This is a genomic window from Streptomyces globisporus (assembly GCF_003501885.1).
GTDB lineage: Bacteria > Actinomycetota > Actinomycetes > Streptomycetales > Streptomycetaceae > Streptomyces > Streptomyces globisporus_D.
Genome location: NZ_QWFA01000029.1, coordinates 1 through 42,031, shown reverse-complemented (window position 1 = coordinate 42,031; position 42,031 = coordinate 1). Strand labels below are relative to the sequence as shown.

Here is a 42,031-nt window from a genome sequence, read left to right as displayed (position 1 = left end):
ACCCCTCCCGCACCCCCGAGGGCCGCACCCCCGACGGCACCCTCCTCGTCGCCGATTTCGGCAGCGACACCGTGACCTTCGTCGACCCCGGCCGCGACGGTTCCGGGGAGGGCGGGGCGCCCATCGCCTCCGTGAAGGTCGGCACCGCCCCCTACGGACTCGTCGTCGGCGAGGACGGGCGGGCCTGGGTCGCCACCGCCGAGGGCGTCGCCGTCGTCGACACCGAGCAGCGGACCCGGATCGCGCTCGTCCCGTATGCGACGGAGTCCGGCCCCGTCACCACCGGCGAGTACCGGGGCGGCGGCATGGGCATCGCCCTGGCCGCGGACGGCAGCCGCGTCTACGTCGGGGTCAACGTGCCCGGCGAGGACGGCACGGTCGAGGTCATCGACACCGCGACCCGCGAGGTCATCGGCACCGCGCCGGTCGGCATGCGCCCCTTCGACGTGGACGTCTCGCCGGACGGCCGCGAGGTGTACGCCACCGATCACGACTCCTTCGACGTGACGGCGGTCGACGCGGACACGCTGAAGACCCGGCGTATGGAGGTCGCCCCGTACGGCACGGAGGGCGGGCTCGGCTCCTGGCTGAAGCCGCACTACGCCGTCGTGCGCCCCGCCGACGGCAAGCTGCTGCTGCCCTTCGAGGGGGAGCGGCTGGCCGTACTGGACCCGCGCACAGGGAAGGTGACGATCGAGCGGATGACCGCGAACACCCACCAGCACGGCGCGACCCTCGCCCCCGACGGCACCCTCCTCGTGGTCGGCACCGGCCCGATCGGCTCGGACGACGAGGACCCCTCGCTCACCGTCCGCGCCCCCGACGGCTCGGAGCGGGTCGTTCCGCTGGAGGGCCCGCACGAGGACGTGGCGGTGTCGGCGGACGGCGGCACGGCGTACGTCACCGGCGGTTTCACCCGCGACGGCCACTGGAACGGGATCACGGTCGTCGACCTGGACGACGAGGAGAGCGAGCCCGTCCGCCTGACGTCAGGCAACCGGCCCCTCGGTATCGCCGTCCTCTGAGCCAGGAGCCGCCCGCTCCTCCCCCGAGGCGGGCGGCTCCTTCCGGCGGAGGAAACCGCCTAAAATCGACCGGTGAACCACCGCACCCCGGCCTCCGCCCCCCTCCTGCTCGCCCTGGCCCTCGCCCTCCTGGGCTCGGGCTGCACCGGCGGTGTCGAGGGGACCCCGGGCGCGGTCGGCGTGCGCGACCCGTACTTCCCCGGGCTCGGCAACGGCGGCTACGACGTCACCCACTACGGCCTGAAGCTCGACGTCGACCCCGCCGCCGGCGATCTGCGCGGCACGGCCACCATCACCGCCCGCACCACCCAGCACCTGAGCGCCTTCCACCTCGACCTCGCCGGGCTCGACGTGGAGAGCGCCACCGTCGAGGGGGAGCCCGCCGCCGTGAACCGGGCGGGCAAGGAGCTGACGATCCGCCCCGACGCCTCGGTGGACGACCGGATGCGCAGGGGGCGCACGTTCACCACCGTCGTGCGCTACTCCGGCTCCCCGCAGGCCGTCACCGACGCCGACGGCGAGGAGGAGGGCTGGCTGCGGACGGCGGACGGCTCGGTCGCACTCGGCGAGCCGACCGGCTCCATGGCCTGGTTCCCCGGCAACCACCACCCGAGCGACAAGGCCGCGTACGACATCGAGGTCACCGTCCCCGATCCGCTGAAGGCGATCTCCAACGGGCAGCTGGTCGCCCGGCGGACGGAGGACGGCCGCACCGCCTACCACTGGCGGACCACCGAGCCGATGGCGAGCTATCTGGCGACCGTGGCCGTCGGCCGGTTCACCACCGAGCAGGCGCGCACCCCCGACGGCATCCGCCTGTTCACCGCCGTGGACCCGCAGTCGGCGGCGGCGAGCGAGGACGTGCTGGCACAGATCCCCGAGGTGCTGGCGTGGTCGCGGGCCAGGTTCGGGCCGTACCCCTTCATCTCCGCCGGGGCGATCGTGGAGCGCACGGGCGACTCGACGTACGCCCTGGAGACCCAGAACCGGCCCGTCTTCCCCGGTCCGCCCGACACGGGTCTCCTCGTCCACGAGCTGGCCCACCAGTGGTTCGGGAACTCCGTCACCCCGAAGACCTGGCGGGACATGTGGCTCAACGAGGGCTTCGCCACCTACGCGGAGTGGCTCTGGGCCGCCGACCACGACGGCGTGCCGGTCGGGGAGAGCTTCGACGAGGCGTACGACGACGATGCCAACTGGGCGTTCCCGCCCGCCGATCCGCCCGCCGCCCTCGACCTCTCCGACCCGCCGGTCTACGGGCGCGGGGCCATGGTCGTGCACCGGATCCGGCTCGCCATGGACGACGACAAGGCGTTCTTCGCGCTGCTGCGGGGCTGGACCGCGAAGTACCGGCACGCCAACGCCTCCACCGGCGACTTCACGGCGTACGTGGAGGAGGAGACCGGCCGGGACCTCACCGGGCTGTGGGACGCCTGGCTGTACGGCGGAAGCCGGCCCGCCCGGGAGGGCTGACCGGCTTCCGCGTGCCTGACGTGGAGGGTTACTTGACGTTGACCCCGGTCCAGGTGGCCGAGACCGCCTTCAGCTCTTCGCTGTCCGCCCCGAACAGGTCGGTCGCCGCCTTCTCGGTCGCGACGCGCGCGCCCGCGTAGTCGGTGGTGGAGGTCATGTAGACCGAGAGCGCCTTGTACCAGATCTGGTACGCCTTCTCCCGCCCGATGCCCGTCCAGGTCGAGGAGTGGTGGACGTCCAGGTCGCCGAGGTTCTCGTCCCAGAAGTCGGCGGAGTTGCCGTCCTTGGAGGGCTTGTCCATGTAGCGCAGCGGGGTGCCGTCGCCGTTGATGTCGATCTTCTCGCCGATGAGGTAGTCGCCCGCGTCCGAGGCGTTGTCGGCGAAGAACTCCACCGAGGCGCCGAGGATGTCGCTGGTCGCCTCGTTGAGGCCGCCGGACTCGCCCGCGTAGTCCAGGTTGGCGGTGGCGGAGGTGAGGCCGTGGGTCATCTCGTGGGCCGCGACGTCGATCGAGGTGAGGGGCGTCGACGGCGGCGGTCTGCCGGTCGCCGCCGGTGCCGTCGCCCCAGGTGTCGTCGTCGTCCGTGACGAGGTCGCCGGTGCCGGACGAGCCCTGGTTCAGGTCGTACGTCTTGTGGCCGCCGCGCTCGCCGTCGGTCAGCTCGAAGCCCGCGTCGGTCTTCGTCGTGGTGATCTCGACCTCGCCGCTGTACTGGCTGTTGCCGGTGCCGGTCTCGATCGCCTCGTAGCTGTGCAGCTTCTTGCCCGTGGTGGCATCGGTGATGGTGTGGACGCGGCTGGGCGTGCCGTCCTTCTGGACGCCCTTCTTGACGGTCTCCCAGGCGAGAACCGGGTTCTCGCCGCCCGCGTAGATCACCTTTCNCGCCGCGGTGGAGCGGGCGTCGTCGTCGGGTGTGGCGACGGCGGTTCCGGCCTGGACACCGGCGACGACCATCGCGGCCGTGGCCGCGAGTGCTGCGAGTCGCCGCGTGGTGCGCGGGGCGCGGGAGTTGTGGGGGGTGGTGTGGAGGTTCATGTGTGTTCTCCGTCGGTCGTCCTGTGGGGGGACTACGAGCGGAGAGCGTGCCACCGAATGAGCGAAATTGACGGTGTGCCGACAAATGCCTCACAAGTTTTTGACCAGTTCTTGTACGAATGGGGTGCCGTACTGTCCGGTATTCGGCGAAGTGGCGGGTTTCAGCGGTGCGAGGCGGGCGGCTTGACGGTGGCTCACCCACGCCGGAGCCCCCGGCCGCGATCGCGGCCGGGGGCTCCGGTCAAACTGTTGTGCGCTCGGGCGAGACGTCAGAGGTTGACGCCGAAGTCCTGGGCGATGCCGCGCAGGCCGGAGGCGTACCCCTGGCCGACCGCGCGGAACTTCCACTCGGCGCCGTTGCGGTAGAGCTCGCCGAAGACCATGGCGGTCTCGGTGGCGGCGTCCTCGCTCAGGTCGTAGCGGGCGATCTCGGCGCCGCCGGCCTGGTTGAGGATGCGGATGAACGCGTTGCGGACCTGGCCGAAGTTCTGGCTGCGGGTCTCGGCGTCGTAGATGGAGACCGGGAAGACGATCTTGTCCACGTCGGCCGGCAGGCCCGCCAGGTTGACGTTGATCTGCTCGTCGTCGCCCTCGCCCTCACCCGTGACGTTGTCACCGGTGTGCACGATGGTCTGGTCCGGCGTCGACTTGTTGTTGAAGAAGACGAAGTGGCCGTCCGAGACGACCTTCCCCGTCGGGTTGACCGCGATCGCCGAGGCGTCGAGGTCGAAGTCGGTGCCGGTGGTGGTACGGACGTCCCAGCCGAGGCCGACCGTGACGGCGGTAAGGCCCGGTGCCTCCTTGGTGAGCGAGACGTTGCCGCCCTTGGACAGGCTTACTGCCATGGGAAGTCCCTTTCCTCGTCGTGTGCGGGCTTCGTGCCATCACGAAAGCTACCGTCACCCGTCATAACGCAAGCAGGAGACCACGAGGTTCCTGCTCGCTTTACTTTCTTTACGAAGTTCCTCCGGACGCGGGGGCCCGGGGCAGGGCAAAAGAAGGTGACGGGCGGGGTGCGGGGGAGGGACCATGGGTGTCATGTCCGGGCCCTATGTCATCCGCGGCTCGGTCTCCCTCCCGGAGGCCGAGCTCATGTGGCGTTTCTCGCGGTCCTCAGGGCCCGGCGGTCAGCACGTCAACACCAGCGACTCCCAGGTGGAGCTGCGCTTCGACCTGGCCGCGACCGACGCGCTCCCCGAGGTGTGGAAGGCCCGGGCGCTGGAGCGGCTCGCGGGCCGGCTGGTGGGCGGGGTGGTCTCCGTACGGGCCTCCGAGCACCGCTCCCAGTGGCGCAACCGCGAGACGGCCGCCGTGCGGCTCGCCGCACTCCTCGCCGAGGCCACGGCGCCGCCGCCCAAGCCCCGGATCAAGCGGAAGATCCCGCGCGGGATCAACGAGCGCAGGCTGCGCGAGAAGAAGCAGCGCGGCGACACCAAGCGCGGGCGCTCCGGCCGCGACTGGTAGCCGGAGGCCACGGGTGCGCCTCCCGGGCGGGCGGGAGACGGGCCTCCCGGGAGGTGGCGGGCCGACCCGGAACGAGGCGTCAGCCCAGTTGGCGGTAGCGGCCCTTGAAGTACGTCAGCGGGTCGCCCTCCGGGCTCGGCAGCTCCGCCGTGAGCACCCTCCCGATCACCAGGGTGTGGTCCCCGGCCACCACGCGTTGCTCGGTCCGGCACTCCAGGGTCGCCAGCGCCCCGCCGATCAGCGGAGCCCGCGTCACCTCGCCCCGTACGTACGCGACGTCCTCGAACAGCAGCCGGTCGCTGATCCGGCCCTTCATGGCGAACCGGCCCGCGATGTGCCGCTGGCTCGCGGCCAGGACGGAGACCGCCCACAGCGGCTGCTCCTCCAGCAGATCGTCCATCCGGGAGCCGTTGCGCAGGCTCACCATCACCAGGGGCGGTTCCAGGGACACGGACATGAAGGCGGTCGCCGTCATGCCCACGTCCTCGCCCCGGCCGTCCTCGTCGAGGGGCGGCTCCTGGGCGGTGACCAGCACCACCCCGGCGGCCAGCCGCGCGAGGGCGGCACGGAACTCGTCGTTGCTCACTCCCTCAGCATGAGGGACGGTCTCGGGGCGCGGGGTGGGGGGCTTCGTCTGGAGCACACCCCGACGCTAACGGCGGGGCCCGGGCGGTCGCATCGGGCCAGGGGACCAGGCAGGTCCTAGGACCCCGGGAGGGGCAACAGGCGAATCGGAGGAAGAGGGGGCGTGCGCGGGCGCACACAACGGGAATCCGTCCCTCCCGGTGACCGCGGAACGATCGTCGTCGCCGTGAGTCACCGGCACCCCCCGGTCATCTGTTGTGACTTGAGTCACAGAGTCCATTTTCTGCTGACCCTGTGTACCGGGTGCACAGCTCACTGTGATTCAGTGGCCGTGACACTGCAACAAGTACGTCGATATGAAACCTGGAGTTGCTGTCGAGGTCCCGGGGGTGCGAGCGATGGAGGCCGAGTCGGAGCCGTACGTCCGCCTGGCGACCATGCGGCAGCTGCATCAGGCCGTCGCCGATCTCAACACGGCGCGGAGCCTCGCGGACACGCTCCAGAGCGTGGTCGACGGGATCGTCGAGGGCCTCGGCTACGAGCTGGCCTGCGTCAACCTGGTCCGGCCCGAGGGCGACCTCGTCATCGCCGCCTTCGCGGGCAACGCCGCAGCCGAGGCCCTGATCACCGGCCGCGTCGGCTCCCGCGACTCCTGGAACCGCCGGCTCTCCATGGGCGAGGCGTGGGGCAGCCTCCGCTTCATCCCGCACACCGAGGGCTGGGTCCTCCTCGACGACGACGTACCGCAGTGGCACACCGAGGGGCCCGAACCCCGGTTCGAGGACGAGTGGCACCCGCTCGACCGGCTCTACGCCCCGATGTACGCGTCGGCGGGCGGGGGTGACCTCCTCGGGGTCATCTCCGTCGACCGGCCGCGCAACGGACGCCGCCCCGGCGCATGGGGGCGCGAAGCGCTCCAGATGTACGCCTCCCAGGCCGCCATCGCCATCAGCAACGCCCGCCTGCGGTCCAACATGCAGCGCGCCCTCGTCCGTCTGGAGCGGGAGCAGCAGGCGCTGCGGGCCAGCGAGGAGTCCTTCCGTCAGGCCTTCGAGTACGCGCCCAGCGGCATGGCCATCGCCGAGATGGGCGGCGACCAGCAGGGCAGGCTGCTGCGGACCAACGACGCCCTGTGCCGACTGCTCGGCCGCCCGGCCTCCGTGATGCGCCGCTACTCCTTCGCCGACCTGGTCCACCCCGAGGACATCGGCACCCTTCTGCGCACCTCCGCCGAGGGCGGCCGGGCCGAGCTGCGCCTCAGCCGCCGGGACGGCACCTACCTCTGGGTCTCGCTGCGCAACTCCGTCGTCGCGGACACCGCCGACGGGCCGCGCTTCCTGCTCACCCATGTCGAGGACATAGAGGAGCGCAAGCGCCACGAGCTGAACCTCGCCCACCGCGCCTCGCACGACGCGCTGACCGGACTGCCCAACAGCGCCGAGCTGAAGTCGCGGCTCAGTGCCCGGATCTGCGAGCGGCCGCACTCCTCCCCGGCCACGACCGCGATCGAGGCGCTGGACGCGGCGTACGGGGACGTCGAGTCCTCCCTCACCCACGGTTACCAGGCCGACTGCTACGAGGGTGAGGTGATCCCCGGCGGCGGGCCCTTCGACCACCATGTGCACACGGTGGCCCCGGATCCCGAGCACGACGACGGGACGAAGGGGCTCGCGGTCCTCTTCTGCGACCTCGACGGTTTCAAGTCCATCAACGACCGCTTCGGACACCACACGGGCGACGCCGTGCTCATCGAGGTCGCCCGGCGGCTGAGCACCTGTGTGCGGGACGGCGACACCGTCGCCCGGCTCGGAGGTGACGAATTCGTCGTTCTCGCCGACGGTCTCGGGGCGGCGGACGCCGCTGACCTGGCCGTTCGCCTGAGAAATGCCATCATTCCGCCCATAAGGGTCGACGGCCGGGCGGTCCGGGTCGGGGCGAGTTTCGGCATCGGCTGGGCCGAGTGCGGCATGACCGTCGAAGAGGTCCTGCGCTCCGCCGACCAGCGGATGTACGTGGAGAAACGGTCCCGGGCGAAGGTTCACCGCAGGGCCGGATGACGTTCACGACGCGTTCCTCCCCCTACCCCGTACCCGTTCCCCCGGGGCCGTCCCGGTGGACGAGCGCAATTCGGGGGCTGCTCCGTTCGAGGTAGGCTCGGCCGGTCGGCGACGGCTGGCGAGATGGTGAGGAGTGACCCAGGGATGACGGCCGGAAACAGCGGCGCGAGCAAGCCCGAGGACGACGATCCGTTCGGCTACCTGTACGCGGACGGACAGGCGGCAGGCGCCCAGGCGCCCGGCCAGGGCGGTTACGGCTACCCGGGTCCGGCCGCGCAGCCGGGCGTGCCCAGAACGTCCTACAACCAGGTGCGTGCCGTCGGGGAGCGCCAGTACGGCCAGCAGCAGGTGCCGCAGCAGCAGGGCGGGTACGGCTACCCGCCCCAGCAGGCCTACGGCCAGCCCGCGCAGCAGTACAACCGGCCGAACCCGCAGTACGCGGCCCCCGAGACCTACCCCGGCGGCGCGTCCCACGGGCAGCCCCCGGCCCAGGGCGGCCACGGCGGCGGTACGGGCCGCGGCGGCCCGAACACGAAGGCGCTCCTGATCGCTGCGGTCGCCGTGGTCGCGGTCGTCCTCATCGGCATCGGCGCCGCCCTGCTCACGGGCGACGACGGCGACAAGGACGACAAGAAGAACGAGGCGTCGTCCTCGGAGGGCCCCGCCGGCGAGGTCGAGGAGTCGAAGAAGCCGGAGAAGAAGCCGAAGGAGACCCCGAAGCCGGTCGAGCTGCCGAAGCAGGACGCGGCGACGCTGACGCTGGGCGGGACGGCGGCCCTGGACTCCACGGTCAAGGGTGCCAAGGGCGCGAACGGCAACTACATCAACCTGAACGAGGTCGGCCGGTCGGCCACCTGGTCGGTGGAGGTGCCCGAGGCCGGCGCGTACACCCTGTACGTGACCTACGGCGTGCCCGGCAAGGACGCGAAGACGACCCTGACGGTCAACGACCAGGAGCCCCGCTCCATCAACATGAAGAACTTCGCGCGGGCTCCCGAGGGCGACCTGGAGAAGGGCTGGACCAACACGTTCGCGTACGTCCAGCTCGACAAGGGCGCCAACACCCTCAAGCTGTCCTGCGAGGAAGGCGACCAGTGCGACGCCAACCTCGACCAGCTGGAGCTGAAGGCGGGCCACATCCAGAAGAACGGCTGACGGCCGCTCCCTCCGCTCACGCCCTGATCACCGAACCGGTGGTCAGGGCGTCGGCGTGTGCGGCTCCACCGTGACGTGCGGCAGCAGCTCCGCGTAGGCCGTCGCGTCGAACTCGCCTGCCGTCGGGGCCAGCACCGTCGCCGTCGACAGGGCCACCGCCCGGGCGAGGCGCTCCGGCCAGTCGAGGCCCTCGGCCAGGGCGGACAGCAGCCCGGCGACCGCGGAGTCGCCCGCGCCGGTCGGGTTGCCGCGCACGGGTGCGGGCGGGGCCGCCCGCCAGACGCCGTCCGGGGTGAGCGCCAGCACCCCCTCCGGGCCGAGCGAGGCGATCACGGCGTGGGCCCCGCGGCGGCGGGCGTCCCCCGCGGCGCGCAGCGGGTCGCGGGAGCCGGTCAGCCGGGCCAGCTCCTCCGCGTTCGGCTTGACCAGGTCGGGGCGGGCGGCGATGCCCCGGCGCAGCGGTTCGCCGCTGGTGTCCAGCAGCACGGGTACGGCGGCGGCGCGGGCGATCCGGACCAGTTCGGCGTACGCCCCGACGTGGATGCCGGGCGGCAGGGAGCCGCAGAGCGCGACCGCGTCGGCCCCGGCGAGCAGCTCCTCGTACGTCCGAAGGAAGGCGGCCCATTCGGCGGGGCTCACCTGCGGTCCGGGTTCGTTGAGCTGGGTGGTGTCGCCGGTCGAGCGGTCGGTGATCGCGAGGGTGCGGCGGGTGTTCCCGGCGACCCGGACGAGGGCGTCGCACGGCGGGAGCGGGGCGAGGAGGCCGCGCAGGACGTCTCCGTTCGCACCGCCGACGAAGCCGGTGACCACGGCGTCGTGGCCGAGGGCGCCCAGCACCCGGGCGACGTTCAGGCCCTTGCCGCCGGGGCGCTCGGTGACCTCTCCGACCCGGTGGCTGCCGTGCGGGACGAGTGCGTCGACGGTGTACGTCACGTCGAGCGCGGTGTTCAGGGTGACGGTCAGGATCACCTGGTCCGGTCCCTCCCTCGGTCAGTGCTCCCGGCGGTTCGCGCCGGGTGACGGCACGCCATTTCCGATGATCATGTCAAAGGCGGGGCGGTCGGCCCAGACCCGAGGGCCGACCGCCATCGCTTCGTTACGCGCCCGGTCCGCTCGGTCGGCGGGTGGTGGAGCGGCTGGAGTCGCGAGCCCCGTAGAAGCCGGATCACCGTGACGACCGCACAGCAGCACGAGCCCTCCATCCGCCCGGCGACCCCGGAGGATCTCGGCGATCTCCAAGCTCTCGCGCGCCGCACGATCGACGCCTGCTACCGCGGGTTCCTCGGTGACGAGGCGGTGGACCGGTTCATCGGCAGCGGGGCTTCGGACGCGCATGTGGAGAGCCGCCTCGGACAGGGCGGTGTCTCCGCGGGCCTGCTGGAGGACGAGGGCCCGGCCAAGCTGGTGTACACCCGGAGCGCTGCGGCTCCGTCCTGACCCCGGGCCCCGCGCCCCGGTCCCTCGGACCGGGGACCGGGGACCGGGGAGGCGCCTCAGGCCGTCTTCGGCTCGATGATCCACTCGCCCCGGCGCATGACGCCCTTGAGGACGAATTCCTCGTCGAGGACCACGAGGTCGGCGTCCTTGCCCGCATCCAGCGAGCCGACCCGGTCGTAGACGCCGAGCAGCCGGGCCGGGTTGGCGGAGATGGACCGGACGACGTCATCGACGGGGATCTCGTCGAGGGTGACCGCCCGGCGGAACGCGGTGTCCAGGGTGAGCGTGGAGCCGGCGATCGAGCCGCCCTCCACCAGCCGGGCGACGCCGTCCTTGACCTCGACCGCGAGCGGCCCGAGGTCGTAGGAGCCGTCGCCGAAGCCGGCCGCGTCCATCGCGTCGGTGATCAGCGCGACCCGTCCCGCACCCTTGTGCCGGTAGGCCAGCTCCAGGACGGCCGGGTGCAGATGCGTGCCGTCGTTGATCAGCTCGACGGTGATCCGGTCGTCCTCCAGGAGGGCGGCGATCGGGCCGGGCTCGCGGTGGGCGAGCGGCGGCATCGCGTTGAACAGATGCGTGGCGACGGTCGCGCCCGCGTCGATGGCCTCGACCGTCTGCTCGTACGTCGCGTCCGTGTGGCCGATGGCGGCGATGACCCCGTGCTCGGCGAGCAGCCGTACGGAGTCGATGCCGCCGGGCAGTTCGGTGGCGAGGGTGAACATCCGGGCGGTGCCGCGCGCGGCGTCCAGCAGCTTGCGGACCTCGGCCGGGTCAGGGTCGCGCAGCAGCTCCTCGCTGTGGGCGCCCTTGCGGCACGGCGAGATGAAGGGGCCCTCGAAGTGGATCCCGGCCAGATCGCCCTGCTCGACCAGTTCGGACAGGACGCCCGCGCGCCGGGCGAGGAAGTCCATCTCGCCGGTGACGGTGGAGGCGACCATCGTGGTGGTGCCGTGCTCGCGGTGCGTACGGATGCCGGTGAGGACCTCGTCCACGGTGCCGGAGGTGAAGGAGGCCCCGCCGCCGCCGTGGTTGTGCATGTTCACGAAGCCGGGGACCACCCAGTGGCCGGAGAGGTCGACGGTCCGGGCGCCCTCCGGTGCGGAGGCGGCGATACGGGTGCCTTCGACGGTCACCCGGCCGTCCTCGACCGTGCCGGTGGGGAGCACCACCCGGGCGCCGGCGAGAACGGTGCTGTCTGCTGCGCGTGGGGCCATCAGGCGGAAACCTCCGTGGCGAGTAGATCCCAGGCGAGCAGCCCCGCGCCCAGGCATCCGGCGGTGTCCCCGAGGGCCGCCGGGACGATGTGGGGCAGCTTCTGGAACGTGATCCGTTCCTCGACGGCCGCACGCAGTGGTGTGAACAAGGTTTCCCCGGCTTCGGCGAGACCGCCACCGATGATGAGCGTGCCCGGGTCGAGCAGAGTGAGCGCGGTGACGAGGCCGGCGGCGAGCGCGTCGACCGCGTTCCGCCAGACCTCGATCGCCGCCGGGCCGCCCGACTCGACGGCCTTCGCGCAGTCCGCGGCGTCCGCCCCGGGGTCCCCGGAGGCGGCAGCCCAGGCCCGGGTCACCGCGGCGGCGGATGCCAGGGTCTCCAGACAGCCGCGCTGGCCGCAGCTGCAGTCGGGTCCGTCCGGGCGGACGACGATGTGGCCGATCTCGCCCGCGTCCCCGTGGGCGCCCGCCTCGATGGCGCCCGCGATGCCGATGGCCCCGGCGATCCCGGTGCCGAGCGGGACGAACAGGAAGCGGTCCGTGCCGCGCCCGGCCCCGATGCGGCCCTCGGCGAGCCCGCCGGTGCGGACGTCGTGGCCGAGGGCGACCGGGATGGCGCCCAGCCGCTCGGAGAGCAGGGCGCGCAGCGGTACGTCGCGCCAGCCCAGGTTCGCGGCGTACACCGCGATGCCCTTCGCGGAGTCGACGATGCCGGGCACGGCGACCCCGGCGGCGACGGCGCTCTCGCCGAGGTGCTCCTCGCCGTGGGCCCGCAGATCCGCCGCGAACGCGAGGATCGACTCGATGACCGCTTCGGCGCCGCGCTTCCGGTCGGTGGCCCGCCGCGCCTCGTGGAGGAGGGTGCCGTCGGTCCCGACCAGTGCGGCCTTCATTCCGGTGCCGCCCACATCGAGGGCGATGACATGTCTCACGGGAGACAGTTTCGCCCGCCGACCCCCAAAAGGTCTAGTCCACTAACGTGGTTTGTTGCGCACCCATACAAAATGAGGAACCAGTGAAGAACGGACCTTTTTCTTCCGGAAGGTCACGTATGGGAACTCCGGATCGGCGGGTATCCGGGTCAAAGGTCTGGACCAAGATACGGGCCGGGGGCTCCGACTTCCAGTACCCGCAAGCCAGTTGTGGCCCTCAGGGCCCGTATACGTTGCCGAAGCGATACGCCGGTGGTGTAGACCTTCGCGTCGGCAATGGGGGAAAATCGCAGTTCATCCGGACGGTGCCCAGGACAGGGCGGCACTGCCGCGGCCGAACGAGGGCTGCGGCCTGCGCCGTGCGCACCGCCCGTGGGCAAGGCGATCGACGAGGATGGGCGAGGCTGTGCAGCGGCGCTTTTTGGGTCTGACCGCGGCGGTGGCCGCGCTGGGAATGACGGCAACGTTGTCGGCCTGCGGTGGTGATGCCGCTTCGGGCGACGTCACGCTGAAGCTGGTCGCCGCGGACTACGGCACCGGTCCGGAGAACAGCTCCGAGAAGTACTGGAGCGGGGTCGCCTCGGGCTTCGAGAAGGAGCACCCCGGCATCAAGGTCGAGGTCACCGTCCTCTCCTGGAAGGACGTCGACCGCGAGGTCGCCGCGATGGTGAAGGCCGGCGACGCGCCGGACATCGCCCAGATCGGCGCCTACGCGGACTACGCCAAGGCGGGCAAGCTCTACAGCGCCGACGAGATGCTCGCCATCCGCACCGCGGCCAACTTCCTGCCCTCGCTCACCGACGCGGGCAAGGTCGACGGCACGCTGTACGGCCTGCCCTTCGTCGCCAGCACCCGGCTGCTCTTCTACAACCAGAAGCTCTTCCAGCAGGCGGGCCTGGACGCCCCCGAGACCTGGGACGACATCAGCAGTGACGCCGCGGCCCTCAAGGCGAAGGGCGTCGACTACCCCTTCGCCCTGCCGCTCGGCCAGGAGGAGGCCCAGGCCGAGACCCTGATGTGGCTGCTCAGCGGCAACGGCGGCTACACGGACGACGTCGGCTCGTACGACATCGACTCGGCCGAGAACGTCGCCACGTTCCGCTGGCTGCGGGACAACCTCGTCGGCAAGGGCCTCACCGGCCCGGTCGCGCCGGGCAAGCTGGACCGGGCCAAGGCCTTCGAGGCGTTCACCGCCGGCAAGGTCGGCATGCTCAACGGCCACCCCACCCTGATGGACGAGGCCGAGGCCAAGGGCGTCAAGGTCGGCATGGTGCCGCTGCCCGGCGCCGACGGCCCGACCAAGGGCTCCATGGGCGTCGCCGACTGGATGATGGGCTTCAAGGAGAACGGCCACCGCAAGGAGATCGGCACGTTCCTCGACTACGCCTACTCCGACGAGAACGTGCTGGAGTTCGCCGAGGAGTACGACCTCCTCCCGGTGACCGGCAGCGCCTCCGCCGCGATGGAGACCGACAAGAAGCACAAGAAGCTGCACGAGTTCCTGGCCGCGCTGCCCAACTCGACCCTGCCCCCGTTCGGCAAGACGTCCTGGGCCACGGTCAGCGACACGATCAAGAAGAAGATCGGCAGCGCGGTCGCGCCGGGCAGCAACCCCGAGAGCATCCTCGGGGAGATATCCGCCGAGGCCGCGGAGGCGGAAGCCGCCGAGTAGCCACCACGGGCCGCGCGGGCGGAGCCGGGCCGCGTGTGGGTGTCGGGGGCGGGTATTAGGTTGGTTGATATGACCGCCCCCGACCACGAGCCCCACGATGGACCGGCCGCGCCCGCGCCCGGTCCGGACGAGCTGTCCGTACGGGACCGGGCCCTGCTCGCCCTGGAGCGGCGGCCCTGGCCGGGGCCCGGGGCGAAGGAGCGGGCGATCCGCGAGGAGCTCAGGATCTCGCCGGTCCGCTACTACCAGCTGCTGAACGCGCTGATCGAGGACGAGCGGGCGCTGCGGGAGGATCCGGTCACGGTGAACCGGCTGCGGCGGGTGCGGGACGCGCGGCGCGGGCGGCGCTGAGGTTTCCTGCTCGGGGGCTCCGCCCCCGGACCCCCGCTCCTCAATCGCCGGAGGGGCTGGACTGCTCCAGCACCAGGTCCACCGCCTCGTCCAGGCGGTTCCGTTCGGCCTCCGTCAGGTACGGGTTCTGCTGCTGGCGGGTCCGGGCCAGCGCCAGATCGGCGGCCGACGCGCCCCCGTCGTCGGCGAGTTCGGCGAGGAGGGCCGCCAGCAGCGGCCGTACGTCGGCCCCCGCCGGGAACGCCGGGTCCAGCGCGATCCGGGCCAGGGTCAGCGCCGACATCGCCCGGTCGAGGCCGGGCGGGCCCTCCGCCGCGCTGGACCAGTCGATCACGACCGCGCCCTCGGCTGTCAGCATCACGTTCTCCGGATGCAGATCCAGATGGAGCACGCAGTCCTCCGGGTTCGTCGAGACCCGGGGCGGTATCGCGTGCAACTCCCGCAGCAGACGGGCGAGCAGGGCCCCCGCCTCGGTCACCCCCAGCCGCCCGGCCAGCAGGGCCTCGGCCAGGGTAGGGCCGGTCAGCCGCTGGAGCACCAGGTCCGTGGGGCGGGCCCCCTCGGCGGGCGGACCGATGCGCGGCACCGGGAAGCCGAAGGCGCCGACGTAACTCATCACGGCCAGCTCCTCCGTGGTGTCGGAGCGGTCCCGGTAGCGGCGAAGGACCCAGGAACCGTCGAGTGCGTACACGTCGGCGGTGCGTCCCGAGCCCAGAAGTTGCCCTGTGTGCATGAGGGCGAACCTACCCGGGCGTCCCGCCGAAAGGGAGACGGCTTCCGGTCCCCGGAGGGCGTCCGGCCCCCATAACGCGAAGGGAGGGGGGTGAACGGGATCTCCTGTGCCGGGTGTCACCGCCGCTACGGTTTCGGCAATTCCCTGGTCCGGACCAACCCCCGCCGGATCCGGACACCCCCTGAACCAAGGAGAGTCACGTGGAGAGAACCACGCTCCGCAGACGCGCCCTCGCCGTCGGCACCGCCACGGTGGCCGTGGGTGCGCTCGCCCTCGCCGGGCTGACCGGCGTGGCGTCCGCCGACCCCGCGGACAGCACCGCCCCGCCGGTCTCCGCCGACAGCCTGTCGCCCGGACTGCTGGCCGCCATGGAGCGCGACCTCGGCCTGGACGCGGACGACGCCCGGAGCCGGATAGGCAACGAATACCGCGCCGCAGCCGTCGCCGCCGGTCTGCAGAAGTCCCTCGGCGCCGACTTCGCCGGCGCCCGGGTCAGCGGAGAGAAGGCGACCCTGACCGTCTCCACCAGCGACGCCTCCCAGGCCGACCGGATCACCGGGGCCGGGGCGAAGGCCGAGGTCGTCGCCCACAGCCTGGACCGGCTCGAAGGCGTCAAGGCGGCCCTCGACAAGTCCGCGCTGCGCAAGGCTCCGAAGGACGTGCCCGTCTGGTACGTCGACGTCGAGGCCAACCGGGTCGTCGTGAACGCCGCGAGCACCGCCGCCGGAACGGCGTTCCTCAAGGCGGCCGGGGTGGACAGCGCCCTCGTCACCGTCGCCCGCTCCGCCGAGAAGCCCCGCACCTTCGCCGACCTGCGGGGCGGCGACGCGTACTACATGAACGGCTCCGGCCGCTGCTCCATCGGCTTCTCCGTCAAGCGCGGCACCCAGAACGGCTTCGCCACCGCGGGCCACTGCGGCCGGGTCGGCACGACCACCAACGGCTTCAACCAGCAGGCCCAGGGCACCTTCCAGGGCTCCACCTTCCCCGGCCGCGACTACGCCTGGGTCGCCACCAACGCCAACTGGACCCCGCGCCCGACCGTCAACGGCTACGGGCGGGGCGACGTCACCGTCGCCGGATCCACCGCCTCCGTCGTCGGCGCCTCGGTCTGCCGCTCCGGCTCCACCACCGGCTGGCACTGCGGCACCATCCAGCAGCTCAACACCAGCGTCACCTACCCGGAGGGCACCATCTCCGGCGTGACCCGCACCAGCGTCTGCGCGGAGCCCGGCGACTCCGGCGGCTCGTACATCTCCGGCAACCAGGCGCAGGGCGTCACCTCCGGCGGCTCGGGCAACTGCTCGTCGGGCGGTACGACGTACTTCCAGCCGCTCAACCCGCTGCTCCAGGCGTACGGGCTGACCCTGGTCACCAGCGGTACGCCCACCGACCCGCCGACCACGCCGCCGACCGACCCGCCCACCGACCCGCCGGGCGGCACCTGGGCGGCCGGCACCGCGTACGCCGCCGGAGCCACGGTGACGTACGGCGGAGCGACCTACCGCTGCCTCCAGGCGCACACGGCGCAGCCCGGCTGGACTCCCGCGGCCGTCCCCGCGCTCTGGCAGCGGATCTGACCGCTCCGGACCCGGCCCGGCAGCCCCGTACCAGCACCTCCTGAACCTCCCCGCCTCCCGCCTCCCCGCGTCGAGGCTCCCCGAGGACTCCGAGGAAACCGTCATGACCCCACACATGGACAACGCAACCCCCCACGACCCGGGCGCGTCCGACGATGCGTCGGGCGACCGGCGGCGGATCAGCCGCAAAGGTCTTCTGAAGGCCGCGCTCGTCGCGAGCGCCGCGCCCCTGCTCGCCGGAGGGGGCGTCGCGCTCGCCCGCGACGCCGCCGCCACCGGGAACGGGCCTCTGGCCCCGACCCCGGAGTGCGACGACGGCGACGACACGACGCCGCCGCAGATGGAGGGGCCGTACTTCAAGCCCAACTCGCCCCGCCGCACGAGCCTGGTGACCCCGAGCACCCCCGGCGTACCGCTCACCGTGAGCGGCTATGTCTTCGGCCGGGCCTGCCGGCCCATCTCCGGGGCCCTGCTCGACTTCTGGCAGGCGGACACGAACGGGGCCTACGACATGGCTCAGTTCGCTTTCCGGGGGCATCAGTTCACCGGCGCGGACGGCTCGTTCAGCCTCACCACGATCGTGCCGGGCCTCTACCCGGGCCGCACGCGCCACATCCATGTGAAGGCGCAGGCGCCCGGCGGCCGCATCCTCACCACCCAGCTCTACTTCCCGAACGAGCCCCGCAACAACACCGACGCCCTGTTCGACCCCGAGCTGCTGATGAACGTCCGCAACGTCGGCAACGGGCGCCAGGGTTCCTTCGACTTCGTCCTGGACGTCGCCCAGACGCCCGGGCCGACCGATCCGCCCACCGACCCACCCACCGAGCCGGGGACCAGCTGGGCCTCCGGCACCTCCTACCGCGCGGGCGACCGCGTGACCCACGGCGGGGTCGCCTACCGCTGTCTGCAGGCGCACCAGGCCATCTCCGGCTGGGAGCCGCCGAACGTCCCCGCGTTGTGGGAACGCGGGTAGACGACGGAAACAGCGAGCGCGCACCACCGCCCGCGCCCCGTTCACGCCGTCCGGCGCGTGAACGGGGCGCCTCCGTGTGCGCGGCCGGAAAAGTTATCGCGGATCGCCTGAAACATTCGCCCGGCCCCGTCGCGTCGTAGAGGGGGAAGGGCGGAACGGGTGGGTGGACGGGGGAGAGCATGAAGGGTGCGCGTACCGACGGGTTCAGGGTGTTCGCGGCCGGTCGGGCCGGCCATCTGTTCCGGTCGGCCTGCCTGTTGACCAGCGGCGATGTGCATCTCGCCGAGGATCTGGTGCAGGAGACGCTGAGCCGGATGTACGTGACGTGGGGCCGCGCCCGCCGGATCGACAACCCGGCGGCGTACGCACAGACCGTGCTGGTGAGGACCTTCCTGACCCATCGGCGGCGCCGCTCCGCGAGCGAACGCCCGCTGGCCGACCTGCCCGAGGGAGCTTCGGCCGACCCCGACGACCCGGCGCTGCGGATGACGCTGCTGCGCGCCCTGTCCGACCTGGCGCCCAAGGACCGCGCGGTCGTGGTCCTGCGGTACTGGGAGGACCGCAGCATCGAGGAGACCGCCGCCGCCCTCCAGGTCAGCCCGGCCGCCGTACGGACCCGCTGTGTGCGGGCGCTCGGACGGCTGCGGGAACAGCTGGGCGGCAGCATCGCGGAGTTCGCCGCCCGCTGACGTACGGGCACGCCCCGCCCCCGGCCCCTGCGGCCGAAGAACTGTCGAGCAATCCGATACGAGTACGAGAAGTGGTGGTTCCCCATGCCCAGCGAAGACGAGCTGCCGTTCGAGGACAGCCTCGGTACGGAACTGCGCCGTGCCGGCGAGACCTTCGAGCTGTCCGGCCGTACCGCCCTGGTGGACGGCGCGCTGGCACAGGGGCGGCGCACCGTGCGCCGCCGCCGTGTCGCCGCCGTGGCCGGAAGCGTGCTGACCCTGGCCCTCGTCGGCGGCGGAGTCACGTTCGCCACCGGCCAGTTGGGTACGTCCGGCGACGGGGTGAACGTCGCGAGCAGCGGGCCGGTCGGCCAGACGGCGACGCCCACGCCGTCTGTCGCGACGGACGCCGCCACGCCCATGCCGTCGGCCACGCCCGAGGGCGCCGCGACGGTCGCCCCCACGCCCTCGGACACGCCGACGGCCGGGACCACCGCCACCCCCACGGCGGGCGCGGGCATCGGTGAGCCCTCGCCGGACCCGGACCCCGACTCGCGCGGAACGCATGACGCCGGAGAGCCGGCACCGCCGCTCGACTACGCAGCTCTGATGCCCACCTTCCGCGCGCTGCTGCCCGACGGGCTGACCGTGACGGACGTGACGGACAGCGGGGGCGAGTTCGCCTCGGTCGTCGTGAACGACGGCAAGGGCCGCTCCCTCGTGCAGATCAATGTGCAGCCGGACATGCGGGACGTCGCCCACCAGCTGTACGGCGACGCGACCACCCTGCCCGACGGCACCCTGCTCGCCACCTCGAAGAAGCCCGGCGAGAAGGGCGGTTCGGGGGTCGTCATGTGGACGGCCGACAGCATGCGCCCGGACGGTATGCGGGTCGTCGTCTCGGCCTTCAACTCCGGCGAGCAGTCGAGCGCCGCCACCCGCAAGGCGCCCGCGCTCACCATGGACCAGCTCACCGCCCTGGTCATCAGCCCGGAGTGGCCGAAGCTCCAGCAGCGTTAGGCCGCAGGCCCGGGGCGCTTTCCCGCTGCCCTGTCCGGACGGTCACTTCGCGTCCGCGTACCGCTCCACCACCGCCGTCGTGAAGGGGAAGCGCACCGGCGTCTCCCCGAAAGCGGTCCGCCCGGCCAGTTCGCCCGCCGCGCGGATCGCCTCGGCGACGGCGGCGCTCTCCTCGGCCGGACAGTGCACGATCACCTCGTCGTGCTGGAAGAACACCAGCTGCGCCCGCAGCCCCTGCTCGAAAAGCGTCCGGCGCAGCCCGGCCAGGAGCAGCAGCGCCCAGTCGGCCGCGCTGCCCTGCACCACGAAGTTGCGCGTGAAGCGCCCCCGGGCCCGGGCCGTGCCGCCGCCGGACGCGGACCCGGGCCCCTGGGGGGCACCGGAGCCCTCCGGGGCCTCCTGGGGGATGCCCGCCTCCTCGTCCTGGCCCGCCGAGACGACCGGCGGGCTGGTGCGGCCCAGCCAGGTCCGCACCACGCGGCCCTCCTCGCCCGCCCGCGCCGCGTCATCGACATAGGCGACGGCCAGCGGGAAGCGGCGGCGCAGCGCGGCCAGGTTCTTCAGCCCGTCGCCGGAGGTCTGGCCGTAGATCGCGCCGAGCAGAGCCAGTTTGGCGTGCTCGCGGTCGCCGGAGAACGCCCGGTCGGAGAGGGCCTTGTAGAGGTCGCCGTCATGCCCGGCCACCTCCATCAGCCCCCGGTCGCGTGAAATCGCCGCCAGTACCCGGGGCTCCATCTGGTCGGCGTCCGCGACGACGAGTCGCCACCCCGGGTCGGCGACGACGGCCTGCCGGATCACCTTGGGGATCTGGAGCGCCCCGCCGCCGTTGGTCGTCCAGCGGCCGCTGACCGTGCCGCCCGGTTGGTACTCCGGGCGGAAGCGGCCCTCGCGCACCCAGTCCTGGAGCCAGGACCAGCCGTGCGCGGTCCAGATCCGGTACAGCTTCTTGTACGCGATCAGCGGTTCGACCGCCGGATGGTCCACCTCCTCCAGCTCCCACCGCCGGGTCGACTTCACCGGGATCCCCGCCTGCGCGAAGGCCTTCACCACATCGGTGGGCAGATCCGGGCGGACCCGTCTGCCGAACGCGGCCGACACCTCGTCCGCCAGCTCGGCGAGTCTGCGGGGTTCGCCGCCGCCCGCGTACCGCTCGCCCAGCAGCCCGTGCAGCACCTCCCGGTGGACGTCGGCGCGCCAGGGCAGCCCGGCCCGGTGCATCTCGGCGGCCACGAGCATCCCCGCCGACTCCGACGCGGTCAGCAGCCGCATCCGGTCCGGGTGCTCCGCCGCGTCATGGCGGCGCAGCTGGTCCGCGTAGACCCGCAGGAGCCCCTCGAACGGCACGCCGGTCCCCGACGACGGCTCGAAGAGGGAGGACTGCGCGCCCGGTTCGGCGGACCGGGCGGGCGGATCCGGCGGCACCGGTGCGTGGTCGAGGCGGGCCAGCGCGGCGGCGGCCGACCGGGGCTCGCCGAGCCGCCCGGCGTGCCCGAGCAGCAGCAGCTCGGCGCACTCGATGTCGTAGCACCGCTCGACCCGGACCCCGGCGGCGAGCAGCCGGGGGTAGATCGCGGCGGTCGACCGCCACACCCAGCGCACCACGTCGGGGCGGGAGCGGACCGCCTCGACGAGGTCGGGCTCGGCGACGACGGGACCTGCGGGCGTGCCGTCGCGGGCGAGCGGCGCGAGCAGCGCCCCGCCCCCGTCCGCAGCGGCCACCGCCCACCGTTCGGTCATGGGTGCGAGTCTGGCACCCGCCACTGACAACGCCCGGGAGCCGCGCGCCTACCCTTGGCCGGATGGAATCCGTGATCGACCGGGCGTGCGCGGCGGCCCTCTACGCGGAGGGCGACGCCGCCCTGGACACCGGCGCGTCCCTGCTCGCCGCCGCCCCGGACGCCGACGAGGAGGCGCACCGGCGCGGCGAGGAGTTCGTGGGCCGGGCGTGGGAGCGCGGCTGGCACCCCGCCGACCTGGTCCGGTTCGTCCGCCGGGAGCTGGACGAGCGGCGGGCGGCGCTGGTCGGGACCCTGATCGCCGCCGAGACCGCCCGGTACCCGGAGCTGCCGCCCCGGTGGCGGCAGCAGCTCGCCGAGCTTCCGCCGCCCGTGGAGCGCAACCGGCCGGACCGGTTCAGTTACGCCGCCGATCTCCTTGAGCTCTACCGGGTGCTGCTGCGGCTGCCCGCCATCGAGCCCGTGGGACCGCCGCCCGGCACCGCCGCCGACCACCTGCACCGGCCGCCCGCCGCCGACGAGCCCCGCATGCTCACCCGGATCCGGGCCCTGCTGGCGAAGGCCGAGGCGACCGGCTTCCCGGAGGAGGCCGAGGCGCTGACCACCAAGGCGCAGGAGCTGATGGCCCGGCACACCATCGACGAGGCCCTCCTCGCCGCCCGGACGCGGAGCCGCGAGACGCCGGGAGCCTGCCGGATCGGGGTGGACCCCCCGTACGAGAGCGCCAAGGCGGTCCTGCTGGACGCCGTCGCCTCGGCGAACCGCTGCCGGGCCGTGTGGAACGAGGACCTGGGCTTCTCCACGGCCGTCGGTTTCGAACCCGACCTGGAGGCGGTCGAGCTGCTCTTCACCTCACTGCTCGTCCAGGGGGCGACGGCGATGACCCGGGCGGAGGCCGGACAGCGCGCCGGAGGCCGTAAGCGGACCAAGACCTTCCGGCAGGCGTTCTGGATGGGGTACGCCCAGCGCCTCGGCCGCCGACTGGCCGCCGATGCCGAGCGGATCACGGCGGAGGCGGACACCGGTACCGGCACGACAGGGGCAGGCGGCGGACTGCTTCCCGTCCTCGCCGCCCGGGACGTCGCGGTCGCCGACACCGCCGAGCGGATGTTCCCGAGGACCACGACCACCCGGCTCCGCGGGGTCTTCGACCCGGCGGGCTGGACGCACGGCACCGAGGCCGCCGACCGGGCCCGCATGGGCGGTGCGGCCCCCCGACCCGACGGGGAAATCAAGGCTTAAGTCGGGCTCGTTCGGGATTGCACCGTTAGGCTCGGCCCATGAGCTGGCTCCGGGCGCTGAAGGAGACCGCCCGCTCGGGGCTGGAGATCGAGCGGCAGAAACTGGAACCCCTCATCGCGTTGCGCGGTGCGGCCGGACTCGCCCTCGTCGTCGGCGTCAGCCTCGTGATCTTCGGCCCCGAGATCGCGGCGAGCTCCGCGTTCGGTGCGTTCCAGGCGGCCATCGCCACCTTCCAGCGCAGCTGGCGCCCGCGCCCCGTCCTCGCCCTGGTCTCCGGGGCGAGCCTCGCCGTCTCGACGTTCGTCGGGTACGTCAGCGGCGCGCACGTCGTGCTCTTCCTCTGCCTGCTCGGCCTCTGGACCTTCCTCGCCGGGCTCGCCTGGGCGGCGGGCCCCACAGCGGGCATCATCGCCGCGTCCAACGTCGCGATCATGCTGGTGACCATCACCCTGCCCACCTCGGTCGTGGACGCCGCCGCCCACGCGGGGATGATCGCCGTCGGCGGTCTCGTGCAGGCCACGCTCATCGTCCTCTTCCCGGTCCGCAGATGGGGCGCCCAGCGCGACGCGCTCGCCGACGCCCTGGCCGCCGAGGCCGACTACGCCCGCCGGCTGCGCCACGACCCGGTCGCCCCCTTCGACCCGCTGCCCCTGATGACCGCCCGCAGCGCCGCCGCCGTCACCGCGCGCGAGGCCCGCCGCCGCCCCGCCGAGCTGCGCGGGGCCCGGGGGGTGGCCGAGCGGCTGCGCCCGGTGCTGGCCTCGCTGGCGGACCCGGCGATGGGGGTGCCCGGCGACGGCCTGGAGCGGCTCTGGGTGAACGAGCTGCTGGGCGCGGCCGGATCGGTCCTGGACGCCGCCGCGCGGGCCGTCCGGTACGGCGAGCCCGTCCACCTCTCCGCCACCGACCTGGGCGTCCTGAAGACCCCCGACAACGACGTGATCCTCGTCGGCCCCGCCCGCCGCGCCGCCGACCGGCTCTCGGCCCTGCTCGACGACGTCCTGGAGATCGCGGAGGGCACCGGGACCGACAGCGGGATCCCCACGGACCTCGCCCCGGACACCCGGCATCGGCCCTCGCTGCTGAAGCTGGTCCCGGTGGTGCTGGCCGCGATGCGCCGCGAGATGCACCACGGCTCACCGATCATGCGCCACGGGATCCGGGTCGCGGTGGTCGCGGTCTCCGGCTACTTCGTGGGCGAGGCGGTGCCGCTCGGCCACGGCTACTGGGCGCCGATGACCGCCGTCATGGTGATGCGGCCCGACTTCTCGCAGACGTACGCCCGCTCCGCCGGACGCTTCGGCGGCACCCTGGTCGGGGTCGGGCTCGCCACCGCGATCGTGCAGACCGCCCACCCCGACGCCCGGCTCTCCGCGCTCCTCGCGGTGATCTGCGCCGGGCTGATGTACCTGCTGATGGGCACCGGCTACGCGGTCGGCCAGGTCTGCGTCGCCGCGTACGTCGTCTTCCTGCTCGGCATGGCCGGCGACGACTGGTCCCAGACCGTCACCGAACGCATCGTGCTGACCCTCGTCGGCGGACTCCTGGCGATGACCGCGTACGCCCTCTACCCGGCCTGGGAGACCCCGCGGCTGCGCAACCGGCTGGCCGAGTGGCTGGTGGCGGACGGACGGTACGCGGCTACGGTCGTCGACCGGTACGCCGACCCCGCGGCCCGGGACACCGAGGACGTCCGGGACGCGCTGATCGCCACCCGGGAGGCTCGTGTCGCCTGGCAGGAGGCGCTGGCGACCGCCCAGCACGAACCCGTCCGCCACCGGGGCATCTCCCGGGCCGCCGCCACCGACGCCCAGCACGCGCTGGCCCAGCTGGGCCGGTCCGCGATGGTCCTGGAGGCCCATCTCCCGGCCCGGTCGGCCGACCCGGTGCCCGGCGCGGCCCAGCTGGCCGAGGCGCTGCGCCGGGCCACCGAGAAGGGCGCCAAGGCGGTACGGGAGCGGCGGCTGCCCGACTGGCAGCCGGTGGTGGACGCGGTGGCCCACTGGGACATGCCCACCCCGACGGACGACGGCACAACACCGGTCGGCGACCCGGTGGTGCGCCGGGGCGCGGCGCTGCTCCTGGACGCGCTGGAGGAGTTCACCCGCGCCCTGGACGAGCGTGGCGGCTCCACCCGCGTCAGCAGCGTCCTCGCCGAGGGCTGAGCGCCCCCGGCGAGTCGGGCTGCGGCCCTGCGGCGCGGGGCCTCGGGCCGCGGTGGACTTACGGCGCGGGGACCTCGGGCAGGTCGCCCAGGTCGGGGAGCGAGGGCATGCCGCTCGGCAGCTTGCCCGCATCCGCCTTGGCGAGGGTGTCCTTGGCGCCGCCGTCCCACGAGACGACCAGCTTCGACCCGTCGACGGAGTCGATCGCGCCCATCGTGCGCTCGGTGCCGCCGTCGGTGCACTTGAGCGCGAGCATCGGCTCGCCGCCCATGTCCTTCACATCGCCCTGGCACACGGACTGGTCGGCGACGAGGGCGACCTTGCGGGAGGCGATCGACACGGTGACGTTCTTGCCGTCCGTCAGCCCCACCCAGGTTCCCTCCAGCGCGGCGGCGTCGACGGCGCCCCCGCCGGACTCCCCGGAATCCTCGCCGCCACCGGCGCCGGGCGTCGCGCTCGCCGACGCGTCCGCGCCGGAGTCCTTCTTCGGGTCGTCGCTGCCGCAGGCGGTCAGCGCGAACGATGCGGCCAGAGCGGCCACCGCGACGGCGCCGGTGCGTAGAGACCTGGTCACGTGGAGTTCCCCCTTGCTGTTTTCCGGTCGAAAGACCGCGCCACGTTACCAAGGTCCACACGGATCAACTCCGGTGAGCGGGAGCGAAATAGGCGCGCCGTTCGTCTTGTAATCGAAGGAACACCCGGCGTGCACGTGCATCTGCTCATGCATTGGCATATGAACAGAGCTATGATCCGAGCTAGTTGACACTTGCACCTTGCAACTCGGGGAGCGTCCTGTGCACCACGTGTACAACGGCATGGCGGCCACAGAGCTTCGCGGAGTCGTCTGGCAGAAGAGCAGGCACAGCAACTCCCAGGGATCCTGCGTGGAGTTCGCGCGGCTGCCCGGAGGGAATGTGGCGATGCGGAACTCCCGTCACCCCGACGGGCCCGCCCTCGTCTATACGCCCGCGGAGATCGAGGCGTTGCTGCTGGGCGTCAAGGACGGCGAGTTCGACCATCTCGCGGCAGGCGCCTGACGCCTGGTCCGGCCCCCGAGGGACCGGACCGGGGCTTCCGTGAGCCCTACTTCGCCTTTTCCGGCAGCCGGAAAAGGGCCCAGACGACCTTGCCGTACAGCGGTCCGGAAGGCAGTTCTCCGAGCGGTACGGGAGAGGGGTGCCAGCCCCAGCTGTCGCTGACGCATTCCACCAGGAACAGTCCACGGCCCGATTCGGCGGAATCCGCCGCCTCGCCCGCCACCGGGCTCTCCCGGCTGGGATCGCGCACCGCGCACACCAGCCGCGAGGTCCACCGCATCAGGTGCAGCCGCACCGGCGGGTCCTGGAACTCCCGCGGCGGATCGGCGGGCAGCGCGTGGCGCAGGGCGTTGGTGACGAGTTCGGACACCACCAGGGCGACATCGTCGAACCGGTCGGCCAGCTCCCACCGCTCCAGTGTGGTCCGGGTGAACTTCCGTGCCCCGCCGACCGCTTCGTAGCGCGCGGGCAGAGCGCACGAGGCCGATCCGGCAACCCCTGAGGGGTCGGTGGGGGGAAGCCCCTGCCGTAACGGCTCGAGCATCGTCGATCCATTCGTCCCCATACGAGGCACTCCCGGGATTCGCGGCTGTAGCGGCACTGCCTGTAGCGGTACTGCGGGGGGTACAGCGGCACAACACGAGCACGCAGGTGCGCGGGGACCATGGTTCCGAATGCGCACAGCAGATGCAAGGGCAGATGCACGTGCACGCGCCGGACCTGCCCGATACCGTGGTGGTTACGGGGCATTTCTTCCCGGGGTCAGTTTCGGAGCTTTTTGGACGTCTTCTCATTTCCGTAATCGAATGAGTACGGGCTGAAGCGTTTTGGTGGCAGAATCCGGCAGTCGGGGTTCCGGGGGGCTCCGGTGCCAGGGAGATCGATGGGGAGGGTCGGGCCAGTGTCGGCAGGCGAGTCGAGTGGATCGGTGGTGCGGCGCATCCTCCTGGGCTCTCAGCTCAGGAGGCTGCGGGAGTCGCGCGGTATCACCCGTGAGGCGGCCGGCTACTCGATCCGGGCCTCCGAATCGAAGATCAGCCGCATGGAGTTGGGACGGGTGAGCTTCAAGGCCAGGGACGTCGAGGACCTGCTCACGCTCTACGGAGTGGCCGACGAGGCGGAGCGCGACTCCCTTCTCGGCCTGGCCCGCGAGGCCAACGTGGCGGGCTGGTGGCACAGTTACGGCGATGTGCTGCCCGGCTGGTTCCAGACGTACATCGGCCTGGAGGGCGCCGCATCCCTCATCCGTATCTTTGAAGTCCAGTTCGTCCACGGGCTGTTGCAGACCGAGGCGTACGCCCACGCCGTCGTCTCGCGCGGGATGCGCGGAGCCTCGCCCGCCGAGATCGACCGCCGTGTCGCCCTGCGCCTGGAGCGCCAGAAGGCCCTCGTCTCGGAGCGCGCCCCGACGTTCCACGCCGTGCTCGACGAGGCGGCCCTGCGCCGCCCGTACGGCGACCGTGAGGTCATGCGCGCCCAATTGCGGCATCTGATCGATATGTCGGAGCAGCCGAACATCACGCTCCAGGTCATGCCCTTCAGTCACGGCGGCCATGCGGGCGAGAGCGGCTCATTCACGATGCTGCGTTTTCCGGAATCCGATCTGTCGGACATTGTCTATTTGGAGCAGCTGACGAGCGCGCTCTATCTGGACAAGCCCGAAGAAGTCGCGCAGTACGAAAAGGCGATGACGGGCCTCGCCCAGGAGAGTCCGGCTCCGGAAGAGAGCCGGGATCTTCTGCGCGGACTACTCCAACTGACGTAATTTCTCGTTACGATGACGTCGCATCAGGAGTCTGCGAACGCCTGCAGTAAGGGATTGCATGTCCTTCTTCCATGAACTGGCCCACCAGTACATCGACGGCGAGTGGCTGACCGGCAGCGGCTCGTGGGACATCATCGATTTCAATCCCTACAACGGTGAGAAACTCGCCGCCGTCACCGTGGCCACCGCGCTGGAGGTCGACCGGGCCTACCGGGCCGCCGAGCGGGCGCAGCAGGAATGGGCCGGGGTCAACCCGTACGAGCGGCGTGCCGTCCTCGAGCGCGCCCTCGCCATCACCGGCGAGCGCGCCGAGGAGATCGCCGAAACGATCATCGACGAACTGGGCGGCACCCGGCCGCGCGCACGGTACGAGGTCGACAGTGCCACCGAGTTCCTGCGCGAGGCGATCCGCCAGGCGCTGCGGCCCACCGGGCGGCTGCTGCCCGCAGTGGGGGACGGCCGGGAGAACCGGCTCTACCGGCTGCCCGTCGGCGTCGTCGGGGTCATCAGCGCCTTCAACTTCCCTTTCCTGGTGACGATGAAGTCCGTCGCACCCGCCCTGGCACTCGGCAACGCGGTCGTCGTGAAGCCCCATCAGAACGCACCTGTCGTCGGCGGCGGTCTGATAGCGAAGATATTCGAGGACGCCGGGCTTCCGGCCGGGCTGCTCAACGTGGTGATCACCGACAGCGCCGAGATCGGCGACGCATTCATCGAGCACCCCGTGCCCAAGGTGATCTCGTTCACCGGCTCCGACCGGGTCGGTCGGCACATCGCCGCCACGGCGGCCGGCGCCTTCAAGCGGACCATCCTCGAACTGAGCGGGAACAGCGCCCTGGTGGTGCTGGAGGACGCCGACATCGACTACGCGGTCCGGTCCGCCGTCTTCAGCCGCTTCCTGCACCAGGGGCAGGTCAGTATGGCGGCCAACCGGATCCTGGTGGACCGGTCGGTGTCCGAGGAGTTCACCGAGAAGTTCACCGCCGAGGTGGCCGCGCTCCGGGCCGGCGACCCGAGGGACCCGGAGACCCGGATCGGGCCCGTCATCAACGCCTTCCAGGCCGACGCGCTTGACGCGTTGGTGGACCGGGCGATCGAGGACGGCGCGACGGCCCTCGTCCGGGGCCGGACTGTCGGCAACGTCGTCGGACCCACCGTCCTCGCCGGCCTCGCGGAGGACTCCCCGCTGCTCCAGCAGGAGATCCTGGGCCCGGTGGCCCTGCTGATGACGTTCGACGGCGAGGAGGAAGCCGTACGGATCGTCAACGAGGGTCCGTACGGACTCAGCGGCGCGGTCCACACGCAGGACGCGGAGCGCGGCGTGAAGTTCGCCCAGCGCATCGTCAGCGGCATGTTCCACGTCAACGACTCCACCGTGCAGGACGATCCGCTGGTCGCGTTCGGCGGCGAGAAGACGTCCGGGGTGGGACGGCTGAACGGCGAGGCGGTGGTGGAGGCGTTCACCACACAGCGGTGGATGTCGATCCAGCACGGCCGCTCGGTCTTCCCCTACTGACGGGGGCGTCATGACCGGTGCTGCGGCCCCCGGAACGTGGTGCGGTAGGCGGTCGGCGAGACGCCCAGCGCCTGATGGAAGTGCCGGCGCAGATTGGCCGCCGTGCCGAGCCCGGTTCGGGCGGCCACCTGCTCCACGGGCGTGTCCGACTCCTCCAGCAACTCCCGGGCCAGCTCGATACGTTGCCGGGCCAGCCAGTCCATGGGCGTCAGGCCGACCTCCTCCCGGAACCGCCGGGTGAAGTGCCGCACGCTCATCGACTCCCGGGCCGCCAGCTGCCCCAGCGTGATCGGGTCCTGGAGCCGCCGCAGCGCCCAGTCGCGGGCGGCCGAGGTCCCCGGGGCCGACCGCCCGGGCACCGGCCGCCGGATGTACTGCACCTGGCCGCCCTCGCGGTGGGGCGGCACGACCGTGCGCCGGGCCACGTCGTTGGCCACGGCCGTTCCGTGGTCGCGGCGGATCATGTGCAGGCACAGGTCCATCCCGGCCGCGCAGCCTGCTGAGGTCAAGACGGAGCCCCCGTCCGTGTAGAGGACGTCCGGGTCCAGCCCGACGCGGGGGAAGAGCCGGGCGAACAGGTCCGTGTACCGCCAGTGCGTGGTGGCCGTGTGCCCGTCGAGGAGCCCGGCCGAGGCCAGCACGAACGCGCCGGTGCAGATCGACGCCACCCGCACGCCGGGCCGGATCAGCGCGAGCGCCTCCGCCAGCGGGGCCGGGAGCGCGGGCGTCTCCTGGACGTAGTCCTCGTACGACGACAGCACGATCACCGTGTCGGCCTCGGCCAGCGCCTCGGGCCCGTGCGCGACGGCCACGGTGAAATCGCCGTCCGTGCGCACGTCGCCGGGCGTGGGGGAGCAGGTGGCGACCTCGTACAGCGGCTCGCCGTCGGCCGACGCCCCCTGCCGGGCCTGGCCGAAGAGCTGGTGGACGATGCCCAGCTCGATGGGGAGCAGGACCGCGCGGGCGAGCACGGCGACGCGGTGCCGCCCGGGGTGGGTGAAGACCGTCATGGCCATATCCTTGCGCACCTGGTCCATCGGGACACTCGTGAGGGCGGCCCACGCTCGCGACGCTGATTCCATGGCCTCATCGACCGCGATCTCGACCTCGACGAAGACCCCGTCCGCCCGTATCCACCGCGCGTGGCTGATGGCCGCCGTCGCCGGCGCGGCGATCGTCACGGCGGGCGCGTTCACCACCGTGCCCGGTCTGCTGGTGACGCCCCTGCACCAGGAGTACGGCTGGGAGCGCGGGCAGATCGCGCTCGCCGCCTCGGTGAACATGGTGCTCTACGGCCTCACCGCCCCGTTCGCGGCGGCGCTGATGGACCGGATCGGGACCCGCCGGGTGGTCATGGGCGCGCTGCTCCTGGTCGCGGCGGGGGCCCTGCTCACCGGCGTGATGGCGCGGCCCTGGCAGCTGGTCGCGTACTGGGGTGTGCTCATCGGTCTCGGCAGCGGCTGCCTGACCATGACGTTCGCCGCCGGGGTCACCGCCCGCTGGTTCGACCGGCGGCGCTCGCTGGTCACCGGTGCGCTCAGCTCCTCCGGCCATCTGGGCCAGCTGCTCTTCCTGCCCCTCCTCGCCCGGTCCGTCGACCGGCACGGCTGGCGTCCGCCGGTGGTGACGCTGGCGCTCGTGGCCCTGGCGGTGGCCGCCCTGGTGTTCCTGCTGCTGCGCGACCACCCGGCCGAGGCGGGCGTGAAGCCTTACGGGGCGGCGGAGTTCGTGGAGAAGCCGCCCCCGGCCGCCGGAGCGGCCACGCGCACGGTGAAGGTGCTCCTGCGGGCGGCGCGCACCGGCCCGTTCTGGCTGCTGGCCGGGGTGTTCGCGCTCTGCGGGGCGTCCACCAACGGCATCATGTGGTCCAACTGGGCGCCCGCCGCGCACGATCACGGCATGCGGGCCACGGCGGCGGCCTCGCTGCTGTCCCTGATCGGGATCTTCTCCGCCCTCGGTGCGCTGCCGGCCGGCTGGCTGACCGACCGGCTCGACCCGCGCCGTGTGCTGACCGTCTGCTTCGCCGTCCGCGCGCTCACCCTCCTTGCTCTGCCCCTGGTGTTCACCTCCACGGTCACGGCCCCCATGCTCCTGTTCGTGGCGGTCTACGGGCTCGTCGACGTCGCGACCGTGCCGCCCGTCATCGAGCTGGCCCGCCGGGTGTACGGGGAGGACGGCCCCATCGTCTTCGGCTGGACGAACGCCGCCCACCAACTGGGCGCGGGCGCGTCGGCGTTCCTCGGGGCCACCGCCCGGGACGTGTTCGGCAGTTACGACGTGGTGTGGGCGGCGCTGGCGGCGGGATGCCTGGTCGCGGCCCTGCTGGCCCCCGCCGTCCGGATGCGAGGGCACACCTGCCGCCCGGACGCAAGCGGGCGGGGCTACCCTAGTCAAAGTTGAATACGAAGGAGTGCCATGTCCGCGATCCGGCTGCTGGTCCTCGGCGCCGTGCGCATGCACGGTCGCGCGCACGGCTATCAGGTCCGCAACGACCTGGAGTACTGGGGCGCGCACGAGTGGTCCAACGCCAAGCCCGGGTCGATCTACCACGCCCTGAAGCAGATGGCGAAGCAGGGGCTGCTCCTCGCGCACGAGACGGCCCCCTCCACGGCCGGCGGCCCGCCGCGCACCGAGTACGAGGTCACGGAGAAGGGTCTTGAGGAGTACCGCGCCCTGCTCCGGGACGCCATCCGCTCCTACGACCGGAACATGGACGTCCTCTCGGCGGCGGTCGGCTTCGTCGTCGACCTGCCCCGCGAGGAGGCGGTCGCGCTGCTCAAGGAGCGGATCGAGGGCATCCGCGAGTGGCGCGAGGCGGTCACCGAGTACTACACCCCCGAGGAAGGCCCCGAATCCCTCGGTCATATCGGCGAGATCATGAACCTGTGGGTGCACTCGGCGGACAGCGGCGCGGAGTGGACCCGGGGCCTGATCGCCCGTATCGAGGGGGGCGCGTACACCTTCGCGGGCGAGGGTGACCCGTTCGTCGGGGTGCTCGCCGACGACGAGGAGAACCCCTACGCCACCGGGGTGCGCGACCCCGGGGACGACGAGTAATCAAGTTTGACGAATGCCGCAGCAGGGTTTACTTTCGCACTGCTAGTCAAGTTTGACTACAAGCGTGGTGAAGCGTGGAAGGGCGGCGGGGAACGTGACGGAAGCGATCGTCATGGACGGAGTGCACAAGCGGTACGGGGAGAAACGCGCCCTGGACGGACTGGACCTGGTCGTCGGCCGCGGCACCGTCCACGGGGTGCTCGGCCCCAACGGAGCGGGCAAGACCACCGCCGTACGGATCGTGTCGACGCTGCTGCGCCACGACGCGGGCCGGGTCACCGTGGCCGGCCTCGACGTCCGCGAGCGGGCGGGGGAGGTGCGGCGCAGGATCGGGCTGCTCGGGCAGCACGCGGCGGTGGACGAACAACTCGGCGGACGGCAGAACCTGGAGATGTTCGGGCGGCTGTACCACCTGGGCGCACGCCGTGCGGGCAGCCGGGCGGACGAGCTCCTTGAGCGGTTCGGCCTCGCGGACACCGGCCGCAAGGCCGTCAGGCAGTACAGCGGCGGCATGCGCAGGCGGCTCGACCTCGCCGCGTCGCTGATCACCGATCCGGACGTGCTGTTCCTGGACGAGCCGACGACCGGCCTCGACCCGCGCGGCCGCACCGAGGTGTGGGACGCGGTGCGGTCCCTGGTCGGCGGCGGCACCACGGTGCTGCTGACCACTCAGTATCTGGACGAGGCGGACCAGCTGGCCGACCGGATCTCGCTGATCGACCACGGCCGGGCGGTCGCCGAGGGCACCCCCGACGAGCTGAAGGCCCGCGTCGGCGGCGACCGCATCGACGTCGTCCTGCGCGACGCGTCCCGGCTGGCGGAAGCGGCCGCGCTGCTCGGCGGGGAGGACCTGACGCTCGACCCCGACCGGCGGCGGATCGGCGCACCCGCACCGGACCGGATGGCGGCCCTGACCCGGACGGTGCGGGTGCTGGACGAGGCGGGCATCGAGGCGGAGGACATCGCGGTGCGCCGCCCGACCCTGGACGAGGTGTTCCTGTCCCTGACCGGGCGGCCCGCCGAGGAGCGGCGTACGGAGAAGGCGGAGGTGGCGGCATGAGCGCGGCGACGACGGCGGCGGTCCCCGGACCGGGCGGGGCGACCTCCCGGCTCGGCTGGGCGCTGGCCGACTCCTGGACGATGACCCGCCGCGAACTGGCGCACTGGGCCCGGCAGCCCGTGGCGGTCCTCGTCAACCTGGTGTTCCCGGTGATGCTGCTCCTGATGTTCACCTATCTGGTGGGCGGCGGCCGGGGCGTGGCGGGCGATCCCACCGAGTACCTGGTCCCCGGGATGCTTGCGCTGACCATGGCCTTCGGCCTGGAGGCCACGATGCTCGCGGTCACCCAGGACCTCGGCAAGGGCGTCATCGACCGCTTCCGCTCGATGCCGATGGTCCCCGGCGCGGTGCTGGTCGGCCGCAGCGCCGCGGACATGCTCCAGTCCGTGGTCTCGCTCGCCGTGATGACCGGGGTCGGTTACGCGGTCGGCTGGCGCTGGCACAACGGGGCGGCGGCCGCGCTGGGGGCGGTGGGGCTGCTGCTCCTGCTGCGGTTCGCGATGCTGTGGGTCGGCATCCAGCTCGCCATGGTGGCGGGAAAGCCGGAGATGGTCACGGCGGTCCAGATCCTGGTCTGGCCGGTCGGCTTCCTCTCCAACGTCTTCGCCACCCCCGCGTCGATGCCGGGCTGGCTGGGCGCGGTGGTCGAGTGGAACCCCATGTCCGCGACCGCCACCGCCGTACGCGACCTGTTCGGCAATCCCGGCGGCGCGACCGGCTCCTGGGCCGCCGAGCACGCCGGGCTCCTCGCGGTGCTCTGGCCGGTGGCCATCATCTCGGTGTTCTTCCCGCTCGCCGTACGGAAGTTCGGGCGGCTCAGCCGGTAACGGCGGCCGGTGGCCCGCGTCGCCTCCGGATCCTGCGGCCGATCCATGCTGTTCTCTCACGGAATGTTGGAGTGAGTGACGGATCCACGAGCGGCAGGGACGGAGGCGCGGGCATGGCGGAGCGGCCCGAGGTGCGGTTCCGGGCCACGAGGCCGGCGTCCCGGGCCCGTAAAGCGGTCGCGTTCCTGCTGGGCGGCGCGGTGTGGGCGGCGGCGGGAGTGATCGCGGTGGTCCTGCCGGCGGTGGTCCTGCCGGGCGGGAGCCACATCGTGCGGCACCTGCTCCTGGTCACCGGGGTCTCCTGGCTCGTCTTCGGCGCTGCGCTCGCACCTGAAGCACCACTAGGGCCTGTCGCCACACTGCCGCCTGCCGCCCTCCGGGCGACGACGGCAGTGTGACGACAGGCCCTAGTGGTGGAAGGCCGTGGCGGCCTGCCGGTCATGGCTCACCGGGTGCTTCTGGGCCCGCAGTTCGGGCAGGAACAGCTTCAGGTCCTCGACCAGCAGCTCGGCCAGGTCGGAGGAGAAGCCGTTGCGGCACACCACCCGCAGCACCGACAGGTCCTGCCGGTTGGCGGGGAAGGTGTACGCGGGCACCAGCCAGCCCCGCTCCCGAAGCCGGCGTGACACGTCGAAGACGTCGTACGCGTGGACCTCGGCGGTCGTCGTGAAGGCGAACACCGGCAACTGGTCGCCCCGGGTCAGGAGCTGGAAGTCGCCGAGGTCCTCCACCGCCCGGGCGAGCCCGCAGGCCACGTCCCGGGAGGCCTGCTGGACCGCCCGGTAGCCGTCGTGCCCGAGGCGCAGGAACGTGTAGTACTGCGCGACCACCTGCGCCCCGGGCCGGGAGAAGTTCAGGGCGAACGTCGGCATGTCGCCGCCCAGGTAGTTGACCCGGAAGACCAGCTCCTCCGGCAGCTCGTCCGCCGTACGCCACAGCGCCCAGCCGACCCCCGGATAGACCAGGCCGTACTTGTGGCCCGAGGTGTTGACCGACGCCACCCTCGGCAGCCGGAAGTCCCACACCAGATCCGGGTCGAGGAACGGCGCCACCATGGCGCCGGACGCCCCGTCCACGTGGACCGGGACATCAAGTCCTGTGCGCTCCTGGAGGGCGTCCAGGGCCGCGCAGAGGTCGGCGATCGGCTCGTAGGAGCCGTCGAAGGTGGAGCCGAGGATGCCGACGACCCCGATGGTGTTCTCGTCGCAGAGCTCGGCGGCGGCCTGCGGGTCGATGTGGAAGCGCCCGCCCTCCATCGGGACCTGCCGGGCCTCCACCTCCCAGAAGTTGCAGAACTTCTCCCAGCAGACCTGCACGTTCACGCCCATCACCAGATTGGGCCGTGCCGTCGCCGGATAGCGGTCCGCGTTCCGCTTGGCCCAGCGGCGCTTCAGGGCGAGCCCCGCGAGCATGCACGCCTCGCTCGACCCGGTGGTCGAACACCCCACGGCCGCCGCCGGGTCGGGCGCGTTCCACAGGTCGGCGAGCATCGCCACACAGCGCTTCTCCAGCTCGGCGGTGCGCGGGTACTCGTCCTTGTCGATCATGTTCTTGTCCCGGCACTCGCCCATCAGGACGCCGGCCTGCGGCTCCATCCAGGTGGTGACGAACGTGGCCAGGTTGAGCCGGGAGTTGCCGTCGAGCATCAGCTCGTCGTGGACCAGCCGGTACGCCGTCAGCGGCGGCAGCGGCCCGTCGGGCAGCCGGTGCCGGGGCGGCGCGGTGTTCATCGCGGCTGTCGGGTCCGCCTCGCCGAAGAACGGGTTCAGCGCGAGCCTGCGCCGCTCGTCGGAGGGCTCGTCCTGGTCCGGGTGGGCACCGCGGTGAAGCGGCATGGTGGGAGAGCCCTTCTGTCGGCCGACGGGGTCGGTGCGCGTCCGTTTGCGAGGTCAGTTCTCGGCGGCCAGGCCCGTCTTGATCGCCCGGGTGAACTTCACGACCCGCTCGGCCTGCACGCGGACGGCGGTGAGCGTCTGCTCGCCGACCGGGAGGTCGCCCTGCCCGGCGATGTGCGAGGTGCCGTACGGGTTGCCGTCGACGAACTTCGTGGGGTCGGTGTACCCGGGGGTGACGAGGATGCCGCCGAAGTGATGGATCGTGTTGTACAGCGCGAGCAGCGTGGACTCCTGGCCGCCGTGGGCGGTGGCCGTGGAGGTGAAGCCGCTGTAGACCTTGTCGGCGAGCTGCCCCGACTGCCACAGCCCGCCGAGCGTGTCGATGAACTGCTTCAGCTGGGAGGTGATGTTCCCGAACCGGGTCGGCGAACCGAAGATCACCGCGTCCGCCCAGACCAGGTCGTCCGGCGAGACCTCGGGGATGTCCGCCGTCGCCTTGGCGTTCTCCGCCCACGCCGGGTTGGCGTCGATGGCCGCCTGCGGGGCGAGCTCCGCGACCCGGCGCAGCCGCACCTGCGCCCCGGCCCGCTCGGCGTCCTCGGCCATCGCCTTCGCGATCGTGGCGATGGTGCCGGTGGAGGAGTAGTAGACGACGGCGACGTTGACGGGCGTGGGCATGCGGGGAACCTCCGGCGAAGCGGAATCGGTACGAGGCGGCGCAAAAGCGCACGAACCAGACGATACGGAGGTTCGGTGCGTCCGGCGCGCCGGACGGGGCTTCCCCGCGTCGGACGGGGCCTCCCCGCCGGGCGGGGCCTTCCCCGTGACGGCCTACGGCTGCCGCTCGCCGCAGTGGTCTGTACGCCGCCGCTGACCGGCTCACCGCAGCGACTTCCCGTCCGCGTCCAGCTGCATCTGGGCCCGCCCCGTGACCAGCAGCCACGCGGGCAGGGTCGCCGCGCACAGCAGCGGCAGCACGGACGCGTCGCTGACCAGCACCGCCGCGGTGAACAGACTCACCCAGCCCTGCCGGGTGACGGCGAGCAGCACGCCCAGCACCGCGCAGGACACCGCGAGCGACGGCGGGACCGCGTCGACCAGTGCGTGGGCGCACAGCCCGAGCGACACCCCCGCGAAGACCGCCGGGAAGATCCGGCCGCCCCGGAAGCCGCAGGCGGCCGCGATCACGAGGGCGGCCATCTTCACGATCGCCATCCCCGCGAACTCCCCGGCCGACCACCCGTCCGGGTCCCCGGCGAGCGTCTTCACCTCGTCGAGCCCCTTGAACAGGGTGAGATGGCCGCCCAGCGCACCCAGCAGCCCCAGCACGAGACCGCCCACCGTCAGGGCGAGCACCGGATGCCGCAGCGCCGCGAAGACCCGGTGCGCCACCGGGAACGCGTACACCGCGAGCAGCCCGAGAACCGCGCCCGCCGAGGCGATCAGCAGGGCGGAGAGCAGATCGCCCCAGTGCGGTCCGGTGTACGCGGGGAGGGACAGGTCGAAGCTGGGCTCCGCGATCAGCGACATGGTCAGCGCGCCCGCCGTACCGGCCGCGAGCGGGGCGAACAGCCGGTCCCAGAACGCCCCGGGGCCCGGCTGCGAGGCCAGCGCCTCGGAGAGGATCAGCGCGGCTGCGACCGGGGTGCCGAACAGGGCCCCGATCGTCCCGGCCGCCGCGAGCGCCACCCACACCTCGCCCGGAGCGCCGGGTGCGAACCGCCGGCCGAGCCAGAAGGCCAGGGCGATGTTGGCGGCGGTGATCGGGTTCTCCGGCCCGAGGCTCACCCCGCCCGCCAGCGCCAGGGTCGTCACCACGAGCAGCCCGGGCACGACGCCGGGCCGCATCGGGGCGTCGACCAGCCCGGTGGTGGCCGGATCGGGCCCGCCGTGACCGGGTACGGCCCGCAGGACGAGCCCCACCGCGAGGCCGGTCGCGGTGAGCATCGCGACCATCCACAGGGAGCTGAACCGCCCGACCCCGAGCGCGTCGGGCAGGGACTCCCAGAGCACGTCCTGGAGCTGCTCCGCCAGCAGGCTCACCCCGAGCAGGATCAGCGCGCAGGCGACGCCGACGGCGATCGCGGGCAGAACGAGCGGCAGCAGCCGCCGGGCCGGGGTGGCCGGCGGCTGCGGGGGAGCGGGCGAGGGTGCGGGGGGTTCGGGGGCCACCGGCCCACCCTAGGGCGACGAAACGCGCATAACGCCCAAGTCGGCCCCGACGGGCACCGCGTCACGCCGTGCGGCCCGAGGGCGCCGGGTCACGCCGTGCGGCCTGGGGGCGCCGGGTCACGCCGTGCGGCCCGAGGGCGCCGGGCCACCCGTGCGGCCCGACGGGCACCGCGTCACGCCGTGCGGCCCGACCGGTGCCCGTCACGCCGTGCGACCCGGCCTGCGCGGGTCACACCGTGCGCCGTCACACCTTGCTGATCACCGCCGCCGTCCCGTACGCGCAGACCTCCGTGCCCACGTCCGCCGCCTCGGTCACGTCGAAGCGCATCATGAGGACCGCGTTGGCGCCCCGGGCCCGCGCCTGCTCCACGAGCCGCTCCATCGCCTGGTTACGGGTCTCGACCAGTGTCTTGGTCAGCCCCCTCAGCTCGCCGCCGATCATCGACTTCAGCCCGGCCCCGATCTGGCTGCCGAGGTGACGGGACCGTACGGTCAGCCCGAAGACCTCGCCGATGACCTGGGTCACCTGGTAGCCGGGTACGTCGTTCGTGGTGACGACCAGCACGTCCGCCTGTGCCGTCTGACCGCCGCCGAATTCCTCAATGCCCATGGTGGTGGCACCTCCTGTGATCAGCTTCGGGCCGGTTCGTAGGATGCGCATTCCCGCTGTACGCCACTGGAACCACGGGCACGCATCGGGCGTTGATAGCTTGGGGCGGCCACAGAGCCGCCATCGCACCCCTCATCCTGGAGCCCGGACCCTTGAATACGCTTGCGCTCGGACCGAGCTGGCTGGACCCGGACTATCTGCTCAACACGTTCGGGCTCCCCGGCCTGCTCCTCATCGTCTTCGCCGAGTCCGGCCTCCTGATCGGGTTCTTCCTGCCCGGCGACTCGCTGCTGTTCACCACGGGTCTGCTGGTGACCACGGGACAGCTGAAGTACCCGCTCTGGCTCGTCTGCACGCTGATCGCGGTGGCCGCGATCGTCGGCGACCAGGTGGGCTATCTCTTCGGCCGCAAGGTCGGCCCCGCCCTCTTCAAGCGCCCCGACTCCCGTCTCTTCAAGCAGGAGAACGTGGAGAAGGCCCACGAGTTCTTCGAGAAGCACGGCCCGAAGTCCCTGGTCCTGGCCCGCTTCGTGCCCATCGTGCGTACCTTCACGCCGATCATCGCGGGCGTCAGCCGGATGAACTACCGCTCCTTCATCACGTACAACATCGTCGGCGCGATCCTCTGGGGCGTCGGCGTCACCGTGCTCGGAGCCCTCCTCGGCAAGATCGACTTCGTGCACGAGCACATCGAGATGATCCTCATCCTGATCGTGCTCATCTCCGTCGTGCCGATCGTGATCGAGGTGCTGCGGGCCCGCAGTCAGGGCAGGAAGGCAGCCGTGGCCGAGGCGGGCGACGGCTCCGGCCGCCCCCCGGGCGGCAACGGCCCCTCCTCCGGCCAGCGCGGCCGACACGCCAAGCGCTGACTCCACTCCGTACGCGAGCAGGACAACGCCCCACCCCGGAAGTTCCGCGGGGTGGGGCGTTGTCGTCCGTACGACGGGTGTCCCGGGCGTGGGATCAGAACCCCCTGGTCCGCTTCGCCGCCCGGCGGCTCGCCCCGCCGATCGCGCCCGGCACCCCCATGAACAGCCGCGAGATCTCGCTCCCCAGGTTCACCCCGATCGCGATGGCCAGCGCCGTCGCGACCGCCGTCGACAGCGAGGCGAGCCCGGTGTCCAGCTCGTTCTGGGCCACGCCCAGCAGACCGAAGTACGTCGCCGAACCGGGCAGCAGGGGCCCGATCGCCGCCGTGATGTACGGCAGTGAGGAGTGGAACCGGTAGCGCGAGAAGAGCTGGCCGAACAGGCCCACCAGGCCGGCCGCCACCGCTGTCGCCGCGACCGGCGAGATGCCTCCGGTCCGGGCCAGTGCCCCGAAGATGATCCACGCGACACCGCCGTTCAGGGTGACCGCCAGCACGGTCGACCGCTCCTGCTGGAGCAGGACGGCGAAGGCCAGACTCAGCCCCATCGACGCCAGGATCTGCACCACCGGCTCGTCGTACGGCGTGAACCGGGCCTCGGGATTGAGCTGCGCCCCCAGCTGGAGCCCCAGATACAGGACGATCAGCACACCCGCGACGATCCCGATGAAGAAGTACATGACTTCGAGCAGCCGGGCCGAGGCGGTGATGTAGTAACCGGTCAGTCCGTCCTGCACCCCCGCCACCAGCGCCCGCCCCGGCAGCAGTGCGAACAGCCCACCGGTGATCACCGCGGACGGGCGGATGTCCGTCGAATGGGTCAGCGTCAGCGCCACCCCCATCGCGGCGGGCGGCATCGCGGCCACCGTGAACTGGTAGAACTCAGGCAGCCCGCGCCCGGCACACAGCCACGCCAGCCGGTCGCCGAGCATCGCGCCCGCCGCCGCCACGACGAACACCAGGAACCCACCGCCGACCAGCACGGAGGCCGAACCGGCCAGCAGCCCGGCGGCCGCCGTCAGCACCCAGCCCGAGTACGGGTGACGGTTACGGCGGATCTCCGCGAGCCGCCGGTAGGCCTCCTCCAGCGACACCTCGGTGTCCGTGCTGGTGATGTCGTCGACCAGCCGGAACACCGCCGCCAGACGGGTGTAGTCGGTGCCCCGGCGGCGTACGGTACGGCTCGCCGTCACCGGGTCGTCGACCAGCGACGGCTGGTGCGAGATGGACAGCAGAGTGAACGTCACCGTCGGCTCGCTGCGGTCCAGGCCGTAGGACCGGGTCACCGCGAACATCGCCGCCTCGACGTCCTCGGCGCCCTCGCCGCCCGCCAGCAGCAGCTCCCCGATACGCAGCGTCAGGTCGAGCACGCGCGGCACGGCCGGACCCGTGTCGTCGTCGGTGCGCTGGATCGACTCGGCCGCCGGACGCTCGGTCACCGGCATCCGCAGCATCGTGCGCATCCGGTCCTGCCAGGGCGCCTCCTTGGTCAGCTTGACCATCGGAATGCCCTGCGCCGGGGTGAAAGCGGGCGGCGACTGCGGGGCCCTGTACGTGCTCGGCGGGGTGAAAGCGGAACTCAGCGTGTCGGAGTTCGAACCGCCCCCGGAACCCCCGCCCGAGCCGGCCGGACCGTGCGGCTCCGGCTGCACCCCGGTCGGGATCGCGAACTCCGACGTCGGATGGTCCTCCTCGGGCGGCGACACCGGATGCATCGTCCCGGCGGGCGGAGCGAAAGCGCTCCGCGCCTCGTCGGACTGGGGCTTCTGGTCCTCAGGACCGCCCGATTCCGCCACCACTCGACCTCGTTCCTGCTCGACTGCACGTCACTGGGGGTCACCCCGCCGCACGTGTGCCCAGTATGGCCACCGCCATGGGCCCCGCACGCGCGGAAGTGCGGACAGCGAAACGGGCGGCACACCCGCGAAGGTGTACCGCCCGTTCGAAGACGGCCGTCCGGCCCACAAACGGAACCGGAAGAGGGACGTCAGTGCGCGCCGCCCTGCGCCTCAAGACGCTTGTAGGAGGCCTCGATCTCGGCCTCCGCCTCGGCGCGGCCGACCCAGTCGGCGCCCTCGACGGACTTGCCCGGCTCCAGGTCCTTGTAGACCTCGAAGAAGTGCTGGATCTCCAGGCGGTCGAACTCCGACACGTGGTGGATGTCGCGCAGGTGCTCCACGCGCGGGTCGGACGCCGGGACGCAGAGCAGCTTGTCGTCGCCGCCCGCCTCGTCGGTCATCCGGAACATGCCGATGGCGCGGCACTTGATGAGGCAACCGGGGAAGGTCGGCTCGTCCAGGATGACCAGCGCGTCCAGCGGGTCGCCGTCCTCGCCGAGGGTGTTCTCGACGAAGCCGTAGTCGGCCGGGTAGCTGGTCGAGGTGAAGAGTCGACGGTCCAGGCGGATCCGACCGGTCTCGTGGTCCACCTCGTACTTGTTCCGCGAACCCTTCGGGATCTCGATGGTGACGTCGAACTCCACGGGTGGCTCCTCCATGATCAACACATACGACTGGTGATTAAGTGTCCCCCACGCAGAAGTGTGCTCGCGAAAGGGGCTGGTCAGCGGTGGCCGAGCAGGTGGAAGAACCGTCGATGCGCCCCTCGGACCCGTGGGGCGGGCCGAAGATCCTGACGAAGAAGCGCAACGGGGCGTACACCTGGCAGGTGATCGCAGGCTCCGCAACGCTCGGCCTGGTCGTCGCAACCGGCGCCGTCCTCGCCGCCGGCCCCTGGGACAACGGTCAGCGTAAGGCCGAGCG

The 42,031-nt window shown here is 72.2% G+C and carries 39 protein-coding genes and 2 pseudogenes; 24 read left to right on the top strand and 17 right to left on the bottom strand.

Features of this window, described 5'->3' with window-relative positions; all coding sequences use genetic code 11:
• Both D3105_RS07520 and D3105_RS07515 read left to right on the top strand, forming a co-directional pair.
• On the top strand, positions 1-1,025 hold a 1,025-nt coding region (locus D3105_RS07520; protein ID WP_118901232.1), incomplete at its 5' end, for a hypothetical protein.
• A 72-nt stretch (positions 1,026-1,097) separates the two neighbouring features.
• Positions 1,098-2,498, top strand: a complete 1,401-nt coding sequence (locus D3105_RS07515; protein WP_118901228.1) for a M1 family metallopeptidase — start codon at positions 1,098-1,100, stop codon at positions 2,496-2,498.
• A gap of 28 nt (positions 2,499-2,526) precedes the next feature.
• Here the strand turns inward: D3105_RS07515 and D3105_RS07510 are convergent.
• Both D3105_RS07510 and D3105_RS07505 read right to left on the bottom strand, forming a co-directional pair.
• Positions 2,527-3,535 (bottom strand): annotated as a pseudogene (locus D3105_RS07510) (M4 family metallopeptidase).
• Positions 3,536-3,804: 269 nt separating this feature from the next.
• Positions 3,805-4,380 (bottom strand): TerD family protein, encoded by a 576-nt coding sequence (locus D3105_RS07505; protein WP_010063685.1) that lies wholly within the window; start codon positions 4,378-4,380, stop codon positions 3,805-3,807.
• Positions 4,381-4,564: 184 nt separating this feature from the next.
• Here D3105_RS07505 and arfB point away from each other — a divergent pair, with 184 nt between their 5' ends.
• On the top strand, positions 4,565-4,999 hold the full coding sequence (gene arfB, locus D3105_RS07500) for an alternative ribosome rescue aminoacyl-tRNA hydrolase ArfB (RefSeq protein WP_030088019.1): 435 nt from the start codon (positions 4,565-4,567) through the stop codon (positions 4,997-4,999).
• 79 nt (positions 5,000-5,078) lie between these two features.
• On the opposite strand, the gene D3105_RS07495 is transcribed toward arfB, so the two are convergent.
• Positions 5,079-5,585 (bottom strand): flavin reductase family protein, encoded by a 507-nt coding sequence (locus D3105_RS07495; protein WP_118901225.1) that lies wholly within the window; start codon positions 5,583-5,585, stop codon positions 5,079-5,081.
• A 397-nt stretch (positions 5,586-5,982) separates the two neighbouring features.
• Between D3105_RS07495 and cdgB the strand changes: the two genes are divergently transcribed.
• Positions 5,983-7,641, top strand: coding sequence for a diguanylate cyclase CdgB (gene cdgB / locus D3105_RS07490; protein ID WP_118901222.1), 1,659 nt, complete (start codon positions 5,983-5,985; stop codon positions 7,639-7,641).
• 144 nt (positions 7,642-7,785) lie between these two features.
• Positions 7,786-8,796, top strand: a complete 1,011-nt coding sequence (locus tag D3105_RS07485; RefSeq protein ID WP_118901220.1) for a carbohydrate-binding protein — start codon at positions 7,786-7,788, stop codon at positions 8,794-8,796.
• A 42-nt stretch (positions 8,797-8,838) separates the two neighbouring features.
• On the opposite strand, the gene D3105_RS07480 is transcribed toward D3105_RS07485, so the two are convergent.
• Positions 8,839-9,765: a 1-phosphofructokinase family hexose kinase gene (locus D3105_RS07480; RefSeq protein WP_118901218.1), complete on the bottom strand. Its 927-nt coding sequence runs from the start codon at positions 9,763-9,765 to the stop codon at positions 8,839-8,841.
• Positions 9,766-9,966: 201 nt separating this feature from the next.
• Between D3105_RS07480 and D3105_RS35220 the strand changes: the two genes are divergently transcribed.
• The gene (locus D3105_RS35220; RefSeq protein ID WP_240646829.1) at positions 9,967-10,233 is read left to right on the top strand and encodes a hypothetical protein; all 267 of its coding nucleotides are present in this window, start codon (positions 9,967-9,969) and stop codon (positions 10,231-10,233) included.
• A 56-nt stretch (positions 10,234-10,289) separates the two neighbouring features.
• On the opposite strand, the gene nagA is transcribed toward D3105_RS35220, so the two are convergent.
• Positions 10,290-11,447, bottom strand: a complete 1,158-nt coding sequence (gene nagA, locus D3105_RS07470) for an N-acetylglucosamine-6-phosphate deacetylase (RefSeq protein ID WP_118901216.1) — start codon at positions 11,445-11,447, stop codon at positions 10,290-10,292.
• On the bottom strand, positions 11,447-12,340 hold the full coding sequence (locus D3105_RS07465; protein WP_240646831.1) for an ROK family protein: 894 nt from the start codon (positions 12,338-12,340) through the stop codon (positions 11,447-11,449). Before D3105_RS07465 ends, nagA begins: the two co-directional genes overlap by 1 nt.
• Before the next feature lie 433 nt (positions 12,341-12,773).
• On the opposite strand from D3105_RS07465, the gene D3105_RS07460 reads away from it, so the two are divergent.
• Together D3105_RS07460 and D3105_RS07455 are read left to right on the top strand one after the other, a co-directional pair.
• On the top strand, positions 12,774-14,051 hold the full coding sequence (locus D3105_RS07460; protein ID WP_118901212.1) for an ABC transporter substrate-binding protein: 1,278 nt from the start codon (positions 12,774-12,776) through the stop codon (positions 14,049-14,051).
• Between the two features lie 69 nt (positions 14,052-14,120).
• Positions 14,121-14,402 (top strand): DUF3263 domain-containing protein, encoded by a 282-nt coding sequence (locus D3105_RS07455; RefSeq protein WP_118901210.1) that lies wholly within the window; start codon positions 14,121-14,123, stop codon positions 14,400-14,402.
• A 40-nt stretch (positions 14,403-14,442) separates the two neighbouring features.
• Here the strand turns inward: D3105_RS07455 and D3105_RS07450 are convergent, their stop codons facing one another.
• Positions 14,443-15,135: a phosphotransferase gene (locus D3105_RS07450; RefSeq protein ID WP_118901208.1), complete on the bottom strand. Its 693-nt coding sequence runs from the start codon at positions 15,133-15,135 to the stop codon at positions 14,443-14,445.
• Positions 15,136-15,335: 200 nt separating this feature from the next.
• Here D3105_RS07450 and D3105_RS07445 point away from each other — a divergent pair, with 200 nt between their 5' ends.
• The 4 genes from D3105_RS07445 (at position 15,336) to D3105_RS07430 (ending at position 19,379) form a co-directional block, all read left to right on the top strand.
• Positions 15,336-16,715 carry a carbohydrate-binding protein gene (locus D3105_RS07445; RefSeq protein WP_118901206.1) on the top strand — a complete coding sequence of 460 codons (1,380 nt, stop codon included), beginning with the start codon at positions 15,336-15,338 and terminating at the stop codon, positions 16,713-16,715.
• Between the two features lie 115 nt (positions 16,716-16,830).
• Positions 16,831-17,691, top strand: a complete 861-nt coding sequence (locus D3105_RS07440) for a carbohydrate-binding protein (RefSeq protein WP_118901204.1) — start codon at positions 16,831-16,833, stop codon at positions 17,689-17,691.
• Positions 17,692-17,870: 179 nt separating this feature from the next.
• On the top strand, positions 17,871-18,380 hold the full coding sequence (locus tag D3105_RS07435) for a SigE family RNA polymerase sigma factor (RefSeq protein ID WP_118901202.1): 510 nt from the start codon (positions 17,871-17,873) through the stop codon (positions 18,378-18,380).
• A gap of 84 nt (positions 18,381-18,464) precedes the next feature.
• Positions 18,465-19,379 carry a hypothetical protein gene (locus D3105_RS07430; protein WP_118901200.1) on the top strand — a complete coding sequence of 305 codons (915 nt, stop codon included), beginning with the start codon at positions 18,465-18,467 and terminating at the stop codon, positions 19,377-19,379.
• Between the two features lie 42 nt (positions 19,380-19,421).
• Here the strand turns inward: D3105_RS07430 and D3105_RS07425 are convergent, their stop codons facing one another.
• Positions 19,422-21,116: a bifunctional 3'-5' exonuclease/DNA polymerase gene (locus D3105_RS07425; RefSeq protein WP_118901198.1), complete on the bottom strand. Its 1,695-nt coding sequence runs from the start codon at positions 21,114-21,116 to the stop codon at positions 19,422-19,424.
• Positions 21,117-21,178: 62 nt separating this feature from the next.
• Between D3105_RS07425 and D3105_RS07420 the strand changes: the two genes are divergently transcribed.
• Both D3105_RS07420 and D3105_RS07415 read left to right on the top strand, forming a co-directional pair.
• Positions 21,179-22,357 (top strand): DUF2786 domain-containing protein, encoded by a 1,179-nt coding sequence (locus D3105_RS07420; RefSeq protein WP_118901196.1) that lies wholly within the window; start codon positions 21,179-21,181, stop codon positions 22,355-22,357.
• A gap of 38 nt (positions 22,358-22,395) precedes the next feature.
• Entirely contained in the window at positions 22,396-24,522 is a 2,127-nt protein-coding gene (locus tag D3105_RS07415) for an FUSC family protein (protein WP_118901193.1), read from the top strand.
• Between the two features lie 58 nt (positions 24,523-24,580).
• On the opposite strand, the gene D3105_RS07410 is transcribed toward D3105_RS07415, so the two are convergent.
• Positions 24,581-25,096, bottom strand: a complete 516-nt coding sequence (locus tag D3105_RS07410) for a hypothetical protein (protein WP_118901191.1) — start codon at positions 25,094-25,096, stop codon at positions 24,581-24,583.
• A gap of 220 nt (positions 25,097-25,316) precedes the next feature.
• Here D3105_RS07410 and D3105_RS07400 point away from each other — a divergent pair, with 220 nt between their 5' ends.
• Positions 25,317-25,559 carry a DUF397 domain-containing protein gene (locus D3105_RS07400; protein ID WP_003968242.1) on the top strand — a complete coding sequence of 81 codons (243 nt, stop codon included), beginning with the start codon at positions 25,317-25,319 and terminating at the stop codon, positions 25,557-25,559.
• 46 nt (positions 25,560-25,605) lie between these two features.
• Here D3105_RS07400 and D3105_RS07395 read toward each other — a convergent pair whose 3' ends face one another.
• Positions 25,606-26,103, bottom strand: coding sequence for an ATP-binding protein (locus D3105_RS07395; protein ID WP_118901189.1), 498 nt, complete (start codon positions 26,101-26,103; stop codon positions 25,606-25,608).
• A 357-nt stretch (positions 26,104-26,460) separates the two neighbouring features.
• Here D3105_RS07395 and D3105_RS07390 point away from each other — a divergent pair, with 357 nt between their 5' ends.
• Together D3105_RS07390 and D3105_RS07385 are read left to right on the top strand one after the other, a co-directional pair.
• Positions 26,461-27,324, top strand: coding sequence for a helix-turn-helix domain-containing protein (locus D3105_RS07390; RefSeq protein WP_118901238.1), 864 nt, complete (start codon positions 26,461-26,463; stop codon positions 27,322-27,324).
• Between the two features lie 58 nt (positions 27,325-27,382).
• Positions 27,383-28,840 (top strand): aldehyde dehydrogenase family protein, encoded by a 1,458-nt coding sequence (locus tag D3105_RS07385; RefSeq protein WP_118901186.1) that lies wholly within the window; start codon positions 27,383-27,385, stop codon positions 28,838-28,840.
• A gap of 8 nt (positions 28,841-28,848) precedes the next feature.
• Here D3105_RS07385 and D3105_RS07380 read toward each other — a convergent pair whose 3' ends face one another.
• Positions 28,849-29,856: a GlxA family transcriptional regulator gene (locus tag D3105_RS07380; protein ID WP_240646830.1), complete on the bottom strand. Its 1,008-nt coding sequence runs from the start codon at positions 29,854-29,856 to the stop codon at positions 28,849-28,851.
• Between the two features lie 64 nt (positions 29,857-29,920).
• Between D3105_RS07380 and D3105_RS07375 the strand changes: the two genes are divergently transcribed.
• From D3105_RS07375 to D3105_RS07355, 5 genes are all read left to right on the top strand, one after another.
• Positions 29,921-31,240, top strand: a complete 1,320-nt coding sequence (locus tag D3105_RS07375) for an MFS transporter (RefSeq protein WP_240646828.1) — start codon at positions 29,921-29,923, stop codon at positions 31,238-31,240.
• Between the two features lie 15 nt (positions 31,241-31,255).
• Positions 31,256-31,897: a PadR family transcriptional regulator gene (locus D3105_RS07370; protein WP_118901182.1), complete on the top strand. Its 642-nt coding sequence runs from the start codon at positions 31,256-31,258 to the stop codon at positions 31,895-31,897.
• Positions 31,898-31,991: 94 nt separating this feature from the next.
• Entirely contained in the window at positions 31,992-32,957 is a 966-nt protein-coding gene (locus D3105_RS07365) for an ATP-binding cassette domain-containing protein (RefSeq protein ID WP_118901180.1), read from the top strand.
• Positions 32,954-33,784, top strand: a complete 831-nt coding sequence (locus D3105_RS07360) for an ABC transporter permease (RefSeq protein WP_118901177.1) — start codon at positions 32,954-32,956, stop codon at positions 33,782-33,784. The genes D3105_RS07365 and D3105_RS07360 overlap by 4 nt, the downstream gene beginning before the upstream one ends.
• A gap of 71 nt (positions 33,785-33,855) precedes the next feature.
• Positions 33,856-34,182: a hypothetical protein gene (locus D3105_RS07355; protein WP_206272676.1), complete on the top strand. Its 327-nt coding sequence runs from the start codon at positions 33,856-33,858 to the stop codon at positions 34,180-34,182.
• Between the two features lie 9 nt (positions 34,183-34,191).
• On the opposite strand, the gene D3105_RS07350 is transcribed toward D3105_RS07355, so the two are convergent.
• The 4 genes from D3105_RS07350 to D3105_RS07335 all read right to left on the bottom strand — a co-directional run bounded on the left by D3105_RS07350 (position 34,192) and on the right by D3105_RS07335 (position 38,401).
• On the bottom strand, positions 34,192-35,619 hold the full coding sequence (locus D3105_RS07350; protein ID WP_118901175.1) for a glutamate decarboxylase: 1,428 nt from the start codon (positions 35,617-35,619) through the stop codon (positions 34,192-34,194).
• Between the two features lie 54 nt (positions 35,620-35,673).
• A complete protein-coding gene (gene wrbA, locus D3105_RS07345; protein ID WP_118901173.1) occupies positions 35,674-36,297 on the bottom strand; it encodes an NAD(P)H:quinone oxidoreductase in 624 nt (207 codons plus the stop codon).
• Between the two features lie 201 nt (positions 36,298-36,498).
• On the bottom strand, positions 36,499-37,791 hold the full coding sequence (locus D3105_RS07340; RefSeq protein ID WP_118901171.1) for an ion channel protein: 1,293 nt from the start codon (positions 37,789-37,791) through the stop codon (positions 36,499-36,501).
• A 244-nt stretch (positions 37,792-38,035) separates the two neighbouring features.
• Entirely contained in the window at positions 38,036-38,401 is a 366-nt protein-coding gene (locus tag D3105_RS07335; protein ID WP_010063720.1) for a YbjQ family protein, read from the bottom strand.
• 152 nt (positions 38,402-38,553) lie between these two features.
• Between D3105_RS07335 and D3105_RS07330 the strand changes: the two genes are divergently transcribed.
• A complete protein-coding gene (locus D3105_RS07330; RefSeq protein WP_118901169.1) occupies positions 38,554-39,270 on the top strand; it encodes a DedA family protein in 717 nt (238 codons plus the stop codon).
• A 94-nt stretch (positions 39,271-39,364) separates the two neighbouring features.
• On the opposite strand, the gene D3105_RS07325 is transcribed toward D3105_RS07330, so the two are convergent.
• Both D3105_RS07325 and D3105_RS07320 read right to left on the bottom strand, forming a co-directional pair.
• A complete protein-coding gene (locus tag D3105_RS07325; RefSeq protein WP_118901167.1) occupies positions 39,365-41,068 on the bottom strand; it encodes a threonine/serine ThrE exporter family protein in 1,704 nt (567 codons plus the stop codon).
• 188 nt (positions 41,069-41,256) lie between these two features.
• Positions 41,257-41,751, bottom strand: coding sequence for an inorganic diphosphatase (locus tag D3105_RS07320; RefSeq protein WP_003968257.1), 495 nt, complete (start codon positions 41,749-41,751; stop codon positions 41,257-41,259).
• An 86-nt stretch (positions 41,752-41,837) separates the two neighbouring features.
• Here D3105_RS07320 and D3105_RS07315 point away from each other — a divergent pair.
• Positions 41,838-42,031, top strand: a pseudogene (locus tag D3105_RS07315) (D-alanyl-D-alanine carboxypeptidase/D-alanyl-D-alanine endopeptidase); the annotation flags it as partial.

Excerpts from the sequence above, each read along its gene's own strand:
- D3105_RS07455 (WP_118901210.1), top strand. The coding sequence starts at position 14,121 with ATGACCGCCCCCGACCACGAGCCCCACGATGGACCGGCCGCGCCCGCG.
- D3105_RS07450 (WP_118901208.1), bottom strand. The coding sequence starts at position 15,135 with ATGCACACAGGGCAACTTCTGGGCTCGGGACGCACCGCCGACGTGTAC.
- D3105_RS07485 (WP_118901220.1), top strand. The coding sequence starts at position 7,786 with ATGACGGCCGGAAACAGCGGCGCGAGCAAGCCCGAGGACGACGATCCG.
- D3105_RS07335 (WP_010063720.1), bottom strand. The coding sequence starts at position 38,401 with ATGGGCATTGAGGAATTCGGCGGCGGTCAGACGGCACAGGCGGACGTG.
- D3105_RS07505 (WP_010063685.1), bottom strand. The coding sequence starts at position 4,380 with ATGGCAGTAAGCCTGTCCAAGGGCGGCAACGTCTCGCTCACCAAGGAG.
- D3105_RS07435 (WP_118901202.1), top strand. The coding sequence starts at position 17,871 with ATGAAGGGTGCGCGTACCGACGGGTTCAGGGTGTTCGCGGCCGGTCGG.
- wrbA (WP_118901173.1), bottom strand. The coding sequence starts at position 36,297 with ATGCCCACGCCCGTCAACGTCGCCGTCGTCTACTACTCCTCCACCGGC.
- nagA (WP_118901216.1), bottom strand. The coding sequence starts at position 11,447 with ATGGCCCCACGCGCAGCAGACAGCACCGTTCTCGCCGGCGCCCGGGTG.
- D3105_RS07430 (WP_118901200.1), top strand. The coding sequence starts at position 18,465 with ATGCCCAGCGAAGACGAGCTGCCGTTCGAGGACAGCCTCGGTACGGAA.
- D3105_RS07440 (WP_118901204.1), top strand. The coding sequence starts at position 16,831 with ATGGACAACGCAACCCCCCACGACCCGGGCGCGTCCGACGATGCGTCG.
- D3105_RS07350 (WP_118901175.1), bottom strand. The coding sequence starts at position 35,619 with ATGCCGCTTCACCGCGGTGCCCACCCGGACCAGGACGAGCCCTCCGAC.
- D3105_RS07395 (WP_118901189.1), bottom strand. The coding sequence starts at position 26,103 with ATGCTCGAGCCGTTACGGCAGGGGCTTCCCCCCACCGACCCCTCAGGG.
- D3105_RS07415 (WP_118901193.1), top strand. The coding sequence starts at position 22,396 with ATGAGCTGGCTCCGGGCGCTGAAGGAGACCGCCCGCTCGGGGCTGGAG.
- D3105_RS07420 (WP_118901196.1), top strand. The coding sequence starts at position 21,179 with ATGGAATCCGTGATCGACCGGGCGTGCGCGGCGGCCCTCTACGCGGAG.
- D3105_RS07460 (WP_118901212.1), top strand. The coding sequence starts at position 12,774 with ATGGGCGAGGCTGTGCAGCGGCGCTTTTTGGGTCTGACCGCGGCGGTG.
- D3105_RS07465 (WP_240646831.1), bottom strand. The coding sequence starts at position 12,340 with ATGAAGGCCGCACTGGTCGGGACCGACGGCACCCTCCTCCACGAGGCG.
- D3105_RS07380 (WP_240646830.1), bottom strand. The coding sequence starts at position 29,856 with ATGGCCATGACGGTCTTCACCCACCCCGGGCGGCACCGCGTCGCCGTG.
- cdgB (WP_118901222.1), top strand. The coding sequence starts at position 5,983 with ATGGAGGCCGAGTCGGAGCCGTACGTCCGCCTGGCGACCATGCGGCAG.
- arfB (WP_030088019.1), top strand. The coding sequence starts at position 4,565 with ATGGGTGTCATGTCCGGGCCCTATGTCATCCGCGGCTCGGTCTCCCTC.
- D3105_RS07375 (WP_240646828.1), top strand. The coding sequence starts at position 29,921 with ATGGCCTCATCGACCGCGATCTCGACCTCGACGAAGACCCCGTCCGCC.
- D3105_RS07370 (WP_118901182.1), top strand. The coding sequence starts at position 31,256 with ATGTCCGCGATCCGGCTGCTGGTCCTCGGCGCCGTGCGCATGCACGGT.
- D3105_RS07425 (WP_118901198.1), bottom strand. The coding sequence starts at position 21,116 with ATGACCGAACGGTGGGCGGTGGCCGCTGCGGACGGGGGCGGGGCGCTG.
- D3105_RS07385 (WP_118901186.1), top strand. The coding sequence starts at position 27,383 with ATGTCCTTCTTCCATGAACTGGCCCACCAGTACATCGACGGCGAGTGG.
- D3105_RS07360 (WP_118901177.1), top strand. The coding sequence starts at position 32,954 with ATGAGCGCGGCGACGACGGCGGCGGTCCCCGGACCGGGCGGGGCGACC.